The organism is Hymenobacter sp. AT01-02, from assembly GCF_000961955.2.
GTDB lineage: Bacteria > Bacteroidota > Bacteroidia > Cytophagales > Hymenobacteraceae > Hymenobacter > Hymenobacter mucosus.
Map to the genome: position 1 here is coordinate 1 of NZ_JZIR02000001.1, position 56680 is coordinate 56680.

General features: G+C 55.8%; 53 protein-coding genes, 1 tRNA gene and 4 pseudogenes (1 of these 58 cut by a window edge). 28 read left to right on the plus strand and 30 right to left on the minus strand.

Annotated features, from left to right (window positions below; genetic code table 11):
* Positions 1–90 precede the first annotated feature (90 nt).
* The 8 genes from VI25_RS00005 to VI25_RS00040 all read right to left on the minus strand — a co-directional run bounded on the left by VI25_RS00005 (position 91) and on the right by VI25_RS00040 (position 8951).
* The gene (locus VI25_RS00005) at positions 91–885 is read right to left on the minus strand and encodes a ZIP family metal transporter (protein WP_045687396.1); all 795 of its coding nucleotides are present in this window, start codon (positions 883–885) and stop codon (positions 91–93) included.
* 83 nt (positions 886–968) lie between these two features.
* Positions 969–1238 (minus strand): DUF167 domain-containing protein, encoded by a 270-nt coding sequence (locus VI25_RS00010; RefSeq protein ID WP_045687395.1) that lies wholly within the window; start codon positions 1236–1238, stop codon positions 969–971.
* Between the two features lie 195 nt (positions 1239–1433).
* Entirely contained in the window at positions 1434–2051 is a 618-nt protein-coding gene (locus tag VI25_RS00015; RefSeq protein ID WP_201783242.1) for an endonuclease III domain-containing protein, read from the minus strand.
* Between the two features lie 114 nt (positions 2052–2165).
* A complete protein-coding gene (locus VI25_RS00020; protein ID WP_052694990.1) occupies positions 2166–3137 on the minus strand; it encodes a hypothetical protein in 972 nt (323 codons plus the stop codon).
* Between the two features lie 77 nt (positions 3138–3214).
* On the minus strand, positions 3215–5842 hold the full coding sequence (locus VI25_RS00025; protein WP_152981424.1) for a DUF2339 domain-containing protein: 2628 nt from the start codon (positions 5840–5842) through the stop codon (positions 3215–3217).
* Positions 5812–6915, minus strand: a complete 1104-nt coding sequence (locus VI25_RS00030; RefSeq protein ID WP_052694989.1) for a hypothetical protein — start codon at positions 6913–6915, stop codon at positions 5812–5814. Before VI25_RS00030 ends, VI25_RS00025 begins: the two co-directional genes overlap by 31 nt.
* An 80-nt stretch (positions 6916–6995) precedes the next feature.
* On the minus strand, positions 6996–7406 hold the full coding sequence (locus tag VI25_RS00035) for a response regulator (protein WP_045687392.1): 411 nt from the start codon (positions 7404–7406) through the stop codon (positions 6996–6998).
* 45 nt (positions 7407–7451) lie between these two features.
* Positions 7452–8951, minus strand: coding sequence for a sensor histidine kinase (locus VI25_RS00040; protein ID WP_052694988.1), 1500 nt, complete (start codon positions 8949–8951; stop codon positions 7452–7454).
* A gap of 205 nt (positions 8952–9156) precedes the next feature.
* On the opposite strand from VI25_RS00040, the gene VI25_RS00045 reads away from it, so the two are divergent.
* Positions 9157–9963 carry a TrmH family RNA methyltransferase gene (locus tag VI25_RS00045; RefSeq protein WP_045687391.1) on the plus strand — a complete coding sequence of 269 codons (807 nt, stop codon included), beginning with the start codon at positions 9157–9159 and terminating at the stop codon, positions 9961–9963.
* A 21-nt stretch (positions 9964–9984) separates the two neighbouring features.
* Here the strand turns inward: VI25_RS00045 and VI25_RS00050 are convergent, their stop codons facing one another.
* The gene (locus VI25_RS00050) at positions 9985–10719 is read right to left on the minus strand and encodes a YqjF family protein (protein WP_052694987.1); all 735 of its coding nucleotides are present in this window, start codon (positions 10717–10719) and stop codon (positions 9985–9987) included.
* A gap of 26 nt (positions 10720–10745) precedes the next feature.
* The gene (locus VI25_RS27495; protein WP_262489889.1) at positions 10746–10877 is read right to left on the minus strand and encodes a hypothetical protein; all 132 of its coding nucleotides are present in this window, start codon (positions 10875–10877) and stop codon (positions 10746–10748) included.
* Positions 10878–11021: 144 nt separating this feature from the next.
* Between VI25_RS27495 and VI25_RS26210 the strand changes: the two genes are divergently transcribed.
* The 5 genes from VI25_RS26210 (at position 11022) to VI25_RS00075 (ending at position 15228) form a co-directional block, all read left to right on the plus strand.
* The gene (locus VI25_RS26210; protein WP_152981426.1) at positions 11022–11186 is read left to right on the plus strand and encodes an acylphosphatase; all 165 of its coding nucleotides are present in this window, start codon (positions 11022–11024) and stop codon (positions 11184–11186) included.
* Between the two features lie 119 nt (positions 11187–11305).
* Complete coding sequence (locus VI25_RS00060) at positions 11306–11638, plus strand: DMT family transporter (RefSeq protein ID WP_045687389.1); 333 nt, start codon at positions 11306–11308, stop codon at positions 11636–11638.
* 19 nt (positions 11639–11657) lie between these two features.
* A complete protein-coding gene (locus tag VI25_RS00065) occupies positions 11658–12614 on the plus strand; it encodes a hypothetical protein (protein ID WP_055562151.1) in 957 nt (318 codons plus the stop codon).
* 169 nt (positions 12615–12783) lie between these two features.
* Positions 12784–14115: a cytochrome ubiquinol oxidase subunit I gene (locus tag VI25_RS00070; protein ID WP_045687388.1), complete on the plus strand. Its 1332-nt coding sequence runs from the start codon at positions 12784–12786 to the stop codon at positions 14113–14115.
* Between the two features lie 84 nt (positions 14116–14199).
* Positions 14200–15228, plus strand: coding sequence for a cytochrome d ubiquinol oxidase subunit II (locus VI25_RS00075; protein ID WP_045687387.1), 1029 nt, complete (start codon positions 14200–14202; stop codon positions 15226–15228).
* 5 nt (positions 15229–15233) lie between these two features.
* Here the strand turns inward: VI25_RS00075 and VI25_RS00080 are convergent, their stop codons facing one another.
* On the minus strand, positions 15234–15785 hold the full coding sequence (locus VI25_RS00080) for an HAD family hydrolase (protein WP_045687386.1): 552 nt from the start codon (positions 15783–15785) through the stop codon (positions 15234–15236).
* A 78-nt stretch (positions 15786–15863) separates the two neighbouring features.
* On the minus strand, positions 15864–17672 hold the full coding sequence (gene typA, locus VI25_RS00085) for a translational GTPase TypA (RefSeq protein WP_045687385.1): 1809 nt from the start codon (positions 17670–17672) through the stop codon (positions 15864–15866).
* Between the two features lie 255 nt (positions 17673–17927).
* Here typA and msrB point away from each other — a divergent pair, with 255 nt between their 5' ends.
* The 3 genes from msrB (at position 17928) to VI25_RS00100 (ending at position 19892) form a co-directional block, all read left to right on the plus strand.
* Positions 17928–18503 (plus strand): peptide-methionine (R)-S-oxide reductase MsrB, encoded by a 576-nt coding sequence (gene msrB / locus VI25_RS00090; protein WP_045687384.1) that lies wholly within the window; start codon positions 17928–17930, stop codon positions 18501–18503.
* A gap of 182 nt (positions 18504–18685) precedes the next feature.
* Complete coding sequence (locus tag VI25_RS00095) at positions 18686–19474, plus strand: DUF3050 domain-containing protein (protein ID WP_045687383.1); 789 nt, start codon at positions 18686–18688, stop codon at positions 19472–19474.
* Between the two features lie 79 nt (positions 19475–19553).
* Positions 19554–19892 (plus strand): hypothetical protein, encoded by a 339-nt coding sequence (locus tag VI25_RS00100; protein WP_045687382.1) that lies wholly within the window; start codon positions 19554–19556, stop codon positions 19890–19892.
* 96 nt (positions 19893–19988) lie between these two features.
* On the opposite strand, the gene VI25_RS00105 is transcribed toward VI25_RS00100, so the two are convergent.
* Positions 19989–20609: a hypothetical protein gene (locus VI25_RS00105; protein WP_045687381.1), complete on the minus strand. Its 621-nt coding sequence runs from the start codon at positions 20607–20609 to the stop codon at positions 19989–19991.
* A 212-nt stretch (positions 20610–20821) separates the two neighbouring features.
* Here VI25_RS00105 and metG point away from each other — a divergent pair.
* Positions 20822–22869 (plus strand): annotated as a pseudogene (gene metG, locus VI25_RS00110) (methionine--tRNA ligase).
* A gap of 100 nt (positions 22870–22969) precedes the next feature.
* On the opposite strand, the gene pth reads toward metG, so the two are convergent.
* From pth to VI25_RS00130, 4 genes are all read right to left on the minus strand, one after another.
* Entirely contained in the window at positions 22970–23533 is a 564-nt protein-coding gene (pth, locus tag VI25_RS00115) for an aminoacyl-tRNA hydrolase (RefSeq protein WP_045687380.1), read from the minus strand.
* 192 nt (positions 23534–23725) lie between these two features.
* Positions 23726–24298 (minus strand): 50S ribosomal protein L25/general stress protein Ctc, encoded by a 573-nt coding sequence (locus VI25_RS00120; protein WP_045687379.1) that lies wholly within the window; start codon positions 24296–24298, stop codon positions 23726–23728.
* 152 nt (positions 24299–24450) lie between these two features.
* Positions 24451–25380 carry a ribose-phosphate pyrophosphokinase gene (locus VI25_RS00125; protein WP_045687378.1) on the minus strand — a complete coding sequence of 310 codons (930 nt, stop codon included), beginning with the start codon at positions 25378–25380 and terminating at the stop codon, positions 24451–24453.
* Between the two features lie 88 nt (positions 25381–25468).
* A tRNA-Gln gene (locus tag VI25_RS00130) sits at positions 25469–25544 on the minus strand.
* Positions 25545–25810: 266 nt separating this feature from the next.
* On the opposite strand from VI25_RS00130, the gene atpD reads away from it, so the two are divergent.
* The 4 genes from atpD (at position 25811) to VI25_RS00150 (ending at position 30499) form a co-directional block, all read left to right on the plus strand.
* Complete coding sequence (atpD, locus tag VI25_RS00135; RefSeq protein ID WP_045687377.1) at positions 25811–27316, plus strand: F0F1 ATP synthase subunit beta; 1506 nt, start codon at positions 25811–25813, stop codon at positions 27314–27316.
* Between the two features lie 107 nt (positions 27317–27423).
* The gene (gene atpC / locus VI25_RS00140) at positions 27424–27663 is read left to right on the plus strand and encodes an ATP synthase F1 subunit epsilon (RefSeq protein WP_045687376.1); all 240 of its coding nucleotides are present in this window, start codon (positions 27424–27426) and stop codon (positions 27661–27663) included.
* A 301-nt stretch (positions 27664–27964) separates the two neighbouring features.
* Complete coding sequence (locus VI25_RS00145; RefSeq protein ID WP_045687375.1) at positions 27965–29086, plus strand: trans-sulfuration enzyme family protein; 1122 nt, start codon at positions 27965–27967, stop codon at positions 29084–29086.
* Between the two features lie 714 nt (positions 29087–29800).
* Positions 29801–30499, plus strand: coding sequence for a hypothetical protein (locus tag VI25_RS00150; RefSeq protein ID WP_152981427.1), 699 nt, complete (start codon positions 29801–29803; stop codon positions 30497–30499).
* A gap of 158 nt (positions 30500–30657) precedes the next feature.
* Here VI25_RS00150 and VI25_RS28745 read toward each other — a convergent pair.
* From VI25_RS28745 to VI25_RS00170, 3 genes and pseudogenes are all read right to left on the minus strand, one after another.
* Positions 30658–31795 (minus strand): annotated as a pseudogene (locus tag VI25_RS28745) (DegT/DnrJ/EryC1/StrS family aminotransferase).
* A 174-nt stretch (positions 31796–31969) separates the two neighbouring features.
* Entirely contained in the window at positions 31970–32347 is a 378-nt protein-coding gene (locus VI25_RS00160) for a hypothetical protein (protein ID WP_055562153.1), read from the minus strand.
* Between the two features lie 231 nt (positions 32348–32578).
* Positions 32579–33232, minus strand: coding sequence for a sugar transferase (locus VI25_RS00170; protein WP_045687401.1), 654 nt, complete (start codon positions 33230–33232; stop codon positions 32579–32581).
* 83 nt (positions 33233–33315) lie between these two features.
* Here VI25_RS00170 and ispE point away from each other — a divergent pair, with 83 nt between their 5' ends.
* Complete coding sequence (ispE, locus tag VI25_RS00175; protein ID WP_045687400.1) at positions 33316–34128, plus strand: 4-(cytidine 5'-diphospho)-2-C-methyl-D-erythritol kinase; 813 nt, start codon at positions 33316–33318, stop codon at positions 34126–34128.
* A gap of 73 nt (positions 34129–34201) precedes the next feature.
* Here ispE and VI25_RS28110 read toward each other — a convergent pair whose 3' ends face one another.
* The 4 genes from VI25_RS28110 to tgt all read right to left on the minus strand — a co-directional run bounded on the left by VI25_RS28110 (position 34202) and on the right by tgt (position 37608).
* On the minus strand, positions 34202–34588 hold the full coding sequence (locus VI25_RS28110; RefSeq protein ID WP_316934203.1) for an EamA family transporter: 387 nt from the start codon (positions 34586–34588) through the stop codon (positions 34202–34204).
* Positions 34589–34590: 2 nt separating this feature from the next.
* A complete protein-coding gene (locus tag VI25_RS28115) occupies positions 34591–35136 on the minus strand; it encodes a DMT family transporter (protein WP_316934204.1) in 546 nt (181 codons plus the stop codon).
* Between the two features lie 108 nt (positions 35137–35244).
* Positions 35245–36321 carry an LptF/LptG family permease gene (locus VI25_RS00185; protein WP_045687372.1) on the minus strand — a complete coding sequence of 359 codons (1077 nt, stop codon included), beginning with the start codon at positions 36319–36321 and terminating at the stop codon, positions 35245–35247.
* A 156-nt stretch (positions 36322–36477) separates the two neighbouring features.
* Positions 36478–37608 (minus strand): tRNA guanosine(34) transglycosylase Tgt, encoded by a 1131-nt coding sequence (tgt, locus tag VI25_RS00190; RefSeq protein ID WP_045687371.1) that lies wholly within the window; start codon positions 37606–37608, stop codon positions 36478–36480.
* 201 nt (positions 37609–37809) lie between these two features.
* On the opposite strand from tgt, the gene VI25_RS00195 reads away from it, so the two are divergent.
* The 3 genes from VI25_RS00195 to rsmG all read left to right on the plus strand — a co-directional run bounded on the left by VI25_RS00195 (position 37810) and on the right by rsmG (position 40606).
* The gene (locus VI25_RS00195; RefSeq protein WP_052694983.1) at positions 37810–38910 is read left to right on the plus strand and encodes a glycosyltransferase; all 1101 of its coding nucleotides are present in this window, start codon (positions 37810–37812) and stop codon (positions 38908–38910) included.
* A complete protein-coding gene (locus VI25_RS00200) occupies positions 38901–39524 on the plus strand; it encodes an RNA polymerase sigma factor (protein ID WP_045687369.1) in 624 nt (207 codons plus the stop codon). Before VI25_RS00195 ends, VI25_RS00200 begins: the two co-directional genes overlap by 10 nt.
* Before the next feature lie 389 nt (positions 39525–39913).
* Positions 39914–40606, plus strand: a complete 693-nt coding sequence (gene rsmG / locus VI25_RS00205; RefSeq protein WP_316934205.1) for a 16S rRNA (guanine(527)-N(7))-methyltransferase RsmG — start codon at positions 39914–39916, stop codon at positions 40604–40606.
* 22 nt (positions 40607–40628) lie between these two features.
* Here rsmG and VI25_RS00210 read toward each other — a convergent pair whose 3' ends face one another.
* Positions 40629–41612 (minus strand): YheT family hydrolase, encoded by a 984-nt coding sequence (locus VI25_RS00210; protein WP_045687399.1) that lies wholly within the window; start codon positions 41610–41612, stop codon positions 40629–40631.
* A gap of 458 nt (positions 41613–42070) precedes the next feature.
* On the opposite strand from VI25_RS00210, the pseudogene VI25_RS23110 reads away from it, so the two are divergent.
* Together VI25_RS23110 and rpsT are read left to right on the plus strand one after the other, a co-directional pair.
* A pseudogene (locus VI25_RS23110) lies at positions 42071–42244 on the plus strand (DUF4142 domain-containing protein); the annotation flags it as partial.
* A gap of 195 nt (positions 42245–42439) precedes the next feature.
* Positions 42440–42697 carry a 30S ribosomal protein S20 gene (gene rpsT / locus VI25_RS00215; RefSeq protein ID WP_045687367.1) on the plus strand — a complete coding sequence of 86 codons (258 nt, stop codon included), beginning with the start codon at positions 42440–42442 and terminating at the stop codon, positions 42695–42697.
* Positions 42698–42877: 180 nt separating this feature from the next.
* On the opposite strand, the gene pyk is transcribed toward rpsT, so the two are convergent.
* The gene (gene pyk / locus VI25_RS00220; RefSeq protein ID WP_045688384.1) at positions 42878–44317 is read right to left on the minus strand and encodes a pyruvate kinase; all 1440 of its coding nucleotides are present in this window, start codon (positions 44315–44317) and stop codon (positions 42878–42880) included.
* Positions 44318–44499: 182 nt separating this feature from the next.
* Complete coding sequence (locus VI25_RS00225; protein ID WP_045688383.1) at positions 44500–44928, minus strand: IPExxxVDY family protein; 429 nt, start codon at positions 44926–44928, stop codon at positions 44500–44502.
* Positions 44929–45089: 161 nt separating this feature from the next.
* Here VI25_RS00225 and VI25_RS00230 point away from each other — a divergent pair, with 161 nt between their 5' ends.
* From VI25_RS00230 to lgt, 5 genes are all read left to right on the plus strand, one after another.
* Complete coding sequence (locus VI25_RS00230; protein ID WP_019948606.1) at positions 45090–45326, plus strand: acyl carrier protein; 237 nt, start codon at positions 45090–45092, stop codon at positions 45324–45326.
* Between the two features lie 99 nt (positions 45327–45425).
* The gene (fabF, locus tag VI25_RS00235) at positions 45426–46673 is read left to right on the plus strand and encodes a beta-ketoacyl-ACP synthase II (RefSeq protein WP_045688382.1); all 1248 of its coding nucleotides are present in this window, start codon (positions 45426–45428) and stop codon (positions 46671–46673) included.
* Positions 46673–47422: a ribonuclease III gene (gene rnc / locus VI25_RS00240; protein WP_045688381.1), complete on the plus strand. Its 750-nt coding sequence runs from the start codon at positions 46673–46675 to the stop codon at positions 47420–47422. The genes fabF and rnc overlap by 1 nt, the downstream gene beginning before the upstream one ends.
* 165 nt (positions 47423–47587) lie before the next feature.
* Positions 47588–49522 (plus strand): NAD(+) synthase, encoded by a 1935-nt coding sequence (gene nadE, locus VI25_RS00245; RefSeq protein ID WP_045688388.1) that lies wholly within the window; start codon positions 47588–47590, stop codon positions 49520–49522.
* A 55-nt stretch (positions 49523–49577) separates the two neighbouring features.
* Positions 49578–50582: a prolipoprotein diacylglyceryl transferase gene (gene lgt / locus VI25_RS00250; protein WP_072144716.1), complete on the plus strand. Its 1005-nt coding sequence runs from the start codon at positions 49578–49580 to the stop codon at positions 50580–50582.
* An 84-nt stretch (positions 50583–50666) separates the two neighbouring features.
* On the opposite strand, the gene fbaA is transcribed toward lgt, so the two are convergent.
* The 3 genes from fbaA to yidD form a co-directional block, all read right to left on the minus strand.
* Entirely contained in the window at positions 50667–51755 is a 1089-nt protein-coding gene (gene fbaA / locus VI25_RS00255; RefSeq protein ID WP_045688380.1) for a class II fructose-bisphosphate aldolase, read from the minus strand.
* Positions 51756–51928: 173 nt separating this feature from the next.
* A complete protein-coding gene (locus VI25_RS00260) occupies positions 51929–52813 on the minus strand; it encodes a hypothetical protein (RefSeq protein WP_052695184.1) in 885 nt (294 codons plus the stop codon).
* Positions 52814–52978: 165 nt separating this feature from the next.
* Entirely contained in the window at positions 52979–53200 is a 222-nt protein-coding gene (gene yidD / locus VI25_RS00265) for a membrane protein insertion efficiency factor YidD (RefSeq protein ID WP_045688379.1), read from the minus strand.
* 284 nt (positions 53201–53484) lie between these two features.
* Between yidD and VI25_RS27500 the strand changes: the two are divergent.
* The 3 genes and pseudogenes from VI25_RS27500 to VI25_RS00275 form a co-directional block, all read left to right on the plus strand.
* Positions 53485–54134, plus strand: a pseudogene (locus VI25_RS27500) (S46 family peptidase).
* Positions 54101–55666, plus strand: a complete 1566-nt coding sequence (locus VI25_RS00270) for a S46 family peptidase (protein ID WP_262489890.1) — start codon at positions 54101–54103, stop codon at positions 55664–55666. Before VI25_RS27500 ends, VI25_RS00270 begins: the two are co-directional and overlap by 34 nt.
* A gap of 277 nt (positions 55667–55943) precedes the next feature.
* A protein-coding gene (locus VI25_RS00275; protein WP_045688378.1) for a hypothetical protein crosses the window boundary here: on the plus strand, positions 55944–56680 show its 5' portion. Its footprint extends 175 nt past the window's final position; the window shows 737 of its 912 coding nt (coding positions 1–737); the start codon lies at positions 55944–55946; the stop codon falls past the right edge of the window.

The following is a 56680-nucleotide window of genomic DNA, read 5'->3' on the forward strand; positions in this document are numbered from 1 at the left end:
CTTTCTAGTTGCGTGTGAAGATGAGGAAGTTTGGCTAACTGCTCAAACCTGCAAGTACCAATTCCTGCTTAATTACGGGCGTGTAGCTTCCTAGCCCATTTTGCTAAGTACGAAGGATACTAAGAACCCAAGCACGGTAATGAGGCCGGTGAAATTATGCGCCACCTCAAACGCCTCAGGAATCATTGTGTCGGCAATCATGGCCAGCACGGCCCCGGCTGATACGGCAGTAGTGGCCGCTACTACGTCGGCAGAGAACCCACTGAACACCGTGTAGCCAAGTAGGGAAGACAGACCCGAAATGACGGCAATACCGGCCCATAGTAGCAACACGTACTGGGGAGTACGCCCAGCCTTTTTCATACCCGCCGCGCTGGATAGTCCTTCCGGTAGGTTGCTCAGAAAAATGGCTACTACGGCCACCATGCTTACCGTCCCGCCTGCCAGCATACTTAGCCCAATCACAATGCTTTCGGGAATACCATCGAGCAATGCGCCAATGGCCAGAGCCATGCCGTTATCGGCCCCGCTTTTGTTGCCGGGGTTTTGGCCCTGCTGCACCGCAGTGCGCTCAGCGTGTTGCTGATGCCCAGAGCGTTTGCGGTGCTTGGCGCCGTAGCGCGCTAATAGCCAATTGGCGAAGGTGTAGGCCGCCGCACCGCCCACAAAGCCGAGCCCAGTGGAGTCGAAGCCGCCTTTTTCGTAGGCTTCCTCCATCAGTTCCAGAGAAAGAGTGGAGATAAGCACCCCACTGCCAAACGCCATGATAGCGGCAATGAGGCGTTGCGGTACGTTCAGAAAGTAGCCAGCTGCTGCACCCAGCAGCAGAGCGGAGCCAGAAACCAGGCCCCAGAAGCCAGCAACGGCCCAGGTAGGAAATAGCATCGGAAGAGGGGAAAAAGAGGCCGCCAAGCAGCCGGTAGGAACAGGTCAAACGAGCAAAAATGCCACGTGCTACCCGATACGGACTACTGGCGAAAAGGCTGCAAAGCCGCCTGAAAGGCTTGCTCGGTGAGGTCCGTAATTTCCACCTTCTTGAAAGGCGCGGTATGCCCGCTGAGCAGCGTAACGCTGGATTTCGACACGCCAAATACCTCCGCCAGGTAGGCTAGGAGGCAGGCATTGGCCTTACCATCGTGGGCGGGGGCTTGGAGGCGTACGGTTATGCTGCCATCTGGCCCAACCACTAACTGAGTGGTGCGGGCATTAGGCTTGGCTTTGAGATGCAGAACAGGCACCGAAAGAAGGAGTGATATGGAAGACCATCGGCCCTGCCCGCAGAAAACGAAGCGGGCTCGCGCGCCAGCAAAGTTACAGGAGTGTCAGTTGGGCCGCCGTACCCAGGCGGGCCTGCCCGAAGGGGCAACGGGCCGCTACCACGCAACGTCCACAAGCGGGGGTGTGGAAGTAACAGCATTTTTGGCCATGAAACATTAGGGCTTCGTGGTGGTCGTACACCTGTTGGGCGTCCCAATCCGGGGGGAGCAAGGCGTCCAGTAGCGCATGCGAAGCTCCGTGCCCACCTTCGGCCCAATCAGCCCTAGGCGTTGCGCCACCCGGTGATGATGACTATCGACGGGCATGGCCGGGCGACGTAGGGTGCTGAAAAGTAGCACGGCGGCACTGGTTTTAGGACCCACGCCAGGCAGCTGCTCCAGCCACGCCCGCGCCTCCGGGATGGGTAAGTCGGCCAGAAACTCTAGGTCGCAGGGGCCGCCGCAGCGCTGGCCTACTTCGCGCAAGATGTGCTGCAGGCGGGGCGCTTTTTGCTCGGGCCACGTGCAGGGGCTGATGGCCTCTTCTACTTCGGCCGTAGGGGCATCGCGCACTTGGTCCCAGGTAGGAAATCGAGCCCGCAACTGCTGGTAGGCCCGGTGCGAGTCTTGGTTGCGGGTGCGGTGAGAAAGCAAGGAACTGATCAGCTCACTAAGTGGGTCTTTCGTGCTGAAAAAGGGAAAGGGCGCACCATATTCGGCGCACAGCCGCTCATGCGCCCATAAGGCCAGGTCGCGGCGCTGGGCTAGTGTGTCGGGGGAGAGGGCAGGCTTCACCTTAGCGCTTACGCGCAGCCCTGGCCTCTAGGTTGAGGTTGGCGCAAAAAGAAATCCCACCCGGCGCGGCAGCCAGGTGGGACTGAAAAGGGCAACATTGGAGGGTATCAGAAATTACTGACCTCGGTTGTAGAGCATGATGGCCTGCTTGACGCTGTTTTGCTGTTTGCCACCAATAACCAAGGGTACAATAGCCAGCGGAATAGCGGCGTACATCAGCGGGGAGATATTGAAGCCATTGTTGGAGCTGGTGCTGAAGCTAGACAGGACCCCCGCCAGCAAAAGGCCACCGGCGCCTACGTAGCTCAGGGTCGTGAGCGTTTGGTAGCGGCGGGCGTTGCTGAGTAGCTGGCTGCTGCCAGGGTTGTCGGACACGGCCAGCTGCAAGTTGCGGATGGTCATGTTTTCGATGGGGCCGTTGTCTTTGCTGAAGTACTCCGTTTTCACGGTGCGGTAGCCGCCGTACGGGAAGCCACCAAACCCACCATAGCGCCCGTAGCCGTAGGGGCTGTAGCCATAGGGGTTGTTTACGTACTGCTGGCTGGTGATGGAATAGAGGCTAATACGACCCACCCGGTCGCGGCGCAGCGTGGTCTCGCGCTTGCTGCGGCCCGGTAGGGTAGTGCGCACATAAAATCCTGTTTCATCTTCGTAGTAGCGTACCTGGTCCATTTCAAAACGCTGCTGCCCATCGAGCAGCAAAAACGTGCGACCAAATACGGGCTGCTTTATTTCCACGTCATAGGCGCGCATCACCTGCCCCGATTTCAAGCCCACTGCAAAACGGGTGGTATTGGCCGGGGGAAGCACCGCTTGCCGCTGCCGGCGCTCTGCTTCTGATACGGCGGGTGGTTCGGCAATGGTGCGGGGAGCAGTCTGAACCGTCCGGCGGGTAGTATCGGCGGGAGTCGGCGCCACGGATACCGGCGTTTCGGGCGTTGGGCTGGGAGCAGGAGTAGTAGCCGGTGGGGGCGTGGTAGGGACAGGAGCGCCTGGCAGGGTGTTGAGCTGGCGAGGCGTCTGTTGGGCCAAACCCGGAACAGCAAGCGTGCAGAGCACGGCCATCAGAAAGGAGCGGAGCTGCATAAGAGGTGTAGATAAGAACGTATGCCGGAATAGGGCCGGTGCCGAGTGGAAATTAGGTGAAGAAGAAGCCGCCAAGCCTAGGCTACTGGCGGGTCAGCGGCGGGCGGCACTAGTGAGTCGGGGATGTCGGCGGCCTCAAAGCGAGCTTTGAAGCGCGAGTATAACCCGTTCATACCCAGTAAGAGCAGTCCCATGAAAATGAATACCAGGGCGCGGGTGAACGTATCGCGTTGGCTGAGGTCGAAAAATACGAGCCGTACCAAACATACCAGCACACCTGCCAGGGCTACATAACGCATATCGCGCCGCCGTAGTGCAATGCTGGTCCCAAATACCGCCACGCATTCCAGCGTGAGCAAAACCGTAAGCACGGACCGGTCGAAGGACTGGATGAGCAGCAGGGACAGCACCACAAATGCCGGGTATAGGAGCGCACTCATTAGGGCTTTGGGAGCAATATGAGTGAGAGGCCGCAGCCACCCAGCAGCGGTCGGCAGGCTGGGCGGTACCAACTGGCTGGGTACCAGCGTTAGGGCTGTGTAGCCAAACAACCCTACTGCGGTAAGCGCCACGGCCCACCAGTCTAGCGTGAGAATAGCGGCGGGCGATAAGTGCCTCAAGGCAGCTATAGCGGCCGCTCCCGCTGCTAGCCAATAATAGAGGCGGCCGTAAGCCCACATGCGGCGTACCCGCTCGGGTAAATGACGAGCACCACACGTGAGCAGGAAGGCCGTGAGTAGCAAGAACGGCCCGTACCAGGGGCCCCGCAACTCCTGCAACAGAGTGGGCGTCCAGAGGCCCAAGGCTGCTTCGGGCAGCCACGGATGCAGCACCCGCCACGAGCGGTACTGCAGTAGCCCCATGGGCGGCCGCAATGCCGCCACGCCCGCCAAGGCCACCAACATGGCTAGGGCCGAAAGACGGTGCTCTGGGATGCCTGCCGCCGTGCCCGTTGCCGGCATAATGCATCCTACGTGCACACACAAAGCCAACCCCAAGAAAGCGTATCCTAAGTGCAGCAAATAGCGGTCGGGGTAGCCCTGGCGCGCAACTTCTGCCTCGGTGGGGGAGGAATGTCGGAATCCTATGGCCGCTATACAGGCCACGCCTGCTAGACCTAACCATAAGAGCATCGTCAGGAAATAGTAGTGCGCCGGGCCAGGGAGTAGTGAAGTGAGCACCAGCAGTTGGGCGCCCAGTAAGTACAGCCACGGCCAGCGGACATAGCGGCTTTGGGCCGCTACCCAGCTCACCCGCAAACCTACTGCGGCTACGGCTACCAGAGGGACTAGGTAGCGCAGGGCCAGCACTCCTTGCAAGGCGTTGGGGCGGTGTATATCGAAGGCTACGCTCCACTGCATAGCTGTAAGCCCCAAAGTTGCTAGCATAGCTCCCGCCCATACGCCGGGTGCTGCTACATAGCGCCGGAGTACAAGCAGCCCCGCCAGCACTGGGGCCGCCGCCCAGCCCAGCCACGCGTGCGAGTAGTAGTAGGCGCAGCTAGTAAGCAGCAGCCACCCTACCGACGCACCTACTAGGCGCACTTTGTACGTGGGGCCTACGGGCAGCTCATCGAAAGCCGGAAAGCGGCGCGCTGCTACTAGCTGCCATACCAACGTAGTGAAGGCGGCAACGAGCAGCACCGTTGCGCGGTGCCAGGTAGGAAGTGCGCTTCTGGTAGACTCATGCACCACAATAGGCAGCACCAAAGTCCCGAGTAGAATGGCCTGCACGTGGAGGCGGAGCAACAGTCGTTCTTGCTTCCAGCCCAGCACGGCCGCTGCTACCAGCAGTTCCAGATACAAGATTAGTCCTACGCTAGGCCAGTTCATACCAGCTTGGTGCAGCCCCATGATAGTAAGAAGCAGTACTAATTGACCCGTGCCTATGTGCACGCGCGCCAGCCAGCCAGCCACGGGCCGAACCCATGCTGCCAGCCCCAATAGTCCTGCTCCTACAAGGGTAGAGGCTACTAACAGTGCTGTAATAGGAGGCTGGGGCCACTGGTGCAGGGCATAGGAAAGCAGCCCGGCTGCGCCAGCAGCCAGCAGGCTGCCCGCCACGCCTGTAGTATTCAATACCTCGCTCGCAAATCCCGATAAGGTAACATCTGCTTCCTCACCGGTAGGCCGTGGGCGAGTACCAAGCCAGCGGAAGTACGCCGTAACTAGCCCTGCGGAGAGCAGTAGCACACCCACGTGACGGTAGAGTTCTGCGGGGGTGTAGGTAGAAACTAGTGCCGCGTTCAGCAGAATCTGTCCGGCTGCGGTCAGGAGCAAGCCAATAGACGCTACCTGGAAGACTACTGGCTCGTTTTCGCGGGCCATCACCACGGCTACCACCATCATTTCTAGGAGCACAAATAGCAACACCACGCTGCCCGATGCCTGCCAGCCCTGCAAGGACAGGGCCGTAGCCAACGCCAGGGCCAGCGAAATCAGGGTGTCGGTGCGGAAGAGCCAGCGGATACCGAGGCGGCGGGCATGACGAGCCACGAAGAAGGTAGCAATAGCTCCTAAGCCCAGCGGAATAGTTTTCCAGCGCGAGCCAGTGCTATACAAGTACAGGTTAATACCTAGGAAAGTCCAGTTGAGTAAGTGCGCTACAAACAGCAAAGGCACGAAGCCTGCCTGTGCGTAAATGCGCCGATACTGCACAAGGGCGGCGGCAACACCTACCAGCAGCACCAAGCCCATGGCCACCAAGCGCAACGCCGGCTGAGTGCTACGACTTGGGCGTGCCAGTAGAGGTGGAAGCAGAAAAAGCTCACCAGCGTGAGGAGCAACTGATATTTCCACCGCTCGCGGTACGTAATGCTGATGCTGAACACCGTGACGCCAGTAGCGGCGGCCAGGGTAATAACTGTGGGTGGCAGCACCGCCAGCGACACCAAGCTCAACACCCCGTGCAGCGTGGCTACTGACTCGCGGCTGGCCGTCCAGGCAAGGTAAAGGTTGAGGGCTACGCCCGCAAACAGCAGCAGGTAGTCGAGGGGTGGCTCGGCCCAGCGGAGCCCTGCAATACTGACAGAACCCACGCAAGCAAACAGGAAAATAGCCGCCGCACTGCTTTGCAGCCACACACTTAGTTTTTCGGCAAATGCAAAACGCCGCAAGTACACCCGAGAGCCCAGGAGCGCGACCGCCAAGCTAGTAATCAGCAGGAAGCGGTAAACCGGGGCGAGCCGCAAGGCGGTGTATATGCCCAGAAATCCTACACCTGTCACGAGTACTACAGCCCCCAGAATACCGGTCCAGTTCTCAAGTAACAAACGCTCGACCCGGTCCCACCAGGTAGGGCCGGCTGGCATGGGTGGCTTGGGTGCTACCACTGGTGGGATTGCCACGGGCGGAGCAAGGTGCCGGGCCACCTCAGGCACTACCACGGGTGGTGCCGCAGCAGCAAGGGGCGCGGCTACTGGCGCCGGAACCGGAGTAGGAGCAGCCGGGCGCGGAGCAGGAGGTAGTACCGGTACTGCTGGCACTATGGGCGGTGCCACAACGGGGGGAGGCGCCGTCACTGGCGGGGCTGGGGCTGGTGGGGCCGCCGGGCTAGTAGCCACTACCAGTGGTGGCTTGGGCAGTGGTGAGGCCGCTGCTGGGAGAGTAGTGTGGCGGAGGGTTTCTTCTAGTAGCTGAAGCCGCCTTTCTAGCTGCGCCTGGGTGTCGTCGCGCTTGCGTAAGTCGCGGCGCAAATCGTCAAGCTGCTGCTGAAAACGGCTGTAATACATGTAGCCGACGCCCGCAACGATAATTAATATAAACAACGCAATATCCATGACTCCCAAATAGCAAAAAAACCTGCGGAGCATCCCTATAAGGAAACTTCGCAGGTTTAAAATTGTGCTGTTGGCTTCGGCTACTTCAGCAGCTTTTCCAGCAAGTTCATGCTGTCTACCATGTCGGGGCTGCTCTCAAAATCCAGGGGCTTGAGGATGTAGCCGCTCACCCCCAAGTTTTGCGTATTCAGACGGTCTACATCCATGCTGGAGGTAGTGGTAATAAACACCGGAATGTCGCTAAGCTCTGCCGTTCCTCGCAGCTCGGCCAGAAATTCATGCCCATTCATTTTGGGCATGTTCAGGTCCAGCAAAATTACCTCGGGCAGGGGCCGGATGGGCTCCGCACCATTACGGCCCAGCAGCAGGTCTAGGGCTTCCAGACCGTTGAAGGCCGTGTGCAGGGTGTGGGGTACGTTAAACTTTTCGAAGGCCTTCTTGGCCGTCATGGTATCAAAGAAATCGTCTTCGACGAGCAGTACTGAGCGCATAGGGGAGGGGTATTTGCGGAAGAAAGCAGTGCTAGGGTAGTGCCGCTAGGAACTAGCTACTTCTTTTGGCCACGTGAAGATAAATGCTGCACCGTCGCCTTCCGTCGATTCTACGTGAATAGTGCCTTTTTGCTCATCAATTATTTTTTTGACGATGCTAAGGCCAATGCCCGTACTCTCGGCCGTGTGCCGGTCGCGTAGGGTCTGGAACATCAGGAAAATTTTCTCGTGAAACTGCGGCGCAATGCCGGGCCCGTCGTCCTGCACCCGAAATTCGTAGCACTGGCCCACATCGCGGCTGGTGACGGTGATGGTGCCCGCAGCCTGGTGATGATACTTGGCCGCGTTGCCCATCAGGTTGGTGAACACCTGTTGCAGGCTCAGGCGGTCGGCAATCAGCGTGGGCAGGGGCTCGGGCGTGAGCACCTGAAAGCCAACCGGCACCACTAGCTCCTTCACTTCGGCTACCAGTTGCTGCACATTGACTTCCTCTACCTGGCGCTGGGTGCGGCCGGCGCGGGCGTAGGCCAGCAGCCCGTTGATGAGGTCTTCCAGCCGATGCAGGCGGCCCTTCATCATCTCCAAGTATTGGCGCATCTGGTCACTGAGTTCGTGCGGCAACTCGTCCTCAATCCACTTCATCACCGTAACCACGCCCCGCAGCGGAGCCTTCAAGTCGTGGGAGGCCACGTAGGCAAACTGGTCGAGCTCCTGGTTGCGCTTTTCCAGCGCCGCAAAGCTTTCGTCCAAGGTTTGGGTCATGCGGTTGAGGGAAGAGCTTAAGTTGCCTAAGCTGTCCTGCTCCTGGTCACTGATCTTAACCGTGTAGTCGCCCTGTACCACTTTGTTGGCTAGCTCCTCAATGATGTGAATGCGGTGCGAAACGGCCGCGTTGGTATTGGCCAGCTCCAATTGCAGCGCTTGGTTGGCCCGCAGCTCCTGGCTGATTTTGGTGAATAGCCACAGCACAATGAGTATGGCCAGCACCGCCGATACGACAATGGCTAGTGGGGTGGTGTTTTCGTAGAAATCCTGATTTTTGGCCCGGCCTTCCAGCAAGGTATTCTCGGTGTTCCGAATGCGCAGAACGACGGCACGTAGCGTCCGCAATACAGAGCGGTCGGCGCGGGTCAGGTCGCGGGCAGCGTAGGGGGAAGGGGGCACTTGGCGCCACTTCTCCAGCAGCACCTTCTCGCTTGCTACTATCCGCCGTAGCGTATCTAGGCGGTCAAGCTGCTCGGGGTTGTCACGCAGTAGAATCTGCAGGGCATCAAAGTCGGTATGCCACGCTTCTACTGCCTCAAGGTAAGTGGGTAGGAAGGTTGAATCGTTTAGCAGCAGGTAGCCCCGCACGGAAGCCTGGGCGTCGCGCACTTTGGTGCGCAGCTCCGAAGTGTGCTGAATAACCTGGTAGGTGTGCTCTACTTGGCGTGTATAGAAGCTAAGCTGCTGAATGCTACGGTAGGCGGCAATGGAAGTGAGCAGCAGCACGAGTAGCGCAATACTGAAGCCCAGAATAATTTTGGTGTTGAGTTGTAACCGCATCAGGAAAAGCGTGGCTGAACAGAGGGCAGGCAGGGCGCCTACGCGAATGCAAGAGTACGGGTTGGGCTCCACAGTTGCGGTACTTTGCCTCCGGTTGCTTTTGTCTGCCCGGCGTAGCTGTGTGGGGCTGCAAGTTCCTGGGGGCGCATCGGAGTAGCTGCCGTATCTTCGCGCTGCCGGAGTTGCCCCCGCCCGGTTTTCCCCCATGCCCGACCTCATTACCAGCCCCCAAAATCCGCGTATCAAAAACCTGCTCAAGCTCCAGCAAAAGTCCTCAGAGCGGCGGGCCCAAGGACTCACTATCATAGAGGGGCTGCGGGAGTTGACCATTGCGCACGGCGCGGGCGTAGTGGTTCCGGCGCTTTTTGTGTGCGCCGAGCTAGCCGGGGCCGAGCGTCAGCAGCAGCTGCGGGACTTATTTGGGCGCGGCACTACGGAGTGGTTTGAGGTATCGAAGGCTGTATTCGAGAAAGTAGCCTACCGCGAAGGGTCCGATGGGGTATTGGCGTTGGCCCAGCCCCCAAAGCGTACACTGGATGCACTGCCCTTGCCCGCGGCCCCGCTGCTGCTGGTGCTGGAAGCGGTGGAGAAGCCCGGAAACCTGGGCGCCATCTTGCGGACTGCCGATGCCGCGCAGGCTACTGCCGTCATAGTCTGTGACCCGCGTACCGACTTATTTAATCCCAACGCTATTCGGAGCAGCATTGGGTGCTCATTTACGGTGCCGACCATTGCCACCACCCGCGACGAGTTGCTGGCCTGGTGCCGCCACCACGGCATTCGTACCTACGCGGCGGCCCTCACCGAGCACGCCGTTCCGTACACTACCTGCGACTTTCGCGGCCCCACAGCCCTGGTGATGGGCACCGAAGCCGACGGCCTTACGCCTGCCCTACTCCAGGCCTGCGACCAGACCATTATCATTCCTATGCGCGGGGCCATCGACTCGCTTAACGTGAGCACCGCTACGGCTATCCTGACCTTTGAGGCCGTGCGCCAGCGCGAAGTTTAGAAAGCGCAGATAAAACAGCTGCTACACCCGCCGGAGCCCCAACACTCGAACATCTACCGGCTCGGCGGCCAGCAGGTGTGGCTGCCCCTGCGGCGTAGGCAGCCCATGGCTTTCAATTAGGGTAGACTCCCACGTATGTAAGGTGGCCTGGCGCAGCTGCCAGGGCTCGTGCCAAAGCGTACCGCGCCACAAATGCGGGCTCTGTATAGCTTGTGGTAGTGTGGGGCCGGCGGTGTACAGGTGGTAGCGCTCAGTGAGAAAGTACTCCAAAGAGCCAGGCTGAGCCTGGGGAAGGGCCGCACCGGGCGTCCAGCTAGCGGCAAACGTAGCGGGAGGCATGTGCCGATGCGTGCGCGTGCTAGCAAAGTGCAGGGTGCCGTCCTGCTGGGTAAACTGCATACGAGCGTGCAAGTACGGCAGGTGGAAGAGGGCACGAGCCAGCTCCACGGCCAGAAAGCTGTCGGCATCCAACGATAGAAACCACACGCCCGGAACACCATCGAGGCAGGCGTAGGTGCGCACGTTTAGCTCGTGCAAGGTGCGCAGCCCCGGCACGGTAGGCAGGCCGGGCGGGCGCACGCCACTCATGGAAAACGGTACCACGCCTAGCCATGCTTGGCCTGCAAACACATCAAGCGCAAGCCGGGGTGGGAGGTAGGGCCGGAGCAAGCTGGGCGCCACGGGCCAGTGAGCAAACAGTAGCTGGCTCCAGCGCTGGTGCAGCAAGGGTAGGCCAGAAGGGCGGGAAGAAGACATAGAACAGAAACAACGCCAGCGCTCCATTAGCTAGCGAAAACGAAAAGCCAGCGGCGCTGCCCAGCATGTTCTTCGTGCCAGGGCAGGCGGCCGTTGCGGGCAGTGGCATGCATTTGCACGTTGCCATCGGATAGGCAGCGGTGGAGCAGGTAGCACATGACGTGATGAACTGAAGAAAGCAGCGTAAGCAAGCATATGGATAGGTGCACCTAACTGAAAGCCGCCCGAGCAAGTTATACGAAGCAATGGGCCCGCCCGCGGCCTACCTTCGTACATATTACCAACCATCAAACTGCTTTTTCATGTCCATCGAACACCGAACTCTTCAGGTGCACGGCCGCGTGCAAGGCGTTTTCTACCGCCAAAGTACCCAGCAGGAAGCCAGTCGTCTTGGACTTACGGGCACCGTACGCAACAACGAGGATGGCACCGTAAGTATTGAGGCGGAGGGGTCTGCCGAAGCCTGAATGCCCTGGAAGCGTGGTGCCAGCAGGGTCCGCCTGCGGCCCGCGTAGAGAAGGTAGTTGTGCGGGCGGGTGAGGTGCAGGGCTACCGCGAGTTCGCCGTACAACGAGGAAAGTAGGCCATGAAAAACTGGCTTATTCTGCTGCTAGCTATTGTGTCAGAAACTATTGCTACCTCCGCCCTCAAAGCTTCCGAGGGTTTTACGCGGCTGTGGCCTAGTGTCATCGTTGTTATCGGCTACGGGGTAGCATTCTACTGCATGAGCTTGACCATTAAGGTAATTCCCGTGGGTATTGCCTACGCCATCTGGTCGGGGGTAGGTATCTTACTGATTACGCTGGTAGGCGTGGTGTTATACAAGCAAGTGCCAGATGCCCCTGCTATACTTGGGCTGCTGCTCATTCTGAGCGGTATTGTGGTTATCCAGGTCTTTTCTAAAACAGCTTCTCACTAACCAAGCCGCTACATCTCCCATGCCTGCTGTGCGCATTTTGGTGGCTGGGGCTGCCGTTTTTCTCCTGCTTGCTTGTTCGGCCGCGCCGGAGCAGCCCACTACCGTTTCTCCCAAGCCTGTCTCAGCAGAGTTTCAGCGCTATTGGTACGCGGGAAAAGCAGAGCTCAGCCGCTACCAGCTCACCCAAAACCGTTACGACGACTTGCACCCTGGCGAAGCCGTGCTGGTATTTGTAACCGAGGATTTCTTGCCTCAGCAGCAAGTAAAATTTGAAGGTGGCTCAAGCACTGAGCAACCTACTTCGGTGCTGAAGATGAACCAAGTGCGGCGCTTCACGACGGGCATCTACGACTACTCCCTCGCTACGTCTGTGTTTACCCCCGTAGCGGTACAGCAGTTTCCGCGCACCCTCAAGGTAGTAACCTCGGTGCAGGAATGGTGCGGGCAGACGTATAGCCAGCTGAACCTACGCGGTGCACGCTACCAACTGGAAGCACACTCCTACTTTCAGCAAGAGGCCGACGAAAGCCGGACGCTGGAAGCGGTGGTGCTGGAGGATGAGTTGTGGGCGCGGATTCGGCTTACCCCGCGGGCACTTCCATTGGGGCCGCTGCGCATTATTCCGGGTACGGTGGCGGCGCGGCTGCGCCATCGGCCGCTGGGAGTAGAAAAAGCCACGGCTACGCTTGCTCCGTACCATGGGGCGGCGTTCAAGCCCGCCCAGCCTGGTACACCGCTGCTAGCCTACACGCTCCTGTATCCTGATGCCCGGCGCACACTCACCATTGTCTTCGAAGACCAGTTTCCTTACCTGATTGCGGGCTGGGAAGACACCTACAGCGGGCAAATGCAGCTTGGCAACCACACATACGGGAAAGATCAGCAACTTACCACGCGAGCTACCCGCACCCATACACTTCAGTCCGACTATTGGCAGCGCCACACGCGCCCGATTCTGTACTGCGGCAGCATCTAGGCGTCACCGGGTTCGAAAATTGAGAGGATACTACAGCCAACCATAGCAAACCGCCACTACTTTCGGGTGTTGTATCAGGTGGGCTGCTGCCGTAGCTGACGCGCCACGCGGCCTCTCTGGCTTTCTGCCGCTCCGGTTGGGGCGGCTTCACGCGTTAGGTGTTCGTGCTATGGACGATTTCTTTGCCGCCCGCTCCCAAATGGCGTTGTCGCTGGGATTTCACATTATCTTCTCGTGTATCGGCATGGTGATGCCGTTCTTCATGGCCGTTTCGCACTTCCAGTGGTTGCGCAGCGGCGACGATAACTACAGGAACTTAACCAAGGCCTGGAGCAAGGGCGTGGCTATTTTCTTTGCAACCGGGGCCGTATCAGGCACGGTGCTCTCGTTTGAGTTGGGCTTGCTCTGGCCCAAGTTCATGGAACACGCCGGCCCTATCTTCGGGATGCCGTTTTCATTGGAGGGCACTGCTTTCTTTATCGAAGCCATTGCCCTGGGCTTTTTCCTGTATGGGTGGGGGCGGTTCAATCCGTGGTTTCATTGGTTTACGGGCGTCATTGTGGGGGTCAGTGGGCTAGCTTCGGGCATTCTGGTGGTAGCAGCCAACGCCTGGATGAACAGCCCCGCTGGCTTCGACTACGTGAATGGGCAGTACCTGAATATTGACCCTATGCGGGCCATGTTCAACAACGCCTGGCTTTCTCAGGCGCTTCACATGTCGTTGGCAGCCTTCGCAGCTACGGGTTTTGCGGTGGCTGGCGTGCACGCGCTCATGATTTTGAAGCACAAAAACGTGCACTTCCACACCCGGGCTTTCCGCATTGCAGCCATTTTTGCAACGGTAGCCGCGGTGCTCCAACCCCTTAGTGGCGACTTTTCGGCCAAGGATGTGGCTAAGCGCCAACCAGCCAAGCTAGCTGCTATGGAAGCCCACTTTAAAACGGAAAATTCGGCCTCCCTTGTTTTAGGTGGGTTGCCCGACGAGGAAGGCAAGAAGGTAGACTACGCCATTAAGATTCCGGGCATGCTTAGCTTCCTGGCCCACGGCAACTTTGAGCAGGAAGTAACTGGCCTCGACCGCATACCAGTTGCCAACCAGCCACCCGTGCTGGTACCCCACCTTGCGTTCCAGACGATGGTAGGACTAGGCATGTTTATGATGGGGCTGTCCTTTCTATACTTTGTGGCGTTGTGGCGCCAAAAGCATTGGCTTCGTAGCAGTTGGCTCCTCAAGCTCTTTGTGGCGGCTATTCCGGCTGGCTTCATTGCAGTAGAAGCCGGCTGGACCGTCACCGAGGTAGGTCGCCAGCCTTGGATTCTGTACGGCATCATGCGCACCGCCGACGCTGTAACCCCCATGCCCGGTATTGCCTACTCGTTCTACTTGTTTTCGGCCGTGTATGTGTCGCTGAGCCTCGTGGTCATCTTCCTGCTCTACCGCCAAATCAAGATGGTGCCCGAGCTCTACGACCGCCCGGCCCAGCAACTGGTAGCCGCGTAGCCCAGCACAGGACTAGCCCCAAAGCTGGAAGCTTAGGTGGTGCCTAGCCTAGAAATGAAACCTCCCGTACGAAGGCCTTTTCCCATGCAATACGTTGTAATTACCTACCTCTGCCTGGCTATTCTGCTCTACTTGCTACTAGGTGGGGCCGACTTCGGGGCCGGCATTATGGAACTGTTCACGCGCAGTAAAAACCGCCGCGCTGCTCGCCAAACCATGTCCCACGCTATTGGGCCTATTTGGGAGGCCAATCATATGTGGCTCATCATTGCGGTAGTGATTCTATTTGTGGGCTTTCCACGCATCTACAGCGTCATGTCGGTGTATCTGCACATTCCACTGCTCGTTATGCTACTGGGCATTATTGCTCGTGGCACCGCCTTCGTATTTCGGCACTACGACGCGGTAAAGGACCAGATGCAGGTGCTATACAACCGCATTTTTGCTCTTTCCAGCGCCATCACGCCCTTCTTTTTGGGCGTTATTGCAGCTAGCGTGCTGGCTGGCTACATCAACCCCGCAGCCACCGACTTCTTGGCCGCCTACGTGTATAGTTGGCTGCACTGGTTTGCCGTGGCGGTAGGCATTTTCACCGTGGCACTTTGCGGTTACCTTGCCAGTGTGTACAGCATCGGCGAAACTACGAATGAGGAAGATAAGCGCTACTTCATTCGCAAAACCCGCACCATGACCCTGATTGCCTTTGCAGCGGGGGGCCTTGTCTTCTTAGCCGCCAAAGTGGAAAATATTCCGCTTTGGCAGTGGATTTTCGGTAATGTGGTTGGTACTGTAGCCGTAGTACTGGCTACTCTTTCACTAGGCGTGCTAGCCTATGCTATCAACCAGGGCCAAACTATATTGCCCCGCCTGATGGCCGGCTTCCAGGTGACAATGATTCTGTTGGCTATCAGCTACCAGCACTTCCCCGATTTCATAGTGTTGCAACACGCGCCCAATCTTTCACTGCTGAATGACCAAGCTCCCCAGGCCACTATGAATGCGCTGGGTTGGGCTTTGTTGCTGGGGAGTATCCTTATTCTGCCAGCTCTTTACTATCTCTACTATAGCTTCCAGCACGAAGCCGAGGAGAAAGCGGAAACCGCTAGCGTGTAGCGCTTTTAGCCGGCTGATAGGCGCCGCAGCCAGTCGCGCTTTTCCACTCGGCGCACATGGTGCACGTGTGCAAACGGCCGCAAATACGTGAGCAGTTGTGCAAGCACTTTGTCCTCTTCCTGCCCTTCAAAAGGTGGGATGTGCACAGCATTACCGTAGTTGGTGCGTGACTTTTCCGACGTGTCATCCACAATGAGGACCCGATCTAGCGAGTAGCCTTTTTTGCGCAGCTTCTGCAACTGCTTTTCCCAGCAGTAAGTGTCTAGCTCCAAGTTGTGCCGGTAGGTGCAGCGGCTGCGTCCCCACACGAAAGCAAATGGAATGGTTGGCGCAAGTTGGCGTACCATATCCTGCACATAGGCATCATCTGCCGATGACCATACAGCCACGTCGAACAGGGCTACTGCTTCCGCCAGAAAGGCTTCCACCATGGGCCGCTTGTACACAAAGTACTCCCCGAAGCGCATGTCTGGTTCGCGGCCTAATGGGGTAGGAGAGGCATGCAGCAAGGTTTCGTCCAGATCCAGGACTAGTAATAAGCGGGGTAGGGGCAGCATGAGTTAGGTAAGGCAGGATAAAGAAAAAGGGGAACAGCCAGTTGGCCATTCCCCTTTTTTCAGGCTAGCTGTGAAAGACTAGTCTACTTTCTTAGCTGAGCGCAAACGCTCGTTCTCGTCGAGCAGAATCTTACGCATCCGCACCGATTTGGGGGTTACTTCCAGGTACTCATCCTTCTGGATATATTCCATGGCTTCTTCCAGGGAGAACTGACGCTTAGGAACGATTTTCACGTTTTCATCCGAGCCCGAAGCACGCATGTTCGTGAGCTTCTTGCCTTTTTGGATGTTGATGGTTAAGTCGTTCGGGCGGGTATGCTCACCGATAACCTGGCCAGCGTACACTTCTTCACCTGGATCCACGAAAAACTCGCCACGGTCTTGCATCTTGTCGATGGTGTACGCGGTGCCGGGACCCGTTTCCATCGAAATCAGCGAACCAGAGATACGGCCCGGAATTACACCTTTGTACGGCTCGTAGGCCGAGAAGCGGTGGTTCATGATAGCCTCACCAGCGGTAGCCGTCAGCACGTTGTTGCGCAGGCCAATCAGGCCACGAGCAGGAATGTTGAACTCCAAGTGCTGCAAGTCGCCCTTCGGCTCCATGATAGTCAACTCGCCTTTGCGCATGGTCACCAGTTCGATAACCTTACCAGCAGTTTCCTCCGGTACGTCTACTACCAAGTGCTCGATGGGCTCCAGGCGGTTCCCATCTTCATCCTCACGGAACAGAACCTGGGGCTGGCCTACCTGCAACTCAAAGCCTTCGCGACGCATGGTCTCGATGAGCACTGACAAGTGAAGAATACCACGGCCGTACACCAGGAAGGTATCTTCACGGTCGGTTTCCTTCACGCGTAGCGCCAGGTTTTTCTCGGTTTCCTTGAACAGACGGTCACGCAGGTGACGCGAAGTCACAAACTTACCTTCCTTACCGAAGAAGGGTGAGTTGTTGATGGTGAACAGCATGTTCATCGTTGGCTCGTCGATGCTGATCGTCGCCAGTGCCTCAGGGTTCTCAGCATCAGCAAGGGTGTCGCCGATGTCAAAGCCTTCGATGCCGGTTACGGCACAGATTTCGCCGGAGCTAACTTCCGAAACCTTGTTTTTACCCAAGCCTTCGAATACCTGCAGTTCTTTAATTTTTACTTTCTTGATGGTGCCGTCACGCTTAATCAGGCTCATGTTGGCGCCTTCTTTCAGCGTACCGCGGTGCACACGGCCGATGGCAATACGACCTACGAACGAAGAGTAGTCGAGGGAAGTAACCTGCATCTGAGGAGTGCCATCTAACTGGGGCGCGGGCGGGATAGAAGCCACCACAGCGTCGAGCAGCGGAATGATGCTGTCGGTCTTTTCCTTCCAGTCGGTGCTCATCCAGCCCTGCTTGGAAGAGCCGTACAGGGTCACGAAGTCCAGCTGGTCTTCGTTAGCCCCGAGGTTGAACATGAGGTCGAATACCTGCTCATGCACCTCGTCGGGGCGGCAGTTTTCCTTGTCTACCTTGTTTACCACCACAATAGGCTTGAGGCCCAAGTCGATGGCTTTACCTAGTACGAAGCGAGTTTGGGGCATGGCACCTTCGAAGGCATCGACAAGCAGCAATACGCCGTCGGCCATCTTCAGTACCCGCTCCACCTCACCGCCGAAGTCGGCGTGACCAGGGGTGTCGATGATGTTGATTTTAACGTCCTTATAACGTACCGATACGTTCTTCGAGACGATGGTGATGCCCCGCTCACGCTCCAAGTCATTGTTGTCGAGGATCAGGTCGTCGAACTGTTGGTGCTCGTCGAAAAGCTTCGAGGCGTGAATGATCTTGTCCACGAGCGTGGTTTTGCCGTGGTCAACGTGCGCAATGATGGCGATATTCCGAATGTTCTGCATACAAAGGTTTTTCCGGGCGCAAAGGTACGGAATGTTTAGCGCAAAAACGTGCAGTAATCAATTGTGACTGAGTGAGGAAGAAACTGCGCGCGGGAAGCAATACAACTCATTGGGTTGCTGAGGTTCCCGAAAGCATAGCCAAATAGCTATTCAGCAGGGTAAGACCGAACTGTAGCTCGACCGCGTATGTTGTAGTAGCAGCCCACCCAAGTGGCGCGGCGCTGTTCTGTTTCCCCTTTTTTCTATTTCCGCCTCATGCGTTCTTCTCTTTTGCTAGTGCTGTTATCCGTGCTGACGCTGAACTCTGCTTGCTCGCAGAAAAAAAGCGCCCGCGACGCGAAAATGGACTTGTCTGATTCTCCGCGTCCGGTAACTGCCGGCTCGGCGGCCGGTAAAGCCTATCCGAAGCCGAAAGTTGTAACCGGTAAGCCCGATGAATTTCCGGTGCGCAAGACCGATGCCCAGTGGAAAGCACAGCTTACACCCGCGCAGTATTTCATTTTGCGTCAGCAAGGTACGGAGCGCCCCTTCGTGAACAAGTATGCCAACAACCACGAAAAGGGTAACTACTACTGCGCCGCCGACCACAACCTGCTGTTTTCCTCAGAAACCAAGTTTGAGTCGGGCACTGGCTGGCCTAGCTTTTGGGCGCCCGCCACGGAAGCTAGCCTGAAAGTAACGGCCGACAACAGCTATGGCATGAGCCGCGACGAACTAGTGTGCGCCAAGTGCGGCGGCCACCTCGGCCACGTCTTCGATGATGGTCCCAAGCCTACCGGCCAGCGCTACTGCATGGATTCGGACGGGATGATTTTCGAGAAGACGAAGTAGCCGCCTCGCTTATTTGCTTTACGCAGAAGCGCATTAGAGAAATAGTCTCGGTGTTTGCTTCGCCCACTGTGCTAGCACACGAGTAATTTTGTAGCGGCCCGCTGGCAATCCAAGCCAACGGGCCGTTGCGTTTGTTGTGGGGTAGTAAAAGCTCCACAGTACATTTTTCCCTTCGCTGTCTTATGACCACTCAAGTTCATTCCGATTCCATTGCCAAATTGCAGCAAGCACTGGCACCCGCCCGCCAGCAACTGGTAGCCCACGAGGTGTACAAGTCGTTGCATTCCTTGGACGACCTGCGCGTATTTATGCAGCATCACGTGTTTGCCGTGTGGGATTTTATGTCACTTTTGAAGGCCCTGCAACGCGAGCTAACGTGCGTAGAAGTGCCTTGGGTGCCACGCGGTAATCCGGCCACGCGTCGTTTGATCAACGATATTGTGCTGGAAGAAGAAACTGACGTAGACCCCGAAGGAAACCCAGCCAGCCACTTTGAGCTTTACCTGCGCTCCATGCGCGAGTGTGGCGCCGATACCGCACCCGTTGAGCAGCTACTAGCTGCCCTGGCGCAAGGTGCTTCCGTAGCCGATGCCCTGGCGCAGGCCAACGCCCCGGCTTCGGTGCAAGCCTTTGTGCTCGATACGTTCCGTATTATCGATTCTGGCAAACCGCACGCCGTAGCTGCTGCTTTCACATTCGGGCGGGAAGATGTCATTCCTGATATGTTCCGTCACCTTGTGCATGACCTCAACCAGCGCTTCCCCGGCCAACTCGATACGTTCACGTACTACCTCAACCGCCACATTCAGCTTGACGAGGAAGTGCATACGCCCCTGGCTCAGCAAATGGTGCGCGACTTATGTGGCGACGACGCCCAGCGGTGGGAGGAGAGCCAGCAGGTAGCCGTAGGGTGCATGCAGGCTCGCGTGGCGCTGTGGGACGGCATCCGGGCAGATCTAAGCAAAGCATAAGGGTAAGACCAACTTCCGCGCCGCCAACTCGTTAGCAAAGAAGCTAGCCCGCGCCGGACTGGCTTCTTTGTTTTTAATCATGAAATCCGCCGCTACCCTTTATCTCGCGCTGGCTACGCTGCTAGGCGCGTGCACCACCTCGCAGGAAACATCTACCGAAGAAAACGCCGTGCGACGGACGCCAACCCGTATCCTAACGGACGCCGACCGCCAGGCGGCGTACAATAGCAATGCTGGCTACGGGGGCTCCGTGCCAGATGCAACGCCGGGGCGAGTACAGCTAGGCCAGCAAGCCAGTGGAATCAACTCCCGTAAGCGTCCTGAAACATTGAATACCAACGATAACAACACTAGCACCCCCGAAACTCGCCTGCGGCGGGTGAACGGTGCGCCTATTGATACGCTACAGTTGCCATAGCTACAGCTTGTAGTAAGTGGTTCAAAACGCACAAGGCCCGCCATCTGAAAGGATAGCGGGCCTTATAGTTGTTTACTAGCTGCTAGCTACTAGCTACTACGCATTGGTGTCTTCAGGGACAGCAGCGCCGTTCGACGATGGCGTCGCGTCGCTCGATGCCACGGGGGTAGTTGCTTTACGCGCTGCCGCCGACCGATTGCGGTTGCGTGGGGCGGTTGGCTTGGGTGGATTGGCTACCGTAACGCCAGTAGGTTTGGCGTTAGCCACTCCTGCGCGCCGGGCAGCTGGCTTGGTGGGGCTGCTCGGCGTCGTGTCGGTAGCTACTACCGGAGCCGTAAGTGAAGAAATGCTGTCAGAAGCAGCCAGCGTACCATTCTCATGGTGTCCAACGATAGAATGGAGTGCCTGCTCAAATAGTTGCTCCATGTCTACATCGAGGCGACGAGTAGCATCTTTCACTACTTCCTTCAACTTAACTTTGGTATCCTTACGAATGCGTTTCACCACTTCTTTGATGCGAAGGTCCAACTCCTTTTGAAGTTGCTTAGCAGCTGCCTTGAGAGCTTTCTTTTGGCTAGACTTCTTGGCCGTGCCTTTGTCGGAAAGGGTTGCTGATGTGGATGCAGCGGCTTTAGCAGCTTTGCGCTGAGCTTTTTCGCTTGGGTCTTTTTCCTTCTTCGCCTTCTTGGCTACTAGTTCCTGATCTGTGTTTTTCATGGGCGTATGAAGTGAGGGGGTAGGGAAGTGCTACTGCCAATACGAATAAACTCCACGGTAAGCTGCCCAAATATAGCAGTATTCACTTCCTGCCTCGTCCGTTGGAGGGCTCCCTGCACCTTTCCTCTTTTTTACTCGTTCCTTTGTGTTCGGCTGGCCCACTGGGTTAGCCTGTTTCTGTGCTTACTTCGGATTATCCGACTTCCTCTCTCATGCCTGGTACCCCCCAACGCTACACGGTTACGGCTGCGCTGCCTTACGCCAACGGCCCCGTTCATATCGGCCACCTGGCCGGCGTCTACTTGCCCGCCGACATCTACGTACGCTACCTGCGCGCTCAGCAGCGCGATGTCAAGTTTATTTGCGGCTCCGATGAGCACGGCGTGCCCATCACCATTCGGGCCCAGAAAGAAGGCGTTACGCCCCAACAAGTGGTAGATAAATACCACGCCATTATCCGCGACTCGTTTCAGGAATTTGGCGTTTCCTTCGATATCTATTCCCGCACCTCGTCTACAACGCACGCCGAAACGGCCAGCGGCTTTTTCAAGCAGCTTTACGAAGACGATAAGTTCATTGAGCAAACCTCAGAGCAGTACTACGATGAAAAGGCCGACCAATTTTTGGCCGACCGTTACATCGTGGGTACCTGCCCGAACTGTGGCAACGACAATGCATACGGCGACCAGTGCGAGAAATGCGGCACTTCCCTCAGCCCCACGGAACTGATTAATCCGCGCTCCATGCTCTCCGGTAACTCGCCAATTTTGCGCGAGACCAAGCACTGGTACTTGCCCCTCGACCAGTACGAGCCTTGGCTGCGCGAGTGGATTGTGGAAGGCCACAAAAACGACTGGAAAACCAACGTGTACGGGCAGTGCAAAAGCTGGATTGACCAGGGCCTGCACCCTCGCGCCGTAACCCGCGACTTAGATTGGGGCGTGCCCGTGCCCGTGTCAGGCGCCGAGGGCAAAGTGCTGTACGTGTGGTTCGACGCGCCCATTGGCTATATATCGGCCACTAAAGACTTGCTGCCTGGCGACGCCTGGAAGCCGTATTGGCAAGACGCAGGCACCAAGCTAGTGCACTTCATCGGCAAAGACAACATCGTGTTCCACTGCATCATCTTCCCGGCGATGCTCAAGCACATGGTGATTACATCTTGCCTGATAACGTACCCGCCAATGAGTTTCTAAACTTAGAGGGCGACAAAATCTCTACTTCGCGCAACTGGGCAGTGTGGCTGCACGAGTACTTGCAGGACTTTCCCGGTAAAGCCGACGTGCTACGCTACGTGCTGTGCGCTAACGCTCCTGAAAATAAGGACAATGACTTTACCTGGAAGGATTTTCAGGCCCGCAACAACAACGAGCTGGTAGCCAACCTGGGCAACTTCGTGAACCGAGCTTTGGTACTCACGCACAAGTTCTTCGCGGGTAAAGTGCCGGCGGCCGTTGGATTTACTACTGAGGATGAAGACGTACTGCGCCAGCTCGGCGAGTTTCCTGCCCGCATTGGGGAGCTTATTGATAACTACCGCTTTCGTGATGCGCTCAATGAGCTAATGAACCTCACTCGCCTCGGCAACAAGTACCTCGCCGATACGGAGCCTTGGAAGCTTATCAAAACGGATGAGGCCCGCACGGGCACCGTGCTGCACGTAGCTCTGCAACTGGCCGCTAGCTTGGTTACCCTTATGGAACCCTTCCTGCCTTACTCGGCCGAGAAGCTGGGCACCATGCTGAACCTGGAAAAAGGCGCGTGGTCTGCGGCAGGCCGCCCCGATTCGCTAGCTACGGGACACCAACTGGCGGCAGCAGCACTGCTCTTCGACAAAATTGAGGACGCTACCGTGGAAGCTCAGGTGCAGAAGCTTCTGGACACTAAGAAGGCAAATGAGCTGGCGGCGGCCGTAGCTGCCCCCGCCAAGGACGACGTGAGCTTCGAGCAGTTCCAAACGATGGACCTGCGCATTGGTACTATTGTGGCAGCCGAGAAGGTAGCTAAAACCAAGAAGCTGCTGAAGCTAAGCGTAGATTTAGGGTTTGATGAGCCTCGCACCATCGTGTCGGGTATTGCGGAGCACTTTCTCCCAGAGGCCCTAGTAGGCCAGCAGGTGCAAGTACTGCTCAACCTAGCTCCGCGCGAAATCAAAGGCATTCAAAGTCAAGGCATGCTCCTGATGGCTGAAAACGCCGATGGCTCTCTGAGTCTGATGCAGCCTAGCAGCCACGTACGCCCCGGTTCGAGCATCGCATAGGTCTGTTCTTATTGGCACGGCGCCTAACTCACCTGCTCCTGACAGTACACCGTCAGGAGCAGGTGAGTTAGGCGCCGTGCTATTTCCTGTCGATAAGGAGCTACTTTACATTAACTACGTTCATGGCTCGCTCAAGGCCTACCGTACCGAACAGCAGCACCGCTTCGGCTGCTTTTTCTAGGCGAGTAGCTAGTTCAATCTTTTCATCGTCGGAGAAAGGGCTGAGCACATAGTCTACCTGCCGGCCTTTGCTGAAGGTAGCATCAATACCAAAACGGAGCCGGGCGTACTCGTCGGTGCCAATGGTTTCTTGGATGTGCTTGAGGCCGTTTTGTCCACCGGCCGAGCCTTTGCCTTTCAGTCGTAACTTCCCAAAAGGAAGAGCCAAGTCATCTGTTACCACCACCATCTGCTCCTTCGGAATTTTGAGGGTACTAAGCCAGTGCGCTGCTGCTTTGCCGCTCAGGTTCATGTAGGTGGTAGGCTTAGCCAGCACAAACGTGTGGCCTTTGTGCTTAATTTCGGTAGTGAAAGCGTGGCGCCCAAGCTCAAAGCGCGCTTCGTGCTTTTGCGCCAGGTAGTCGCCTACCATAAAGCCCACGTTATGCCGCGTATCGGCGTACTCTGGCCCAATGTTGCCTAGGCATAGAACAAGAAACTTCATATCACGGAGTTAAATGGAGTGTTGACGGGTATGGGCGCACTAGCCCAGCATAAGCACGCGAGGAATAGAGTAGCCTTGCTGTAAACCCTGTATAAAAAAAGCCGCCCTGCAAGCAGGACGGCTTTTTCGGTAGCGGAGAGAGCAGTAGGCGCGAGTTGCGTAGTCCCTGCTGCATCCCAGCCATTTCGTGATTTATTTCTCTGCCTGCAGCGTGCCACGCAGACCACGTGGAATGGTCACAGTAGCAATAGGAGCCAGCGGGTTGGTGAGGATGGTGTAGCCTTGTGCTTCTACCTTGTTTACTTTGATCGACTTGCCCAGGGCCAGGTCGGAAATATCAACGGGAACAAAGTCGGGCAGGTTATCAGGAGCCGCCTTCACTTTCAGCTTACGCAGCTTGCTTACCAGCTTACCACCAGCCAATACGCCGGGTGATACACCTACGAAACGTACTGGTACGTCCATTTTCACTTCTTTGCCTTCCTGCAGCTCCAGGAAGTCAACGTGCAGTAGCATTTCGTTCACAGGATGGAACTGAGCGTCTTGCACGATAGCACGACGGATGTCGCCTTCGATGTTCAGCTCTACGATGTGTACTTCGGGGGTGTACAGCAGTTCGCGGAACAGAATGGCCGGAGCCGAGAAGTGCACTTGCTCGCCAGCGCCATACAGTACGCACGGTACGTAAGAATCCAGGCGTAGCGCTTTGGCATCCTTCTTACCGAGATTCGCTCTTTTAAACCCTACAATCTCGAGGCTTTTCATAAACGTGTTCGTTTGAAGATAAAAATGCTTACCCACAGCAGGTAAACGGGCCGCAAAGATAGCCTTTTTGCATTAGACTACCTACCCACCTCTATTGAAAGATAGTTTAGCAGGTAGCCACTACCCAATACAACTAGTTGGGTAGGTACAAACTAGACGAACAGTGAGCTTATAGACTCGTGCGTTACTACGTTGCGGATAGCTTGGGCAAACAGGCCAGCAACTGAAATAACTTTGATCTTGGGGTTCTCCTCCTTGAGCGGGATAGTATCCGTAATTACTAGCTCCTCCAGGGCCGAATTACGGATGCGCTCATGTGCCGGACCGCTCAGCACGCCGTGGGTAATCACCGCCCGCACTGACTTCGCGCCGCGCTCCATCAGGAGTTCAGCAGCCTTGCAAATAGTGCCAGCCGTGTCCACGATATCGTCCACGAGCACTACGTTCATGCCAGCTACGTCGCCAATTACTTGCATTGAAGCAATTTCGTTAGCCCGCAAGCGCATTTTGTCGCAGACCACGATTTCGGCCCCGAACTTCTTAGCGAAGGCGCGGGTGCGCACTACCCCGCCCACGTCGGGTGAAGCAAAGATGAGATTATCCAGGTTGAGCGACTTAATGTAAGGCGCCGTCACAGTGGCACCGTCCAAATGATCTACGGGAATATCAAAGAAGCCCTGAATCTGGCCTGCGTGCAAGTCGCAAGTCATGAGACGGTCGGCTCCTACGCTCTGAATAATGTTGGCTACTACTTTGGCCCCTATGCTTACCCGTGGTTTGTCCTTCCGGTCTTGCCGAGCGTAGCCCATGTAGGGCATTACTATGTTAACCTTGTAGGCGGAGGCTCGCTTAGCTGCATCTACCATCAGTGCTAGCTCCATCAGGTTTTCGGCTGGTGGGTTAGTACTCTGAATCAGGAATACGGCGCAGCCCCGAATGCTCTCGTTGAAACTAGGTCCGAGCTCAGTATCGGCGAAACGCTGAAGGCTGAGGTCGCCAAGTGGCGTACCGTAGGCGGCGGCAATCTGAGCACCCAGTTCGCGAGAGGCATTGCCCGCGAAAATTTTTACCTGCTGTGACATGGGAAAGTAAAAGGGAGAGAAACAGAAAAAGCGAAAGGCGCCGATTCTTCCAAGAAGGAAGACTCAGCGCCTTTCGCAGGTGTGGTAGTGGTTGTCCGACCAGGGCTCGAACCTGGACTTTCTTGAATCAAAATCAAGCGTGTTGCCGGTTACACCATCGGACAATTTCCCGTACGGTTCCGGTGTGGGAGTGCCGTTTGGTTCTGCAAATGTACGGCGGCTTTTATTCCTGGCAAGTTTTCGGCAAAAAAAATTTCTAGTTGAGGAGGGCATAGCAGGGGTGAAAAGAGGGTTTTTGCCTGATTTTCAGGCGAAAAAAGTGTAAAAAAAACTTGCAAAGCCCCACCGTGGGTACCCTTGGCAATGCAAGGATTAAGCCGTAGTTTTGCGGCCTGAAATGTTGCAACCCATCCCATACAAATAAGACGTAATGGCGAATACCGGCAAAATCACCCAGGTTATTGGTCCCGTTGTGGACGTGAGCTTCGCGGGTGAAGGCTCTAAGCTGCCCAACATCCTCGACGCCCTCGAAGTGACGAAAGACAACGGCCAGGTGGTAATCCTGGAGTGCCAGCAGCACCTGGGCGAGGACCGTGTGCGTACCATCGCTATGGACTCGACCGAGGGCCTGACCCGCGGCGCAGAAGTACGCGATTTGGGCGCTCCTATGTCGATGCCCACGGGCGAAGGCATCAAGGGCCGCCTATTCAATGTAATTGGCCAAGCCATCGATGGCATTCCCCAACCGAAGAGCGACGGCGCCTTGCCTATTCACCGCTTGGCTCCTCCCTTCGAAGATCTGGCTACCTCGTCGGAGATTCTCTACACGGGTATCAAAGTAATTGACTTGCTCGCTCCGTATGTGAAGGGCGGCAAAATTGGTTTGTTCGGTGGTGCTGGTGTAGGCAAAACCGTACTGATCATGGAGCTGGTAAACAACATCGCCAAGGCCTATGCTGGTCTGTCGGTGTTTGCTGGCGTGGGCGAGCGTACCCGCGAAGGCAATGACTTGCTGCGTGAATTCATTGAGTCGGACATCATCAAATACGGTGAGGAGTTCAAGCACTCGATGGAGCAAGGTGGCTGGGACCTCACCAAAGTTGACGAGAATGAGCTGCTGAAGTCGCAGGCTACCCTCGTGTTCGGTCAAATGAACGAGCCCCCCGGAGCCCGTGCCCGCGTAGCTCTGTCGGGTCTGACAGTAGCCGAGAACTTCCGTGACGGCGACGGCACTGGTGCTGGCCGCGACATTCTGTTCTTCATCGACAACATCTTCCGCTTTACCCAGGCTGGCTCAGAAGTATCGGCTCTGTTGGGCCGTATGCCTTCGGCCGTAGGTTACCAGCCCACGCTGGCTACCGAAATGGGTGCCATGCAGGAGCGTATTACCTCTACCAAGCGTGGTTCTATCACCTCGGTACAGGCCGTATATGTACCTGCCGATGACTTGACTGACCCGGCTCCGTCGACGACGTTTGCCCACTTGGATGCTACGACCGTACTGAGCCGCAAAATCTCCGAGCTGGGTATTTACCCCGCCGTAGACCCTCTGGACTCTACCTCCCGCATTCTGGACCCTGCCGTTATCGGTAATGAGCACTACAATGCTGCCCAGCGTGTGAAAGAGATTCTGCAGCGCTACAAAGAACTGCAAGACATCATCGCCATCTTGGGTATGGACGAACTCTCGGAGGAAGACAAGCTGACGGTAACTCGCGCCCGCCGTGTGCAGCGCTTCCTGTCACAGCCCTTCCACGTTGCTGAGCAGTTTACCGGCCTGAAGGGTGTACTGGTTGACATCAAAGAAACCATTATCGGTTTCAACGCCATCATTGATGGTAAGTATGACCACCTGCCCGAAGCTGCTTTCAACCTCGTTGGTAACATTGAGGACGCGGTAGCCAAAGGCGAGAAGCTGATGGCAGAAGCCAAGTAATTTCTTCTAGTGTGGGGAATGTGCTACCGAGACAAGCCTAGTCGGCTTCAACGCTGCCTACCCAGTAGTACATTCTGCACCTTGCTACATCTCTCACATTAGAAAAGATGCATCTGGAAATCATCACGCCCGACCGGAAAGTATTTGAAGGCGAGGTTACGTCGGCCCGGTTCCCGGGTGTCGATGGGCTGTTTGAGGTTTTGAACAACCACGCTCCGCTGATTTCAGCTTTGCAAGCTGGCGACGTAGTGCTCAATGGTGGCACCGACTCTTTCCGCATCGAAGGCGGGGTAGTAGAGGTGCTTCGCGATAATGTTATCGTACTAGCTGAAGGCGCTTCCGTTTAAGCAGTTCGATTGAATACCTGACTTGTAAAAGCCCCGTAGCCATTCTTGGCTGCGGGGCTTTTCGCGTCTGATGGGAAATGCTGAACACGGAGGAAGCAGCCAGTTTTCAGTTGTATTAAGTGGTTAGTGAGACGCTACAAATGACTTTCCCTGGGAGTAACTACACTAACTGCCGCAGTCAATCGGTGGATAAGTGTGCGGTAAACTTTAGCTTGCATCGTCGTTGAGTCTGGGACGCTTTCCACATCAAAGGGAACACACATGTTGCCCGACTCGCGTTGCCAGCTTACCTGCCCGCCTCATGGAAATTCATCCTAAGATTACCCCCATTTACCAAAGCTCTGTTTTCAAGTTTGAAGACCTAAATGAGCTGGAACAGTATTTCGGCGAGCCAAGCAGTCGGTACATGTATTCTCGTAACGGCAACCCCAATTCCGACGAGCTAGCAGCGGCCGTTAACCGTCTGGAAGGCGGGGCGGGGGCCGTAGCAACGGGCTCGGGCATGGCAGCTATTTTTGCCGCGTTTATGGCCTTTTGCCAAGCCGGTGACCATGTGCTCTGCGCAGCCGACATCTACGGAGGCTCGTCTAGCTTACTGAATGCCGAACTGAGCCGGTTAGGAATTAGCGTCACCTACGTTCCTTTCGAGCAACTCAACGACCTAACCTCTTTTGTGCAGCCTACTACCCGGCTGCTGCTAGTGGAGACGCTGAGCAACCCACTGCTGCGGGTGGTTGATTTGCGCCAAGTAGCCGCCGAGTGCCACCGCCACGAGCTGAAGCTGGTCGTCGATAATACGTTTGCTACCCCAGTGCTAACTCGCCCTCTGGAACTCGGCGCCGACATTAGCCTGCATAGCGTAACGAAATACATTGCGGGCCACTCTGATGTGACAGCGGGCGTAGTAGTGGCAGCTGACGCTGATATAGCTGCCCGCCTTAAGCAAATAGGTGCTTTTTATGGTCTTACGCTAAGTCCTATGGAAAGCTGGCTGGCGGTGCGCGGATTGAAAACGCTACGCCTGCGGGTGCGTGAGCACAGCCACAATGCGCTGGCCGTTGCTACCTTTTTGGCTCAGCACGCAGCAGTACGAGCGGTTTATTATCCGGGACTGACCACACATTCACAGCATGAGCTAGCCGAAGCGCAAGGAGCAGGGCTCTTCGGAGGGATGCTGTCTATACTGCTGGCTGACGACGCCGAAGTTGTAAATGGCTTTATGCGCCGTAGTCAACGTTTCCCTTTTGCGCCTTCGCTGGCCGGCGTCGATTCGTCTATGTCCTATCCGCTTGGTACCTCACACCGCTACCTTACCCCGGAGCAGCAGGCCGATTTAGGTATCAGCACGGGCTTGGTGCGCCTATCGGTGGGTATCGAACCAGCAGAAGAATTGCTGGCTGACCTAGCGCAAGCTCTGGCCTAGCGGCGGGCACATAAGCAAGCTTATATTCCATAGCACTGCAAGCTGATGGGCACGCTGCTGTTTATAGTGATTGTATGGTTTCTTAGCCAAAAGCACTACAGGGATAACCTCAAAGAGAACAACATCTATTCAGCTGTAAGGACACTTGTTGAGATACTCCGAGTTATTACCGTTGATCGATTTCCAGTTATTGAAAGGATCGGCAACGGAGTAGAAAAAGGTAGGAGCGCTATTGCTGCTTTCATTGACAAAGGCACAGCTTACCTGACTTTCTGTTTAGGTTGGCTTTGGGTGCTATGTCTCATCTTTACGGTAATCGAAGTCCTCACTCCGCTTGAGTTTACTAGCTCCTATGTGCGTAGTGCGGTGCATTGCGGGCTTTGGTTACTGTTGCTCTCCGCCGCAAGTCATTTCGGGTGGTCCTCTACGTGGCCAATCCGATTGTGGCTTGGTTCTTTCTTGATAGTAGGCTTTGCTATCATGCTAGCGTTAGTACCCGGTGGCCTCGCGTTGGTTTACCAGGGAGCTAACTTCTTCCTCCCCTTAAAAAGCTGGCGCACTTCGTACGTGTACTTTCGGCGGGGCAATGAAGTGCTAGTAGATCAAAAAAAGTGGGGATGGGGAATAGGAGATACTACCTACCGCCGTGTGGTATTGCATCCCATATCCCCTCTTTTTAATAGGGTAGAGCAGTGGCCCTATCCCACAAGCACTATGCCACCGCAGCCAGATGGGGAAGGGTGGGCAGTAGTCAATAAAAAGGCCGCTGATTTCAGCATCGACCCAACAGAGCAGCGCAACCTGGATGTTGCCAAGGAACTAGAGCGGCAGTGCTGGGCAGACCGGCGCCGGGTTGATAGTCTGGCTCTACGCGGGCAATTGCCATTGCAGGCCCGAACATTACCTGCGGTTACTCAGCAGGGTGCCAACACCGTTGGGTGCTTAGCTGGCGAGGAAGTGTGGTGCAACTACTTAGTTTTGGCTAAGCCGGGAGAACGTCGGCAAGCAGGTGCCGTGGGGGTAGTAGGCGAGAAGCCGGCCGATCAGAAACACTTTTCATTTATGCTATCGGCCATCATGCGGGTTGGTCGTACTTACCGCACCATCAACTTGGTACTACCAGAAGTGCATGGGCTAGGTACCTATAAACTAGGTAATGACAAGTATGAAACCACCTCACCCATGGCTGCCCACTTAACGCTGAGTGATACTAAGCAAGTAAAATATTCCACCACTACCGACCACTACACCACTGTTCGGCGCTTTCCCAGCACCCTAACCATCACCCGATTTGATACCACAGCACGAGTGATTTCCGGCATCTTCCGAGGAAGCGTGTGTGATATAAGTAAAAACGGTGGCCCAATCCCCGTGACACAAGGCCGCTTCGACGTTCACTATTATAAAGAATAGCTAATTATAGACTGGGTTCTTGATGATAGGGAAGAAAAAACAGCCTCACCGTAACATAAAAGCACTTTTGCTTTATACTAAGCGAAAGTGCTTTTGTGCGTTTAAAACTATCAAATGAACCTTTTGTACTAATTAGGCGGCTGACTGACAGTAGAAAACTAGACGATGGCTTGGATAGCGTGGGCAACTCGGCGCAAATCGGCCTCTTCCATAGCGGTACCGGAAGGCAGGCATAAGCCCCGTTGAAATAGATTGGTACATACCTCGCCCCCGTGCATAGGAGCAGTAGCAAAAAGTGGCTGCAAATGCAGGGGCTTCCAGAGAGGTCGGCTCTCAATGTTATGATTCTCGAGGTGCAGACGGAGTTGCTCAGGGGTTACCTCCGTTTCAGCTGGGTTCAGCAGGATGGTAGTGAGCCAGCGGTTAGAACGGGCGCCATTGGGCTCCGTGGGGCCAAAAGTCAGGCCTGGCACAAACTTAAGTTGCTCCCGATACCAGGCGTAAATTTCGCGGCGTTTCTTCACGCGGTCCTCCAGCAGCTCCATCTGGCCCCGCCCAATGCCAGCCAGTAGGTTACTGAGGCGGTAGTTATACCCAACTTCGGAGTGTTGGTAATAAGGGGCTGCATCCTTTGCCTGCGTGGCCCAGAAACGGGTCTTTTGTGCCCACGCGGAATTGTTAGTAACCAAGGCGCCGCCCCCGCTAGTGTCAGGATTTTATTGCCGTTAAAAGAGAAGACGCCTACATCCCCGAAGGTGCCGAGGGGGCGCCCATCGTAACGAGCACCGAGGCTTCGGCCGCGTCTTCCAGTACGGGTATTTCGAATTCAGCGGCCAGGGCCAGCAATTCACGCAACTTGGCGGGCATGCCGTAGAGGTGCACCAAGAGGAGGGCTTTGGGGCGGCGGCCTTGTTGGCGTAATTGCTCTAGGGCTTCCCGGAGCCGCTGAGGGCACATATTCCACGTATCAGCCTCGCTGTCGATAAATATGGGAGTAGCACCCAGGTACAGCACAGGATTTGCTGTAGCCACGAACGTGAAGGACGGACACAGAACTTCGTCGCCGGGGCCAACTCCCAGTAGCCGCAGGCCCAAGTGGATGGCTGCTGTGCCAGAGGTGAGGGCTACGCAGTGTTCAGCGCCCGTAAATTCGCAAATATCACGTTCGAATCCATCAAGGTTTGGGCCGGCGGGAGCTACCCAATTATCCTCAATAGCTTTGTGCAAGTAGTTGAGTTCGTGCCGACCAAGGTGAGGAGGCGAGAGATACAGTCGGTCGTAGTCCTGGCTGCGCATGAAATAAAGGGAATAGAGTAGCGCAACCTGCTGCTTACTAGGGGCGCCTAAGCACAAAAGAATGGGTATGAACTTGCCGTGTGAAGCCCACGGAGCAAGGTGGCTATGCGTGCTGCTTGATTGATTGGGCAGGCACTCCTACGGCCGTGCAGTTCGCAGGTAGGTCGCGCACGGCTACTGCGCCGGCGCTACCACCGTGTTCCTACCCACCCGCACTTGGTTGATAACTGTGGCATTGGTGCCCAAGTAAACACCGGTTTCCAAGTGCGCTTCGCCGCCCACGTTGGCATGGGGCATCAGGGAGCAGAAATCATTCAATACCGCATCGTGGCCCACCGTGCAGCCCAAGTTGAGTAGTACATGCTGGCCCAGATGAATATCACAAGTCAGGATGCATCCCTGGCTGATGATGCTACCTTGCCCGATGCGTATGTGCTGATAGTCGGCGCGGGCGACGCTGGGGTGAATCAGCGTCGCAAACGTGAGATGCCTGGATGTGAGGCGTGCTACTACTGCGGCCCGGCTACGGCTGCTACCCACGGCTACCACCACGTGCAGCGGTTCCGTTTGGGTATTCAGTGCAGCAACGGAGCCAGGTACGGCAGACCATGAATAGTAGGCGCAGTTGGGGTGCGGTCGTCGTAGAAGCCGCTATATTCCAGCTGGGAAGCACTTGGTTGATTTGCCGGGCCAGTACGAGCACTTCGCGGCCTAGCCCGCCCGCCCCAACAATAGCCAGGCGCGGTAGAGCAGAAGCGGGGCTAGATTGGGTAGAAAATATACTCATGCAGTAGGTGACTGATCGGGCGGGGAAGAAGAACCCGTGAAGGCCGTGGTAGTAGCCTGGCCGGGTGCAGTAATGCCATGGGCCCTAAACACCCCCCCAATGGTGCGGGCCAGAATGCGTAGGTCCAAGGCAAATGAGAGATGATCCACATACCACACATCATAGGCAAACTTTTGCTCCCAACTGATGGCGTTGCGCCCGTTGATTTGGGCCCAGCCAGTGATGCCGGGCCGAACAGCGTGGCGGCGAGCCTGCTCCGGTGAGTAAAGCGGTAAGTATTGCTCTAGTAGGGGCCGTGGGCCAATCAGGCTCAGGTCGCCGCAAAGAACGTTCCAGAGCTGGGGCAGTTCATCAAGGGAGGTGGTGCGCACCCAGCGGCCGAGGGCAGGTAGGCGTGCCCCATCGGGTAGGAGTTGGCCCTGTGCATCGCGCTGGTTGGTCATGGTCTGGAGCTTATAGAACATGAATACGCGCCCGTGCAAGCCAGGGCGCTGCTGCCGAAACAGCCAAGCACCGTTGTTTTGCACGGCTAGGGCTGCGGCTAGTGGTAGCAGCAAGGGTACGGCCAGCAGGAGCAAAGGAGCTGCCAACGCTACGTCGAGTAGGCGCTTGCCACGGCGGGCGTACCAAGAAGTTGCGGTGGCAGACATGAAAGCAAAAATACGGGGAAATGTGCTGGGCATTTGACTTCGGCAAACGGGGCTTTAGCTTGCGCTACATTCTGCTTATTCTTATGCTCGTCTTCCCCAACGCCAAGCTCAACCTCGGTCTCTATATCACTAGTCAGCGCCCCGATGGTTTTCGGAACCTGGAATCGGTGTTTGTGCCTTTGCCCTGGACGGATGCCCTGGAGGTAGTGCCGGCCGCTGAAACTACCCTAAGCTTAACGGGCATACCAATTCCAGGTGAGCCAAGCACAAACCTGTGCCTGCGGGCCTATGAGTTACTGAAGGCCGATTTTACTCTGCCGCCGGTGCACCTGCATCTGCACAAAGTAGTGCCCATTGGAGCGGGCTTGGGTGGGGGGTCCGGCGATGCAGCCTTCGCCCTGCGCGCCCTCAATGAGTTGTTTGAACTGGCTCTACCTCCCGAAACGCTGGAAGCCTACGCGCGCCGCCTGGGCTCCGACTGTGCTTTCTTTGTTCGCAACAAGCCGGTATTTGCTTATGAGAAGGGCGACGTTTTCGAAGACATCAGCCTCAACCTGACCGGTACGGCCTGTAAGGTGGTGTATCCTAACATGCATATTAGCACTGCCGAGGCGTATGCCCGCGTGCAGCCCCGCACGCCCCGTCATGATCTGCGCGCCGCTTTAGTCCAACCCGTAGAAACCTGGCGCGAAACAATCAGCAATGATTTTGAGGATGCCTTGACGCCCTACTACCCCGTGCTAGGCGAGATCAAGCAGGCGCTGTATGCGGCAGGTGCCGCCTACGCTAGCCTTTCCGGCTCCGGTTCGGCGGTGTACGGGCTGTTTCCGGGCCAAGAGCAGCCCCCATTGATGCAGCTGCCAGCGGCGTATCAGGTCTGGGACGGAAGGCTGTAGTAGTGGTGCGTGTGTCAGCCGTAGCCTGCCACGTAGGCAACTGCCCTCGCACACGCACCGGCTTACGCCATTCTTATCCCACCAACACGTCAACAGCCTCTTTCCGGCGCAGGCGGCGCTGATTCCACTGGTCCAGTACCGGATGAATCAGCACGCTCAGGAGAATAACGATTGTGCCGAGGTAGAAGCCGGTAGAAAGCTTTTCTTGGCCGAAGCCGGGAATGCGCAGGCTGTACATGATAACGGCTAGCACAATGCCATACACGGGCTCTAAGTTGATCGTCAGGTTTACAACGAAAGCCGAAATGCGCTTCATCAACTCTACCGAAGCGGAGAAGGCATATACCGTGCACACACCCGCTAGTAGTAGCAGCCACAGCCAGTCGTATTGGTGCAGGGCAAGTTGGAGGCCAACGCCTTGGGTAAAATAGCGGCTATAGATGGGGAAGAACAGCGCCACGCTCAGGCAGCTCCCGCCATTTCGTAGAACGTAAGCCGCAGCGGCGAATGGCGCTGCACCAGCTTGGAGTTGAGCACGCTAAACAGCGCCGATAGCCCCGCGGAGCCAATGGCCACGAGTAGTCCTGCTAGTTGTCCAAGTTCAGCCTGCGACACCAGGTAGAGCCCTACCATGGTGAGCAGGCCCAGGCCTACCTCGTAGAACCGCACCCGGCGCCAGAGCAGCAACGGCTCCAGCAACGACGTCCACAAAGCTAGCGTGGCCAGGCCAGCCAAGCATACACTAACGGAGGAGAGGCGGGCCGCCAGGAAAAAGGTAATCCAGTGCACGGCTACTAGTGAGCCCACACCCAATAGCCGCAACGCTTCGCCCGCCGGTATGCGCCAGCTTTGCCCCCGAACCATTAGCAAAGCCCCCATGCCCACGGTAGCTAGCAACGTCCGCCAGAATACTAGCTCCACCGGCGGCACTGAAATGAGCTTGCCCAAAATGGCTGTGAAGCCCCAGAGCAACACAATGAAATGCAACCGTACGTAGTCTTTGAGCATAGGGGAGGAGTAAACGAATCAGGATAGCGGAAAAGCCCGTGCCTGGGGTAGCACAGCTAGCAAAACTAGCCTACCAGACTTCCCCGCGTGTGGTCTTAGGTCGCTTGCCTAGCGTGGAACAACCCGGTACAGCACCAAGCCAATGGCGGTAAACACAATGCTAGGAACCCACGCCGCCAGAAGCGGCGGTAAGGAGCCTACCTGGGCTAGGTTACGACTCAGAATTACAAAGATGATGAAGACGAAGGCCAGCACGAAGCCCAGCGCAATTTGCCCGCCCACGCCGGCGCGGCTTTTTCGGGAACTCATAATCACCCCGATGATGGTGAGGATGAACATGGCGTAGGGATAAGCGTAGCGCTCATACTTGTCGCTAAGGTAGACCTGCGTGTCGTCGGCCCCACGGTCTATTTTCTGCTGAATGTAGTCGTTGAGTTCTGGTAGCGTTAAGGTTTCGCTCAGGCGGTAGGTGCTGGCAAAATCCTTGGGGTAGAGATTTAGAGTAGTATCGCGAGCGGGAATGCTCAGCAAAGTTTCTCTCTCGCCCTTGAAGGTGCGTACCAGTTGGGGGGTAAGATGCCAGGCATGTTTGGTAGAATCCCAAGTAATGGCCTCCGCCGTCATACGTCGTTTCAGTAGGGTGCCTTCTACCGTTTCCAGCGCAAACTTGTACCCTATATTATTCACGTTGTCGTAGCTTTCCATGAAGGCGTAGGCGTTCGGCCCAATCTTCATGTGCACGTTGCGGCCGCTAAACCGGTAGGGATTTTTGATGTACGCCTTCTCGAATGCCACCCGGGTTTTGTTGGCAATTGGAATCAGCCAGCCCGTCATGGCCATGGTAAGAGCGCCCAGAATGGCACTACCCATAATGTAGGGTAGTAAAAAGCGCTTGAAGCTAATGCCCGACGCCAAAATAGCGACTACCTCGGTGCGCGAAGCCAACTGCGCCGTCACAAACACTACGGCAATAAATACCGTGATTGGGGAGAGCAAGTTGGCGAAGTACGGGAACAGATTGACGTAATACTCCGATACTATTTGCCACGCTCCCAAGTCGTGCTGAATAAAGTCGTCGTTTTTCTCTGTGAAGTCAATCACGCAGATAACCGACACCAGTAGCACCACCGTGAAGAAAAACGCGGTGAGAAACTTCTTAAGAATGTATTTATCGAGCAGCTTCATGGAAGGCAGATTACTGCTGTTGTAACGAATGGTGCAGGTGTAACGTGCGTGGCGTGCGGAGCTATATATACCGGCCGGTCAGTAAGGCCAGCAACGCCTAAACTAAGAGTTCATGGGCACCTTAGCCGACCAGCACAAGGCCATTCTATCTGACAATTACAACCGCGTCATTACTTGCTTTACCATCCGCTCTTTCCACTCGCGGAAGGTACCGGCCAGAATCTGCTGGCGGGCTTGCTTCACGAGCCACAGGTAGAAGGTGAGGTTGTGGATGGAGGCAATCTGCGGGCCCAGCATTTCCTTGCTGTGAAAGAGGTGGCGCACGTAGGAGCGGGAATAAAACGTGCTCACGTAACCGCCTAGCTCCTCGTCAATAGGCGTGAAGTCATCGGCCCACTTTTTATTGGCAATGTTTATAATGCCTTGGGTTGTGAACAGCATGCCATTGCGGGCGTTACGAGTGGGCATCACGCAGTCGAACATATCTACGCCCAGCGCAATGTTTTCGAGGATGTTGGCCGGCGTGCCTACCCCCATCAGGTAGCGCGGCTTATCCTGGGGTAGGATGTCGCAGACGATTTCCGTCATCTCGTACATCATCTCCGCTGGCTCGCCCACGCTCAGGCCACCAATGGCGTTTCCCTCACGTCCTTGTTCGGCAATAAACTCTGCCGACTTCACGCGCAGGTCTTTGAAGGTGCTACCCTGCACAATGGGGAAGAGGGTTTGCGAGTAGCCGTAGTGGCCCTCCGTGCTGTCGAAGCGCTGAATGCAGCGCTTCAGCCAGCGGTGCGTCATATCGAGGGAACGAGCCGCGTAGTCGTACTCGCAAGGCCAGGGCGTACACTCATCGAAGGCCATGATGATGTCGGCCCCGATGGTACGCTGAATATCCATTACACCCTCCGGCGAAAACAGGTGCTGCGAGCCGTCGATGTGGGAGCGAAACTTTACGCCTTCCTCCTTGATTTTGCGCGTGCCGCTAAGGGAATACACTTGGTACCCGCCTGAGTCGGTAAGGATAGGCCGGTTCCACCCGTTGAACTTGTGCAGCCCGCCCGCTTTCTGCAGCACATCTAGGCCGGGGCGCAGGTACAAGTGGTAGGTATTGCCGAGGATAATTTGCGCTTGTATATCGTCTTTCAGATCGCGCTGCTGCACGGCCTTTACGGTGCCTGCAGTGCCTACAGGCATAAAAATGGGCGTTTCAATGGCGCCGTGGTCGGTGTGTACTACACCAGCGCGGGCCTTGGTGTGCGGGTCCTGGGTTACTAAATCGAAAGTCATGCGCTGAAGAAGGTTTCCGTAGTGGGTTGCAGCAGGCGGTAGCAGAAGAACAGCGCTGTTTGCAGGCCTATAGTGCTCCTACTGCCGCCGACCGGGCGAAAACCGGCGTTAGAAAACACAAAGGTACTCTGCCCACCCCGAATGCCTACTTTTGTAGACTAATTCACCTCTTGCGCTTTGCCCTTCCACCTTTCCCCAGCTGTGTGGCTGCTGTTACTGTGCACAGCCGTGCAGCTTTACTACGCCGCCTACTATTTCTTGCCTTTTGCCCGGCGCCCACCTGAGCCCACCACTAGCCCTGCTGCCGCCGAGCCTTTATCTGTGCTAGTGTGCGCCCACAACGAACTAGAAAACTTACGCCGCCTGCTGCCCTTGCTACTGCAGCAAGACTATCCGGCGGGCTTTGAGATAATACTCATTGATGACCGCTCTACCGACGATACATTCCTGTATGTACAGCAACTCACGCAGTACTACCCGCACGTCCGATTGGTCACAATTACGAACACGCCCCACGGGTTGTCGCCAAAAAAATATGCGCTTACGCTGGGCATCAAAACCGCCCGCCACGCGTGCATGCTATTCACCGATGCCGACTGTATTCCAGCCACCAATCAGTGGCTCAATCACATGCAGCGGGGCTTTCGTCGGCCCGCCGATGTAGTACTCGGATACTCGGCCTACGTCGCTGAACCGGGCTTTCTAAATCAACTCGTCCGTTTTGAAACCTTGCTGACGGGTGCACAGTATCTGTCTTTCGCATGGCGTGGTCGGCCTTATATGGGCGTGGGCCGCAACCTTGCCTACACCCGACAGGTCTTTCACCAAACGAAGGGGTTTGCCTCACACATCCGAAGCCTTGGCGGCGACGACGACCTGTTTGTGCAGGACGCCGTGCAGCAAGGCGCGCGGGTGGCTGTGGTGGCCGAGCCAGGGGCTCACACCCTCAGCGAAGCCGCCCAAACGTGGGGAGCCTGGTGGCGCCAGAAACGCCGACATTTGTCGGCGGGCAAGCGCTATCGGTGGGCCGATCGGGTGCGACTGGGAAACTTTATTGGTACTAATCTGCTTTTTTATTTCACGGCAGTTAGTCTACTGTTTTCCCAACCCGATTGGATACCTTTGGCTGTGGTATGGAGTGTACGCACCGTTGCCGTGACGGCAGTGTACTACCAACTCGGCCGTCGGCTCGATGAGCGGTTGCCTGTAGCGTGGCTGCCCATCCTCGACGTCGTATATTTTTTTAATTATCTCGCTCTGGGAATTTCGCTGTTCCTCTACCGCACTCTCCGATGGAAGTAAACAATCAGGAAATACAGAAGCAGTTTTCTGCGAAGGCCAAGCACGACTTTAAGCTCATTCGGGCCGCCGTGGAAGATGGCAATGAAAAGGCGTATGCCGAGCTCATGCAGATCTACAAGAAGCCGGTGTATCACGTCGTCTTGAAGATGGTGCGTAACCCCGACGATGCCGAAGACCTGACCATCGAGGCATTCGCCAAGGCTTTCAAAAACCTGCACAAGTTCAACCCAGAATTTGCCTTTAGCACCTGGTTGTTCCGCATTGCCACCAACAACTGCATCGACTTTATTCGCAAGAATAAAATCAAGACAATGTCGATTGACTCGGCCATCAAGATTGATAACGGCGACGAAATCACCATCGACTTCCGGGACCAGAACCTGAACCCACAGGAGTCGGCCATCAAGAACCAGAAAATCGAAATTATGCAGCACGTGGTATCCCGGCTGCCCGAGAAGTACCAGCGCCTGGTTACCCTCCGCTATTTCGATGAATTGAGCTACGAAGAAATTGCTCAGGAACTGAAAGCGCCGCTTGGCACCGTGAAAGCCCAACTGCACCGCGCCCGCGAGTTGCTCTATGACATGGTGAAGAACAAGAAGGAAATCATCTAAGCAAAAAAGCCCCGGCGCAAGTCGGGGCTTTTTTTTGGTCAATAGCCGAGAAGATTGAGCGGTTTAAGCAATATTATTTGTGCTGCACCTCTGCTCGGCCTCATGATGCAGTAGGGAGTAAGTTAAATTGAATGCGCTTGTAAGTGATTGGCTCACCTGAATGCTCCTGTTTTTTTAGTAATAACTACAAATGAAAACTAGGTGCTGGACTTATCAATGAGTTGGCTCTTATAGTGATTCGAATGACGTCCTGGGGTATGCTCTACCTGTTGCTTGTGGCATTGGGCAGGATGCTGATGCTTGCCTTACCTACGAGAAAGGTAAGCGGGCTTTCTGGCTGCTACCGCAGGGTGCACAGAGCCCGCATGACGCACGTAGTGCTGCTGACAATGCTTGCCCTTATTCGCGTCGTTATCCAGCAGCACACGCCAATGCGTTGTTATCTTTACCCCGCAATGGATATTCTGAACCACTACTTCCCCAACCTTACCGACCACCAGCGCCAGCTTTTTCAGCAGCTCGAAACCGAGTTTCGGGGTTGGAATGAACGTCTGAACTTGGTTGCCCGCACCGACGTGGACAACTTAGCCGAGCGGCACTTTCTGCATTCCCTGGGTATTGCGAAGGTGATTGAGTTCGTGCCGGGCTCCTCGGTGCTGGATGTGGGTACGGGCGGCGGCCTGCCGGGCCTGCCCTTGGCTATTCTATTTCCGGAAGTAAAGTTTCACTTGGTAGATAGCATTGGTAAGAAAATTCGGGCTGTGCAGGAAATGGCTCAGGCTCTGCATTTGTCCAACGTCACGGCCGAGCAGATTCGGGCCGAGCAGTTGCGCCCCAAGTACGACTATGTGGTGAGCCGGGCCGTAGCTCGCTTGGCTACTTTTCATACGTGGATTGCCCACCGCTATAAGCCCCACGGCAATGCAACCACGGGTCTCTACTACCTCAAAGGCGGCGACTTAACAGAAGAAATTCAGGAAGCAGGCCTTCCAGCTACGGAGTACAACCTGAAAGACTTTTTCACGGAGGAATTTTTTGAGACTAAAAAGGTAGTGTTTGTGCCCGCTACTGCCGCCAAGTAACAGCCCACTCACATTGCCTGGGTTAGCCTGGCTGGGCGGCCGTCAGAAATTGCACTGCGCGCCGCTCCGAGTAGTAAGCGCCATCGGGCGCACCTTCGGCAAACCCTACATGACCACCGTCAGCAGGCGTTTCCAGAAACACATAGGCGCTTTGCGCCGCTACCTCACGCGGAAAGCAGCTGGGAGGTAAGAAGGGGTCGTTCTGAGCATTAACGAGCAACGTGGGCACACGGATGTTACTTAAGTAACGCCCGGAGCTAGAGTGCTCATAGTATTCATCCGCCGACGTGAAGCCGTGCATAGGGGCCGTAAATCGATTGTCGAACTGGGGAAAGTCTTGCAACGCCTCCAAATCATTGATGTCCACTTGACCGGGCAGGAGGGCTGCTTTCTCTCGCATCTTAGCCCGCAGCGATTTTAGAAAGCGGCGCAAGTAAATGCGGTTTTGAAAGCGCGCAATGTGGTAGGAGCTAGCCTTGAGGTCGGTGGGCACGGAAAACACCGCCGCGCGTTGTACTTCCTGTGGTACGCGCTCAGGCTTCTCGCCCAGATACTTCAGCGTTACGTTGCCACCCGCCGAAAAGCCAGTGAGGTAGATGCGATGGTAGCGCTTAGTAGCCAGCGCGTACCGTACTACAAAATCCAAGTCATCCGTGTCGCCCAGGTGGTAGGAGCGGAGCAAACGGTTCATTTCGCCGCCGCAACTGCGGTAGTTCCAAGCCAAGGCATCCATACCGGCCTGGTTAAGCGCCCGTACCATGCCGCGTATGTAAGGCCGGCTAGCATCCCCCTCCAATCCATGCGAAACAATGGCGAGAGTATCCGTCGTGCTATCCGCCACGCGTGACCAATCTAGGTCCAAGAAGTCGTCATCTTCCGTTTCCACTCTTTCGCGCTGGTAATGCACATCCGGCACCGTGCGCCATAAACTGGGCACGATGGTTTGAAGGTGCCCATTGAATAGGTAAAATGGAGGCTGGTAGGGGGAGTGAGCAACGAGCGGCATAAACAACAAGCTAAAAAGTGCCTGCAAATTCCAATAAGCAAAGTACGGAAGTATAAGCGTGCCCACACGTGGATTGTTGCCAGCTAAGGAGATGGTAGTTCGCTACTAGTAAGTTAGGCTAGTACAACAGTTGCGAGCAGTACCTCAACCACTGGTAGTGCTCCTGGCACCGATATGACAGCTTTCATGGGGACATTTGCCACAATGCAAGACCCAGTTTTTCTGATGACTGCCGCGGGCAGCAGCCTCTTGGAGATTCAGTTGGGCAACGTGGCCGCTTAGCAGGCAACAAGTGCCGACGTGAAATAAAAGAGTCAAAAGATGACCTACTACCACACAAAGGCTCCCTAAGAGCTAAAGTCGGGGTTACTCTGTTGGGGGTAACTCTGCCGCAAATTAGGATGCCTGTGCACCCTGTTACGGCCGGCCGATTGATAGCGAAGTAGGGCAAAGACTTTGACAAGGAATACCTAGACCTGATGCAAACGGCTCCCAAGCTAGATATTGCCATGCTTGAGGTAAAAAGCAAAGCTGCCGAAATTCCAACCGTCAAGGCTTTTGCTACCAAAACGCTGCCCATGCTACATTCCCACAAGAAAATGGCCGACGAAATCGAGAAAAAGGTTGATTAACCTGCTTAAGCAGTAGTAAACCTGTTTCCACGAACTGAGGCACTCCCATGGCGTTAGTAGGGGCGAGCTTTAAGGTTGATTATAACGCTTTCTTCCAGCCTACCTTTGACATAGTGTTTGCTATTTAAAAGCAAAACCTTACCTTTGCCAACCCAATTGAATTGATTTCGAGCAGAAGACCATTTTTCTCAACCCATGGCAAATCATAAGTCGGCCCTGAAGCGCATCCGTTCTAACGAAGCGAAGCGCGTGCTGAACCGTTACCAGGCTAAATCTACCCGCACCGCCGTTAAGAAACTGCGTGCTACCACCGACGCTACGGCTGCTCAAGAGCTGCTGAAGAAAGTATCGTCGATGCTGGACCGTCTGGCTAAGAAGAACATCATTCACAAGAACAAAGCCGCTAACAACAAGTCGAAGCTGGCCAAGTTCGTGAAGTCGCTAGCTGCCTAAACGGCAAAACTGGCGTTTCTGCTCTTTATAGATAAAGGCTCCGTGCTCCAGCGCGGAGCCTTTTCGCGTAGCAGGTAGCTCAGCCTGTGCTTATGAGGTTTCCCGTAGAGTACGGAGCAATAAGAAGGCCCGTCCGGTATGGTACCGGACGGGCCTTCTTATTGCTGGCAGTTCTAAGCGTTAGGCTACGCTCACCTTCACCATGTTGGTCTTGCCTTTCTCGTTGATGGGCATAGAGGCGGTGTTGATGAACACGTCTCCTTTCTGCAAGTGTCCGGAAGCCGTCAAAGCATACTTAATATCCGATACGGTGCCATCCGTGCTTACCATACGATCGTAATAGAAGCCACGCACACCCCAAATGAGGCTCAGCGTAGTTAACAGGTTACGATTGTCGGTAAAGATGAAGATGTGCGCCTTAGGACGGTACTTCGCAATCTGGAAGGCCGTGTAGCCGCGGTGGGTCATGCCCGTAATAGCCTTGGCGCCGGTGTTCTTAGCCAAGTGGCAAGCTGCTGATAGCACGCTATCCACCATAAACGAAGGAGAATCGGGCGTGATAGGGTGCCAGTGGTGGTAAATGCTAGGCATGCGTGTCTCCACGCTCATAATAGTGCCTACCATGGAGCGGATAACCTCCGCAGGGTATTGTCCAACGGCCGTTTCTGCCGACAGCATCACGGCATCTGCACCATCAATTACGGCGTTGGCTACGTCGCTAGTTTCTGCGCGGGTAGGACGAGGCGCCGTAATCATGCTCTCCATCATCTGAGTAGCTACAATAACGGGTTTGCCTGCCTTATTGCACTTCTCCACAATCATCTTCTGGGCCATTGGCACCTCTTCCATCTTCACCTCCACGCCAAGGTCGCCACGAGCAACCATAACGGCATCGGTGAGGGCAATGATTTCATCAAGGTTCTTGAGGCCTTCAGGCGTTTCAATCTTCGCGATTACGCGGGTCGTCTTACCACTTTCGGCAATCAGGCTCTTGATAAAGCGGATGTCCTCGGCGCGACGAGCGAATGACAGGGCAATCCAGTCAACGTCGTGCTCCAAGCCAAATTTTAAGTCGGCAATGTCCTTCTCCGTCATAGATGGGGCCGATACCTCAGAGTCAGGTAGATTGATGCCCTTACGGGGCTTTACCAGGCCACCATAAATTACTTCTACATCTACTTCTTTGTCCCGGTCGGTAGCCAGTACGCGCAGTTCAATCTTGCCGTCGTCAATGAGAATCATGTCGCCAGCTTTCACGTCGCGGGCCAAGCCGAGGTAAATCGTGCTCAGGCGGGTTGCCGTGCTGATTTCCTTCTCGCCGCACACTAACTTAATTTTGTCGCCCGGCTTAATTTCAACGCCTCCGCCTTCTACATCGCCCAGTCGGATCTTAGGGCCTTGCAAGTCTTGCAGCAAGCCCACGTGCGTACGCATATCCTTATTGAGACGACGTACCGTGTTAATAACTGAGAGGTGATCTTCGTAGCTGCCGTGCGAGAAGTTGAGGCGAAATACGTCGACGCCTTCCCGAATAAGCATACCTAGCTTTTCGTAGGTATTGGAAGCGGGGCCAACGGTAGCCACAATCTTAGTTCTATTAAAATGCGGACGGGGTTCCATGAAGTAGGGGTACAGGTGACAGATGAAAGGAAGCACGTACTAGTAGCACGCGGAAAACGTCTGTTATTCAGCGGGAAAAAGAGCTGCAACACGTGCCGTAAGATGCTACCCAAAGGCTAGGTAGCTGATGCAGCGGTGAGAAACTCCCTTGCCAAGCGCAGGATAACAGACGTTTTCAAAAGTCAAAAGAGCAGATTTTCTTTGAATTTAAGGTCATTGGGGTCGAACTGACTTATCAGTTGTACCTCCGGTAGGCCCGCCAAGCTGCCCAGCAGTGCCTCTGGGGCCAGCGGCCCAGTGCCATTGCTGACCTGCAACAGGTAGTCGTATTCCTTGATGTCGGGGGCGAGGAAAGGCTTTTTTAAAGCCGATGGATCTATGCTACGGTTGCGAAGTAGCCGCAGCGTAAAGTGCTCGGTGACGTGTAAATAGTTGCTAATAACTAGCCGCCCCCGGCTCAGGAGGTCGTAAATAAGGTCTTGCTGCTTAACCAAGCGCAGATGCAAGGCTCGGTTCAGGGTCCAAGCTAGCGTGTGCTCCCGCGTGGAAGACACGAGCCCGAACAGGTCGAATTCGCAGTCGTATTCGACGTCCAGCGTGAGAGTTTTCATGAGAGAGGGCGAAGAAAGGAAACGCAAAAATAGGCACCGTAGTACCTGCCTGAAACCCCGACAGCCATAATCTTACACCCGGAAGAAACGGGGGGGGAAGTTTGACAATGTTAGGGAAGATGGTGTTATTTGTGCCGAGTTTTCTTCAAACCCCCACGGAAATGTCTGAAATTGCAGAAAAAGTAAAGGCCATCATCATCGATAAACTCGGCGTAGAAGCTTCGGAAGTTACTCCAGAGGCCAGCTTCACCAACGACCTGGGTGCTGACTCGCTGGATACCGTTGAGCTGATCATGGAGTTCGAAAAGGAATTCAACGTATCTATCCCCGACGACCAGGCCGAGAACATTGGCACCGTGGGCCAAGCTATCAGCTACCTCGAAGAGCACGCCAAGTAGTACGCGGCAAGCTCTCACCCTTTTTAGTGCTTACCGGCCGGCCTGCCGCCGGCCGTTTTGCTTTTCTAGTATCTTTCTTTCGCTTCTCTGAGCCAGCCTATGTCTCTTCGGAGAGTTGTCGTGACCGGCCTGGGTGCTATTACCCCGCTCGGCAAAACTGCCCCCGCTTATTGGGAGGGCCTGCAGGCCGGCGTTAGTGGCGCCGCCCCCATCACCCGTTTCGATGCCAGCAAGTTCAAGACTCGCTTTGCCTGCGAAGTGAAGGACTATAACCCGGATTCCTATTTTCCGACCAAGGAAGGCCGGAAAATGGACATCTTTACGCAGTTTGCCCTGATTGCTGCCGACGAGGCCATTCAGGATGCCAAGCTGGAAGGTGTTGATAAGGACCGGGTAGGCGTAATTTGGGGCTCCGGTATCGGCGGTCTTACCTCGCTGCAAGCCGAGTGTATTGCTTTCGCCAATGGCGACGGTACACCCCGCTTCAACCCGTTCTTCATTCCGAAGATGATTGCCGACAGCGCGTCGGGCAACATCTCCATTCGGCATAAATTCCGCGGCCCCAACTTCGTAACCACCTCGGCCTGCGCTTCTTCATCCGACTCAATCATCTCTGCCTTCAACTATATCCGCCTGAACATGGCCGATGTGGTTGTAACGGGAGGCTCTGAGGCCGCCATCACCGAGTCGGGGGTGGGAGGCTTCAATGCCCTCAAGGCCATGAGCGAGCGAAATGACGCGCCGGAACAAGCTTCCCGCCCCTATGACAAGGAGCGTGATGGCTTTGTACTGGGCGAGGGAGCCGCTTCGTTGGTGCTCGAAGAGTATGAGCACGCCAAGGCGCGCGGCGCTAAAATCTACGCCGAGCTGATTGGCGGCGGTATGTCGGCTGATGCCTACCATATCACGGCCCCAGACCCCGAGGGCAACGGAGTGGTACTGGTAATGCAGAATGCGCTACGTGATGCGGGCATTACGCCCGCCGATGTAGACTACATTAACACCCACGGTACTAGCACGCCACTGGGCGATGGTGCCGAGGTGAAAGCAATTCAGAAGGTGTTTGGTGAGCATGCTTACGATCTGAACATCAGCTCCACGAAGAGCATGACGGGTCACCTGTTGGGCGGAGCTGGTGCTATCGAAGCTGTGGCCTGCATCTTGGCTATGCAGCATAACATCGTGCCGCCTACCATCAACCATTTTACCGACGACCCCGAACTGGACCCCAAGTTGAACTTCACGTTCAACAAGGCTCAGGAGCGCGAAGTAAACGTGGCCATGAGCAATACGTTTGGCTTCGGCGGCCACAACACGTCGGTAATCTTCCGTAAAATCCGCGACTAATGCCAAGGCCCGGTCAGCCCTTACCGTTGTTCGGCTTTTTCCGCCGACTATTAGGCCATGACCGGGCCTTTCGGCAAGCCGTGGGCACCGTTACGGGCAGTACACCCGACAACATTCGACTCTACCACTTGGCTTTTACGCACTCTTCCGTGGTGCGCCAACAGCCGGAAGTAGGACGCCATCAGAGCAACGAACGCCTGGAGTTTTTGGGCGACGCGGTGCTTGGTGCCGTTGTGGCAGAGTATCTATTTCGTAAGTTTCCGTACGAGCAAGAAGGCTTCCTGACGGAGATGCGCAGCCGGATTGTAAACCGGGAAAGCTTGAACGGGTTGGCGTTGAAACTAGGTCTCGATAAGCTGGTGCAGCTAGATCCGGCCCAGGGCCGTGCTGCTCGCTCGCGTTCCGTGAATGGTAACGCCTTGGAGGCACTGGTAGGGGCCATCTACCTTGATCAAGGCTATAAGACGGCCCGCAAGTTTGTGCTGAGCCGCCTGATTAAGCCTTTTGTGGACGTAAAGTCCATGACACAGACTACTACCAATTTCAAAAGTAAGCTCATTGAGTGGGCGCAGCGCAACGGCAAAACCATGCGTTATGACCTAACCGGTGAGCCGCGACCAGGCGGGGTAATGGAGTTTTCGGCTACCGTGGTAGTAGACGAAAGCCCAATTGCTACCGGCATGGGCTTATCTAAGAAACAAGCCGAGCAACTAGCTGCCGAGCGGGCACTGGAAATGCTGGGGGTATAAACTCGGTACGAGTAGAAAGGCGAGGGGTAGCGCACGTTTTTCAATAGTCGCTAAAAGCAAAGCTCCGGCATTCGCCAGAGCTTTTTTGCGTTCTGATCGGCCGTGAGGGCAACCTGATCTGTGGAAATAGAGTTGATTTGCAAAATCAACTACCTACCCAATACCATGCGAATAGCCGGCGCCGCCCTCAATCAGATACCTATTGACTGGACCCATAACCTGCGTACTATCCGGGAGGCTATTGAACAAGCCAAAGAGAGCGGTGTAGAGCTGCTCTGCCTGCCAGAACTGTGCCTCACGGGGTACGGCTGCGAAGATTTGTTTCTGAGCGACTGGCTACCTGAGTCGGCGCTGGCGCACTTACAGCAAGTACGGCCGTGGACCCACGGCATCTGCGTAGTGGTTGGTTTGCCAGTACGGCTCAACCACCGCACGTTTAATACTGCTGCCGTGCTGCGCGATGGCGAGATTCTGGGTTTCGCGGCGAAGCAGTTTCTGGCAAACGATGGGGTACACTACGAGCCGCGCTTTTTCTACCCGTGGCCCGCTGGCGAAACCACCACGGTGCAGTGGGCAGGAGAGGAGTGGACGCTCGGAGACATGATTTTCGAGCATCAGGGGGTGAAGTTTGGGTTCGAAATCTGTGAAGATGCTTGGCGCCCCGACGATGTACGACCCGCCTGCCGCCTTGTGGGCCGGGTAGATTTAATTGTGAATCCGTCGGCTAGCCACTTTGCCATGAGCAAGACCGATGTGCGCTACCACCTAGTAACGGAGGCCTCCCGCACGTTCAACTGCACGTACCTCTATGCCAATCTACTGGGCAATGAGGCCGGGCGTATGATTTACGACGGCGAGATTCTGGTAGCTCGGAACGGGCATTTGCTGCTGCGTAATCAGCTCATGAGCTTCAAAGAGGTAGATATGGAGTGCGTGGACGTGGACTTTACCACGGAGCAAGTACGGGCTGACGAAATCCAGCCTCTTCCCGCACCCGACGAGTACCGGGAACTCAACCAAGCCCTAAGCCTGGCTCTATTTGACTACATGCGCAAAGCCCGTAGCCGCGGCTTCGTGCTGAGCCTGAGCGGCGGGGCCGATTCGGTCATGTGTGCTGTGGCCGTAGCCGAGCTGGTACGGCTAGGTGCGGCCGAATTAGGTACGGCCGAGTTCATGCGCCGTAGCGGGTGTTTCACCAGTGAGGAAATTGAGCGGCTAGCAGGGCCCGCTACGCCTACACCTGATCAGAACACGCCTGGTCCCAAGGATGCCTCACATTCTGAACCTAGTGAGCAGCAACTTACCATCAACCAGCAACTCACGCGGCGCCTACTTACCTGTGCCTATCAAGGCACCGTCAATTCCTCCGACGACACCTATAATTCTGCCAAAGAGCTGGCTGATTCCATTGGAGCAGTATTCTACGACTGGACCATTGATGATGAAGTGACGGGCTACGTGGGCAAGATTCAGCACGCTTTACACCGGGAGTTGACTTGGAAGACAGATGACCTAGCTCTGCAGAATATTCAGGCCCGGGTACGTGCCCCCGCTATCTGGCTGCTGGCAAACGTGCAGAATTGCTTGCTCATGACGACATCTAACCGCTCAGAAGCTAGCGTGGGCTATTGCACCATGGATGGCGACACCGCTGGCTCCATCTCGCCCATTGCAGGCGTCGACAAGGATTTTGTGAAGAAATGGTTGCGCTGGGCTGAAACGGAGCTCAACTACCCTGCGCTACGCCACGTGAACAACCTACAACCAACAGCCGAGCTGCGCCCCTTGGAAGACAAGCAAACTGATGAGCGCGACCTGATGCCCTATGTGCTGCTCAACCGCATTGAACGGCTTGCATTCTACGACCGGCTTAGCCCCCAACAGGTATTTGCGGTGTTGCGGGAAGAAGAAGCCGCTACCGATCCGGAGCTGCTGAAAACCTACGTGAAGCGCTTCTACAGCCTCTGGAGCCGCAACCAGTGGAAGCGGGAACGGTACGCTCCGGCCTTCCACCTCGACGACTATAACGTGGATCCGCGCTCTTGGCTGCGCTTTCCCATCTTGAGTGGAGGCTTTACAGAGGAATTGAACGAACTCTAGCGCGTACGCTTCGCCCTACAAGTTCTACCTTTACCGCGCACCTGCTTTCTTTCTTATGCTTTCTTCTCTAAGCGCCATTCTCTGGAATGCGAATCCCATCATCGCCGAAATAGGGCCCCTCACCTTGCGTTGGTACGGTCTGCTATTTATGTCGGGCTTTGTAGTGGGCACGTTTATCCTGAGCCACGTCTACCGGTCTGAAAAAGTGTCGCCTCATTGGGTCGACGTCATTACCATCTACGTGCTGATTGGCACAGTGCTCGGCGCGCGGCTTGGGCACGTATTCTTCTACGATTGGCCTTCTTACAGCCAGCACCCCGAGGAAATCCTGAAGATCTGGCACGGCGGCCTTGCTTCGCATGGTGCTACCATCGGTATCATTTTGGCCGTGTGGCTATTCAGCCGCAACAACAAGTTTGATGTACTCTGGACCCTAGACCGCATTGTACTGGTAGTGGCCGTAGGCGGGGCCCTTATCCGGATGGGCAACCTAATGAATTCCGAAATTGTGGGTCGCCCTACCGATAAGCCGTGGGCCTTCGTGTTTCCGCGCGACGTAGAGCATCTGCAAGAGGCTCGCCCCGATCAGCCGGTACCAGCTGGGTCCGTAACGGTGCAGCAGGTGAGAAATACCGAGGGTGAAGTTTCGGTGCAAACCCAGCCCGCTACTGCATCCGTTGCAGTCGGTACGGCCATTGCCGTGCCACGTCACCCCACACAGATCTACGAGTCGCTATTCTGCGTTTTCCTATTTGTGTTGCTGTACGGCATGTGGAACCGTACCAAAGAGCGCACACCGCGCGGGCAACTCTTCGGGCTGTTTGTTGTGCTGCTGTTTTCCTTCCGTATTCTAGTGGAGTTCCTGAAGGAAGACCAGGTAGCATTTGAGCAGAACATGACCCTGAATATGGGCCAATGGCTGAGCATCCCCTTAGTGTTTATTGGCCTTTGGGTAGTGTGGCGGGCCGGCAAGAACCCCAACAACCCGTATGGCTACGCCCCGCGGGATTTGGAGGAGCGGGCCGCAGCCGAAGCCGCGGCTACTAGCCGCCATGCCTAATGCGCTTGCGCATCACAACTGCCATAGAAAAAGCCCCGCCTTCATGTGAAGGCGGGGCTTTTTCTATGGCAGCTCTAGCAAAAACTAGGGGCGACGATTCACAGCGTTTAGATCTTCGAAAGCCTGCTTGAGGCGGGTTACGAAGGTTTTTTCGCCTTCACGCAGCCACACGCGCGGGTCGTAGTATTTCTTGTTCGGCGAGTCTTCCCCAGTGGGGTTGCCAATTTGGCTTTGCAGGAAGCCTTCGTTCTTCTGGTAGTAGTTCTTGATACCGTCCCAAAATGCCCACTGCAAGTCCGTGTCAATGTTCATCTTGATGGCACCGTAGCCAATAGCCTCGCGGATTTCCTCCTGCGAGGAGCCCGAACCACCGTGGAACACGAAGTTCACGGGGCGCTCAGCTTCCAGCACAAACTTCTCCTTCACGAAGTCCTGAGAGTTTTTCAGGATAACGGGCTGCAGCTTTACATTGCCGGGCTTGTATACACCGTGCACGTTGCCAAAAGCAGCCGCAATGGTGAAGCGGTGGCTTACCTTGCTTAGTTCCTCATAGGCGTAGGCCACTTCTGAGGGCTGGGTGTAGAGCTTGGAAGAATCTACGTCGGAGTTATCCACGCCGTCTTCCTCGCCGCCGGTTACGCCCAGCTCGATTTCCAGCGTCATGCCGATTTTGGCCATGCGCTCTAGGTATTCCTTGCAGATTTCGATGTTCTCCTCAATCGGCTCTTCCGACAAGTCGAGCATGTGCGAGCTGTAGAGGGGCTGGCCGTGCTCAGCGTAGAACTTCTCGCCAGCTTCCAGGAGGCCGTCAATCCAGGGGAGAAGCTTCTTGGCAGCGTGGTCCGTATGCAGAATTACGGGTACGCCGTAGGCTTCGGCCATCAGGTGCACGTGGTGAGCACCCGAGATACCGCCAGCAATGCTAGCCTGCTGCTTGTCGTTGGGCAGGCCTTTGCCAGCGAAAAACTGGGCGCCGCCGTTCGAAAACTGGATAATCACCGGGGAGTTCAGGTCACGAGCGGCTTCCAGCACGGCGTTTACCGTGTCGGTGCCCGTTACGTTCACGGCAGGCAGGGCATAGCCGTTGGCCTTAGCGTGTTCGAAGAGCTGCTGCACTTCGTCGCCGTGCAGCACGCCGGCGCGCAGGCCGGTGAGAGTGGTTAGGTCAGCCATACGTAGGTATTGCAGGGCGCGAGCAGTAGGGTGCCGCGCCAGGTTAGGGTTCTAGTGGGGGTGAAGGTAGGAAAAGAACAGGGCCCATCCACAGTAATAACACGCAACCTGAGCAAAAGCTCCTGCTACGTGCCCACCATGATTAGGCCCTGATGGTACAGAATACCGGGTGGCTAGAAGGTGTAGGTGTACAACGACCCCTGCTCACTGCTGATGTAAAGCGTGTTATTGTCGGTAAAAACGGCCCCTTCGGTTTGCCCCGCGCCTTTCAGTGAAATCTGCCGGGGTGTTGCTTTCAGGATTTCAGCGAAGCTATTGCCTTCCAGCACGAACATTTCCTGGCGGGCCAGCAGCACCAGCCGACGACCATTGGGGCTGAGTGCGGCATCCGTTACTTGGCCGGGAATGGCAATGCTAGTTACCTGCTGAGCCGTGTACGTGCCGGGCCGGTCGGGTACGCTATATACTTTGCTGGTTTGTTCCTGGGCCCGGTCCTTCGTGAATAAATATACTTTGCCGTCGTGCCAGAGGGTGGCTTCACAGTCGAAGTTACGCTCCTCCTTACTCGGTGGAAAGTCGCGCTGGTCTGGGTACTTCAGGTGAATCTCCTGCACCACGCTCACGTTCTCCGGGTTCAGGCGGTAGAGCACCAGGTCGCGCCGGTCGTTGTTGTTGTTCCCTACATCACCGATATAGATGTTGCCGCTCTGGTCGCGGGTTATGCTTTCCCAGTCGTGGCTTTTTACTGGAATATCTAGCTGGGCCAGCGTCTTACCAGTTGTGCTTACCTTATAGATAATAGGCTGCGTACCATCGTCGCCGTGCGTAAAGAAGGTGCCAGCTTGGCCCGTGAGTGCGAGGCCAGAGCTTTCAGGCACGCCACTGAGTGTCCCTACCTTGGTAAGATTGGGGATGTCGGCGCCATCCTTGCCTTTCTTTCCCTTCTTCTTGCCCGATTTTTCCTGCTTTTGCTTGTCTTCCGAATGTTGGGTTTGAGCCTCGGAACAGCTGCCAAGCAGCGTGCCCGCCAAAGCGACAGCAAAGAATAGAATGCGCATATGCAGCAGTAGCTAACTGAAAAAAAAAGCTGCCGCAGCTCATAGCTACAGCAGCAAACACGAGCCTTATACGGGAGAAGGGGGTAGGGCGATGGTGAAAATAGTAGTTTGCCGTCCGAAGCCGACTAGGGGCCGAGGCACTACGTTAGCTGGGCGCCTAAGCCACTACGGCACAGGGTCATGCCCATGGCCGCCCCACGGATGGCAGCGGCTAATGCGGCGTAGCGCCAGGTGCCCGCCCCGCCAAGGGCCGTACTTCGTGACGGCCTCTACGGCGTAAGCTGAACAGGTAGGGGTATAGCGGCAGCTGGCCGGCGTGAGCGGCGAAATCAGGTGTCGGTATATCCAGATCAAGCCCAGCAAGAACTGGCGGAAGAGGTAAGACATGGTGAAAACAAAGATCGGAAAAGATAACCCGACTATGCGCTAGGCAGCTTCGGACAAAGGATTGTGCTGGTGAATGGTAGTGCTGCAAACCAGAGGGGAGGTGCAACCGCAAGGCCTGGCTGCGTACCTTTGCGCCTAGATTTTCACCCATATTACCCACCCATCTTATGCGTAACAACCACTGGGCCGCGGTCCTTTTGCTGACGCTACTACTCCCCTTGGCGGCCCGCGCCGATGAGGGAATGTGGTTGCCCCTTTTCGTGAAGCGCTTGAACGAGGCCGACATGAAAAAGAAAGGCCTTAAGCTGACGGCCGAAGAAATTTATAGTGTTAACAATGCCTCCTTAAAGGATGCCGTCGTGCAGCTGGGCGGCTTCTGCACCGGCGAATTTGTAAGCAGCCAGGGCTTGCTGCTCACCAACCACCACTGCGGCTACGACGCTATTCAGAGCCATAGTACTCCCCAAAACAACATCCTGCAAAATGGGTTCTACGCTGCTTCCCGCGCCGAGGAAAAGCAGAACCCTGGGTTGTTCGTGGATATTCTTGTGCGCATGGAAGACGTAACTAGCAAGGTGCTGGAAAGCATTACGCCTGCTACGCCCGAGGCCGAGCGCATGGCCATTGTGCAGCAGCGCCAGAGGGAGCTGGCCGACAATGCCAAAGAAAACGGCAAGTATGTGGCTACGTGCGCGACATGTTTGGGGGCAATGAGTACTACCTGTTCATTTACCAGCGCTTCGGCGATGTGCGTTTGGTAGGTGCCCCCCCCGAAGCCGTAGGCAAGTTTGGGGGCGACACCGACAACTGGATGTGGCCTCGCCACACCGGCGACTTCTCCATGTTCCGGGTGTACGCCGACAAGAACAACCAGCCCACCTCGGGCCCCAGGCGGGCAACGTGCCATACGTACCCAAGAAGCACCTACCCGTAGCCCTGCAAGGCGTAAGTGAGGGCGACTTTGCCATGGTATTTGGCTTTCCGGGCCGTACCCAGCGGTTTATGCCCGCTGCTGGCTTGCAAATGACCCTCGACCAAACCAACCCCGCCCGCATCAAGCTGCGTGATACGCGCCTTAAGTTGTGGAAGGAAGATATGGACCAGGACCCCGCGTTGCGGCTGAAGTACGCGTCGAAATACGCCAACATTGCGAACTACTGGAAATACTATATCGGGCAGAATGAAGGCATGAAGCGCCTCAAGACCGTGGATGCTAAGAAAGCTGAAGAAGCGGCCCTTGCTCAGTGGATTTCGCAAGACCCCGCCCGCCAGCAGCGGTACGGCGATGCGCTCAATACCATCAACCAAAGCTATGCTGGTTTGCGCCAGTACAACCTGGGCACCCAATACGTAAACGAAGCAGCCTTCGGCACGGAAATTATTACCCTGGCTGCCCGCATGATGCCGCTGGCAAGTGCGCTGAAAGCCTCGCCTACCGATAAGGCCGCTATTGATAAAGCCGTAGCAGACCTAAAGGAGCCGGTAGCGGAGTACTTCAAAGACTACAGCGCTTCCACGGACAAAAAGGTATTCGCGGCTCTAATGGGCCTCTATATGCAGGAGGTACCGAAGGATCAGCAGCCCGAAGTATTTCAGACCGTGCAAAAGCAGTACGGGGGCTCCATGCAGAAGTATGCTGACTACGTGTTCAGTAATTCCTTCCTGACCTCAGAGGCCAAAGTCAATGCTTTCCTGGCGGCTCCTACGGCTGCAAAGCTAGAAGCCGATCCTGCCTACAAGACCTACCAGTCGGTGTACTCGAACTACGTGCAGAACACGGTGCCCAAGCTTCAGAGCATGCAAGCCGGGTTAGTGCGGGCCAACCGTCTTTACGTGGCTGCTTTGCGCGAGAAAAATACCGACAAAGTTTACTCGCCCGATGCCAACTCTACCATTCGCTTGAGTTATGGTACTGTGCGCCCCTACAAAGGCCGCGATGCAGTGGCGTATGACTACAAAACAACTGCGCAGGGCATCCTGGAGAAAGAAGACCCTACCAACCCCGAGTTTGTGGTTCCGCAAAAAGAGCTGGAGCTGCTGAAGATGAAAGACTATGGCCGCTTTGCTGACAAAAACGGCAACCTACCCGTGGCCTTCATCACCGACAACGATATCACGGGGGGCAACTCTGGCTCGCCCGTTATTAATGGGCGTGGGGAGCTTATTGGTTTGGCCTTCGACGGCAACTGGGAAGCCATGACTGGCGACCTTGCCTATGACCCAGAGCTAAAGCGCTGCATCAACGTGGATATTCGCTACGTGCTCTGGTGCGTTGAAAAAATGGGCGGTGCCAAATATCTGGTAGATGAAATGACCCTACAGAACAATGGCCCTAACCCCGGCGTAGGGGCAGCCACCGCAGCCGGTGCTGCCGCCGACATGAGTGACATAGAGAAGATGAAGGTAAAAACCGAGAAAGGCGGTAAAACTAAAATCAAGCGTAAGAAAGACGCTGCTATGCTGTAGAATGATAGTTGACTAACTGAAAAGCCCCGGCACTGCAAGGTGCCGGGGCTTTTTTGTAGCATTATTCCTTGTGGTACTAGGCCTGTATGTAGTGCGTCTGCATACCTCCCTGGTGCCACCACGCGGCTAGTGGTGGAATAGTCAATTATCTATTACTAGGACGAAAAGCCTCGATACTAACTAGGGTTAGAGCTTTTTTATGGGATGAAACCAAGGGATATTGTACAATTCGATCTTAGTGTCTATTTTCCAGCACTACAACTACTTATACAAGTGTATGATACAAAAATACGCGTTGCTACTCTTTTTTGCTGGGTTAGGAGTGCATCGTGTGGTAGCACAGGGCAACGGAGCAGGAGTATGGGGTGCCCGTGCGGCGAGTTTGGGGCAAGTAACGGCGGTGCTGGAAGACGATGTATGGGCTAGTGCTAACAATCCGGCGGCGCTTGGGAGTGTGGCGCGCCCAACTATAGGCTTTGCAGCAGCCAATCGGTTCCTGCTACCTTCTCTAAATACCGTGGCGGTTGCAGGCTCGCTACCATTAGGGTATCGGTCAGGAGCACCAGTAGCGCCAGTATCTGGAGTGCCCGCCGCGGTAGCTGCCGCCGAGGCTCCTCGGTACGGTGTGGTAGGAGTTACGGCCGAACGGTTTGGCGGCAAGCTATATTCGGAGCAGCGGGTAGGGGTGGGCTACGGCTACCGGTTGGGTACAGTGCGGGTAGGAGCACGGATGGAAGTGCTCCAAGTGAGTATAGAAGGACTAGGTAGCCGGCGCGTGATGGCAGCCTCGTTGGGCGGCCAGGCTGATATCATTCCAAAGAAGCTTGTCTTTGGGGCCTACCTCTACAATTTCAACCAAGCTCGGCTGGCGCCTTACCAAGACGAACGAGTGCCCACGGTGCTGCGGGCCGCGTTGGCTTGGCGGCCATCGGAAAAGGTGCTGCTACTAGCTGAGACGGAAAAGGATGTAGAGCAGGATGCGGATTTCCGCGCTGGACTAGAATACCATCCGGT

Bases quoted from the DNA above. Each gene is read 5' to 3' on its own strand.
- pyk (WP_045688384.1), bottom strand. From the start codon at position 44,317: ATGGAACCCCGTCCGCATTTTAATAGAACTAAGATTGTGGCTACCGTT.
- VI25_RS00065 (WP_055562151.1), top strand. From the start codon at position 11,658: ATGCCTGCTGTGCGCATTTTGGTGGCTGGGGCTGCCGTTTTTCTCCTG.
- VI25_RS00125 (WP_045687378.1), bottom strand. From the start codon at position 25,380: ATGTCACAGCAGGTAAAAATTTTCGCGGGCAATGCCTCTCGCGAACTG.
- rpsT (WP_045687367.1), top strand. From the start codon at position 42,440: ATGGCAAATCATAAGTCGGCCCTGAAGCGCATCCGTTCTAACGAAGCG.
- VI25_RS00060 (WP_045687389.1), top strand. From the start codon at position 11,306: ATGAAAAACTGGCTTATTCTGCTGCTAGCTATTGTGTCAGAAACTATT.
- atpD (WP_045687377.1), top strand. From the start codon at position 25,811: ATGGCGAATACCGGCAAAATCACCCAGGTTATTGGTCCCGTTGTGGAC.
- VI25_RS00070 (WP_045687388.1), top strand. From the start codon at position 12,784: ATGGACGATTTCTTTGCCGCCCGCTCCCAAATGGCGTTGTCGCTGGGA.
- fabF (WP_045688382.1), top strand. From the start codon at position 45,426: ATGTCTCTTCGGAGAGTTGTCGTGACCGGCCTGGGTGCTATTACCCCG.
- VI25_RS00185 (WP_045687372.1), bottom strand. From the start codon at position 36,321: ATGAAGCTGCTCGATAAATACATTCTTAAGAAGTTTCTCACCGCGTTT.
- VI25_RS00020 (WP_052694990.1), bottom strand. From the start codon at position 3,137: ATGCAGCTCCGCTCCTTTCTGATGGCCGTGCTCTGCACGCTTGCTGTT.
- VI25_RS00225 (WP_045688383.1), bottom strand. From the start codon at position 44,928: ATGAAAACTCTCACGCTGGACGTCGAATACGACTGCGAATTCGACCTG.
- pth (WP_045687380.1), bottom strand. From the start codon at position 23,533: ATGAAGTTTCTTGTTCTATGCCTAGGCAACATTGGGCCAGAGTACGCC.
- rnc (WP_045688381.1), top strand. From the start codon at position 46,673: ATGCCAAGGCCCGGTCAGCCCTTACCGTTGTTCGGCTTTTTCCGCCGA.
- VI25_RS28115 (WP_316934204.1), bottom strand. From the start codon at position 35,136: ATGCTCAAAGACTACGTACGGTTGCATTTCATTGTGTTGCTCTGGGGC.
- VI25_RS00170 (WP_045687401.1), bottom strand. From the start codon at position 33,232: ATGTCTGCCACCGCAACTTCTTGGTACGCCCGCCGTGGCAAGCGCCTA.
- VI25_RS00075 (WP_045687387.1), top strand. From the start codon at position 14,200: ATGCAATACGTTGTAATTACCTACCTCTGCCTGGCTATTCTGCTCTAC.
- VI25_RS00260 (WP_052695184.1), bottom strand. From the start codon at position 52,813: ATGCGCATTCTATTCTTTGCTGTCGCTTTGGCGGGCACGCTGCTTGGC.
- lgt (WP_072144716.1), top strand. From the start codon at position 49,578: ATGCTTTCTTCTCTAAGCGCCATTCTCTGGAATGCGAATCCCATCATC.
- VI25_RS00150 (WP_152981427.1), top strand. From the start codon at position 29,801: ATGCCACCGCAGCCAGATGGGGAAGGGTGGGCAGTAGTCAATAAAAAG.
- VI25_RS27495 (WP_262489889.1), bottom strand. From the start codon at position 10,877: ATGTGCTACCTGCTCCACCGCTGCCTATCCGATGGCAACGTGCAAATG.
- fbaA (WP_045688380.1), bottom strand. From the start codon at position 51,755: ATGGCTGACCTAACCACTCTCACCGGCCTGCGCGCCGGCGTGCTGCAC.
- VI25_RS00045 (WP_045687391.1), top strand. From the start codon at position 9,157: ATGCCCGACCTCATTACCAGCCCCCAAAATCCGCGTATCAAAAACCTG.
- VI25_RS00035 (WP_045687392.1), bottom strand. From the start codon at position 7,406: ATGCGCTCAGTACTGCTCGTCGAAGACGATTTCTTTGATACCATGACG.
- VI25_RS00080 (WP_045687386.1), bottom strand. From the start codon at position 15,785: ATGCTGCCCCTACCCCGCTTATTACTAGTCCTGGATCTGGACGAAACC.
- VI25_RS00100 (WP_045687382.1), top strand. From the start codon at position 19,554: ATGAAATCCGCCGCTACCCTTTATCTCGCGCTGGCTACGCTGCTAGGC.
- msrB (WP_045687384.1), top strand. From the start codon at position 17,928: ATGCGTTCTTCTCTTTTGCTAGTGCTGTTATCCGTGCTGACGCTGAAC.
- VI25_RS00120 (WP_045687379.1), bottom strand. From the start codon at position 24,298: ATGAAAAGCCTCGAGATTGTAGGGTTTAAAAGAGCGAATCTCGGTAAG.
- VI25_RS26210 (WP_152981426.1), top strand. From the start codon at position 11,022: ATGTCCATCGAACACCGAACTCTTCAGGTGCACGGCCGCGTGCAAGGC.
- yidD (WP_045688379.1), bottom strand. From the start codon at position 53,200: ATGTCTTACCTCTTCCGCCAGTTCTTGCTGGGCTTGATCTGGATATAC.
- rsmG (WP_316934205.1), top strand. From the start codon at position 39,914: ATGCTTGCCCTTATTCGCGTCGTTATCCAGCAGCACACGCCAATGCGT.
- VI25_RS00145 (WP_045687375.1), top strand. From the start codon at position 27,965: ATGGAAATTCATCCTAAGATTACCCCCATTTACCAAAGCTCTGTTTTC.
- VI25_RS00050 (WP_052694987.1), bottom strand. From the start codon at position 10,719: ATGTCTTCTTCCCGCCCTTCTGGCCTACCCTTGCTGCACCAGCGCTGG.
- ispE (WP_045687400.1), top strand. From the start codon at position 33,316: ATGCTCGTCTTCCCCAACGCCAAGCTCAACCTCGGTCTCTATATCACT.
- atpC (WP_045687376.1), top strand. From the start codon at position 27,424: ATGCATCTGGAAATCATCACGCCCGACCGGAAAGTATTTGAAGGCGAG.
- VI25_RS00040 (WP_052694988.1), bottom strand. From the start codon at position 8,951: ATGCGGTTACAACTCAACACCAAAATTATTCTGGGCTTCAGTATTGCG.
- typA (WP_045687385.1), bottom strand. From the start codon at position 17,672: ATGCAGAACATTCGGAATATCGCCATCATTGCGCACGTTGACCACGGC.
- VI25_RS00095 (WP_045687383.1), top strand. From the start codon at position 18,686: ATGACCACTCAAGTTCATTCCGATTCCATTGCCAAATTGCAGCAAGCA.
- VI25_RS00030 (WP_052694989.1), bottom strand. From the start codon at position 6,915: ATGGATATTGCGTTGTTTATATTAATTATCGTTGCGGGCGTCGGCTAC.
- VI25_RS00210 (WP_045687399.1), bottom strand. From the start codon at position 41,612: ATGCCGCTCGTTGCTCACTCCCCCTACCAGCCTCCATTTTACCTATTC.
- VI25_RS00200 (WP_045687369.1), top strand. From the start codon at position 38,901: ATGGAAGTAAACAATCAGGAAATACAGAAGCAGTTTTCTGCGAAGGCC.
- tgt (WP_045687371.1), bottom strand. From the start codon at position 37,608: ATGACTTTCGATTTAGTAACCCAGGACCCGCACACCAAGGCCCGCGCT.
- VI25_RS00005 (WP_045687396.1), bottom strand. From the start codon at position 885: ATGCTATTTCCTACCTGGGCCGTTGCTGGCTTCTGGGGCCTGGTTTCT.
- VI25_RS00105 (WP_045687381.1), bottom strand. From the start codon at position 20,609: ATGAAAAACACAGATCAGGAACTAGTAGCCAAGAAGGCGAAGAAGGAA.
- nadE (WP_045688388.1), top strand. From the start codon at position 47,588: ATGCGAATAGCCGGCGCCGCCCTCAATCAGATACCTATTGACTGGACC.
- VI25_RS00230 (WP_019948606.1), top strand. From the start codon at position 45,090: ATGTCTGAAATTGCAGAAAAAGTAAAGGCCATCATCATCGATAAACTC.